General features: G+C 43.7%; 52 protein-coding genes and 1 pseudogene (1 of these 53 running past the window's edge). 31 read left to right on the plus strand and 22 right to left on the minus strand.

Going from position 1 to position 57,671, the window contains the following annotated elements:
* Nucleotides 1-564, minus strand: a pseudogene (locus tag PR799_RS14970) (signal recognition particle-docking protein FtsY); the annotation flags it as partial.
* 217 nt (nt 565-781) lie between these two features.
* Here PR799_RS14970 and rsmD point away from each other — a divergent pair.
* Together rsmD and PR799_RS14980 are read left to right on the plus strand one after the other, a co-directional pair.
* Complete coding sequence (gene rsmD / locus PR799_RS14975) at nt 782-1,399, plus strand: 16S rRNA (guanine(966)-N(2))-methyltransferase (protein ID WP_154627784.1); 618 nt, start codon at nt 782-784, stop codon at nt 1,397-1,399.
* Nucleotides 1,389-1,673, plus strand: coding sequence for a DUF1145 family protein (locus tag PR799_RS14980; RefSeq protein ID WP_036956002.1), 285 nt, complete (start codon nt 1,389-1,391; stop codon nt 1,671-1,673). The genes rsmD and PR799_RS14980 overlap by 11 nt, the downstream gene beginning before the upstream one ends.
* A gap of 4 nt (nt 1,674-1,677) precedes the next feature.
* Here PR799_RS14980 and PR799_RS14985 read toward each other — a convergent pair whose 3' ends face one another.
* Nucleotides 1,678-2,031: a DUF2500 family protein gene (locus tag PR799_RS14985; protein ID WP_036956001.1), complete on the minus strand. Its 354-nt coding sequence runs from the start codon at nt 2,029-2,031 to the stop codon at nt 1,678-1,680.
* Nucleotides 2,032-2,189: 158 nt separating this feature from the next.
* Between PR799_RS14985 and PR799_RS14990 the strand changes: the two genes are divergently transcribed.
* From PR799_RS14990 to PR799_RS15000, 3 genes are all read left to right on the plus strand, one after another.
* Entirely contained in the window at nt 2,190-2,819 is a 630-nt protein-coding gene (locus tag PR799_RS14990) for a lysoplasmalogenase (RefSeq protein WP_154603493.1), read from the plus strand.
* 148 nt (nt 2,820-2,967) lie between these two features.
* Entirely contained in the window at nt 2,968-5,310 is a 2,343-nt protein-coding gene (locus PR799_RS14995) for a zinc/cadmium/mercury/lead-transporting ATPase (RefSeq protein WP_272522607.1), read from the plus strand.
* 198 nt (nt 5,311-5,508) lie between these two features.
* Nucleotides 5,509-6,411, plus strand: a complete 903-nt coding sequence (locus tag PR799_RS15000; protein WP_272522608.1) for an Rpn family recombination-promoting nuclease/putative transposase — start codon at nt 5,509-5,511, stop codon at nt 6,409-6,411.
* A 64-nt stretch (nt 6,412-6,475) separates the two neighbouring features.
* Here PR799_RS15000 and tusA read toward each other — a convergent pair whose 3' ends face one another.
* Nucleotides 6,476-6,730 (minus strand): sulfurtransferase TusA, encoded by a 255-nt coding sequence (tusA, locus tag PR799_RS15005; RefSeq protein WP_154627787.1) that lies wholly within the window; start codon nt 6,728-6,730, stop codon nt 6,476-6,478.
* Nucleotides 6,731-6,891: 161 nt separating this feature from the next.
* On the opposite strand from tusA, the gene PR799_RS15010 reads away from it, so the two are divergent.
* Nucleotides 6,892-7,560: a 7-cyano-7-deazaguanine/7-aminomethyl-7-deazaguanine transporter gene (locus PR799_RS15010; protein WP_036955987.1), complete on the plus strand. Its 669-nt coding sequence runs from the start codon at nt 6,892-6,894 to the stop codon at nt 7,558-7,560.
* A gap of 93 nt (nt 7,561-7,653) precedes the next feature.
* Here the strand turns inward: PR799_RS15010 and glpC are convergent, their stop codons facing one another.
* From glpC to glpA, 3 genes are read right to left on the minus strand one after another with little or no spacing between them, the layout of a single operon-like run.
* On the minus strand, nt 7,654-8,850 hold the full coding sequence (gene glpC, locus PR799_RS15015) for an anaerobic glycerol-3-phosphate dehydrogenase subunit GlpC (protein WP_006659019.1): 1,197 nt from the start codon (nt 8,848-8,850) through the stop codon (nt 7,654-7,656).
* Nucleotides 8,847-10,142: a glycerol-3-phosphate dehydrogenase subunit GlpB gene (gene glpB / locus PR799_RS15020; RefSeq protein ID WP_154630875.1), complete on the minus strand. Its 1,296-nt coding sequence runs from the start codon at nt 10,140-10,142 to the stop codon at nt 8,847-8,849. The genes glpC and glpB overlap by 4 nt, the downstream gene beginning before the upstream one ends.
* Nucleotides 10,132-11,787: an anaerobic glycerol-3-phosphate dehydrogenase subunit A gene (gene glpA, locus PR799_RS15025; protein WP_154603498.1), complete on the minus strand. Its 1,656-nt coding sequence runs from the start codon at nt 11,785-11,787 to the stop codon at nt 10,132-10,134. Before glpA ends, glpB begins: the two co-directional genes overlap by 11 nt.
* Nucleotides 11,788-12,221: 434 nt before the next feature.
* Here glpA and glpT point away from each other — a divergent pair, with 434 nt between their 5' ends.
* Entirely contained in the window at nt 12,222-13,571 is a 1,350-nt protein-coding gene (glpT, locus tag PR799_RS15030) for a glycerol-3-phosphate transporter (protein ID WP_036955981.1), read from the plus strand.
* Nucleotides 13,572-13,786: 215 nt separating this feature from the next.
* Nucleotides 13,787-14,860: a glycerophosphodiester phosphodiesterase gene (glpQ, locus tag PR799_RS15035; protein WP_006659015.1), complete on the plus strand. Its 1,074-nt coding sequence runs from the start codon at nt 13,787-13,789 to the stop codon at nt 14,858-14,860.
* 85 nt (nt 14,861-14,945) lie between these two features.
* On the opposite strand, the gene PR799_RS15040 is transcribed toward glpQ, so the two are convergent.
* The 7 genes from PR799_RS15040 to epmA all read right to left on the minus strand — a co-directional run bounded on the left by PR799_RS15040 (nt 14,946) and on the right by epmA (nt 24,808).
* Nucleotides 14,946-16,070: a hypothetical protein gene (locus tag PR799_RS15040; protein WP_272522609.1), complete on the minus strand. Its 1,125-nt coding sequence runs from the start codon at nt 16,068-16,070 to the stop codon at nt 14,946-14,948.
* Nucleotides 16,067-16,330 (minus strand): PAAR domain-containing protein, encoded by a 264-nt coding sequence (locus tag PR799_RS15045; RefSeq protein WP_154627792.1) that lies wholly within the window; start codon nt 16,328-16,330, stop codon nt 16,067-16,069. The genes PR799_RS15040 and PR799_RS15045 overlap by 4 nt, the downstream gene beginning before the upstream one ends.
* A 23-nt stretch (nt 16,331-16,353) precedes the next feature.
* Nucleotides 16,354-17,772 carry a hypothetical protein gene (locus PR799_RS15050; protein WP_272522610.1) on the minus strand — a complete coding sequence of 473 codons (1,419 nt, stop codon included), beginning with the start codon at nt 17,770-17,772 and terminating at the stop codon, nt 16,354-16,356.
* 152 nt (nt 17,773-17,924) lie between these two features.
* Nucleotides 17,925-18,890 carry an SEL1-like repeat protein gene (locus PR799_RS15055; protein ID WP_272522612.1) on the minus strand — a complete coding sequence of 322 codons (966 nt, stop codon included), beginning with the start codon at nt 18,888-18,890 and terminating at the stop codon, nt 17,925-17,927.
* A 3-nt stretch (nt 18,891-18,893) separates the two neighbouring features.
* Nucleotides 18,894-20,843: a phospholipase D-like domain-containing protein gene (locus tag PR799_RS15060; protein ID WP_272522614.1), complete on the minus strand. Its 1,950-nt coding sequence runs from the start codon at nt 20,841-20,843 to the stop codon at nt 18,894-18,896.
* 1 nt (nt 20,844) lies between these two features.
* The gene (locus PR799_RS15065; protein WP_272522615.1) at nt 20,845-23,553 is read right to left on the minus strand and encodes a DUF2345 domain-containing protein; all 2,709 of its coding nucleotides are present in this window, start codon (nt 23,551-23,553) and stop codon (nt 20,845-20,847) included.
* Nucleotides 23,554-23,830: 277 nt separating this feature from the next.
* A complete protein-coding gene (gene epmA, locus PR799_RS15070) occupies nt 23,831-24,808 on the minus strand; it encodes an elongation factor P--(R)-beta-lysine ligase (RefSeq protein WP_036955971.1) in 978 nt (325 codons plus the stop codon).
* Nucleotides 24,809-25,594: 786 nt separating this feature from the next.
* On the opposite strand from epmA, the gene frdA reads away from it, so the two are divergent.
* The 5 genes from frdA to PR799_RS15095 all read left to right on the plus strand — a co-directional run bounded on the left by frdA (nt 25,595) and on the right by PR799_RS15095 (nt 29,720).
* Nucleotides 25,595-27,391: a fumarate reductase (quinol) flavoprotein subunit gene (gene frdA / locus PR799_RS15075; RefSeq protein ID WP_036955970.1), complete on the plus strand. Its 1,797-nt coding sequence runs from the start codon at nt 25,595-25,597 to the stop codon at nt 27,389-27,391.
* On the plus strand, nt 27,384-28,118 hold the full coding sequence (locus tag PR799_RS15080) for a succinate dehydrogenase/fumarate reductase iron-sulfur subunit (RefSeq protein WP_154627795.1): 735 nt from the start codon (nt 27,384-27,386) through the stop codon (nt 28,116-28,118). Before frdA ends, PR799_RS15080 begins: the two co-directional genes overlap by 8 nt.
* Before the next feature lie 14 nt (nt 28,119-28,132).
* Nucleotides 28,133-28,528, plus strand: a complete 396-nt coding sequence (gene frdC, locus PR799_RS15085) for a fumarate reductase subunit FrdC (protein ID WP_006659010.1) — start codon at nt 28,133-28,135, stop codon at nt 28,526-28,528.
* Between the two features lie 15 nt (nt 28,529-28,543).
* A complete protein-coding gene (frdD, locus tag PR799_RS15090; protein WP_006659009.1) occupies nt 28,544-28,897 on the plus strand; it encodes a fumarate reductase subunit FrdD in 354 nt (117 codons plus the stop codon).
* 241 nt (nt 28,898-29,138) lie between these two features.
* Entirely contained in the window at nt 29,139-29,720 is a 582-nt protein-coding gene (locus PR799_RS15095; protein WP_272522616.1) for a TetR/AcrR family transcriptional regulator, read from the plus strand.
* A gap of 37 nt (nt 29,721-29,757) precedes the next feature.
* On the opposite strand, the gene PR799_RS15100 is transcribed toward PR799_RS15095, so the two are convergent.
* On the minus strand, nt 29,758-30,951 hold the full coding sequence (locus PR799_RS15100) for an MFS transporter (RefSeq protein ID WP_272522617.1): 1,194 nt from the start codon (nt 30,949-30,951) through the stop codon (nt 29,758-29,760).
* A gap of 47 nt (nt 30,952-30,998) precedes the next feature.
* On the minus strand, nt 30,999-31,775 hold the full coding sequence (locus PR799_RS15105; RefSeq protein WP_272522618.1) for a hypothetical protein: 777 nt from the start codon (nt 31,773-31,775) through the stop codon (nt 30,999-31,001).
* A gap of 218 nt (nt 31,776-31,993) precedes the next feature.
* Between PR799_RS15105 and PR799_RS15110 the strand changes: the two genes are divergently transcribed.
* Nucleotides 31,994-32,236 carry a helix-turn-helix domain-containing protein gene (locus PR799_RS15110; RefSeq protein ID WP_154627799.1) on the plus strand — a complete coding sequence of 81 codons (243 nt, stop codon included), beginning with the start codon at nt 31,994-31,996 and terminating at the stop codon, nt 32,234-32,236.
* A gap of 100 nt (nt 32,237-32,336) precedes the next feature.
* Here the strand turns inward: PR799_RS15110 and sugE are convergent, their stop codons facing one another.
* The gene (gene sugE / locus PR799_RS15115) at nt 32,337-32,651 is read right to left on the minus strand and encodes a quaternary ammonium compound efflux SMR transporter SugE (RefSeq protein WP_154627800.1); all 315 of its coding nucleotides are present in this window, start codon (nt 32,649-32,651) and stop codon (nt 32,337-32,339) included.
* A gap of 268 nt (nt 32,652-32,919) precedes the next feature.
* Between sugE and PR799_RS15120 the strand changes: the two genes are divergently transcribed.
* The 3 genes from PR799_RS15120 to PR799_RS15130 all read left to right on the plus strand — a co-directional run bounded on the left by PR799_RS15120 (nt 32,920) and on the right by PR799_RS15130 (nt 36,736).
* Nucleotides 32,920-33,825: an EamA family transporter gene (locus tag PR799_RS15120; protein ID WP_272522619.1), complete on the plus strand. Its 906-nt coding sequence runs from the start codon at nt 32,920-32,922 to the stop codon at nt 33,823-33,825.
* Between the two features lie 348 nt (nt 33,826-34,173).
* Nucleotides 34,174-36,267, plus strand: a complete 2,094-nt coding sequence (cstA, locus tag PR799_RS15125) for a pyruvate/proton symporter CstA (RefSeq protein WP_154627802.1) — start codon at nt 34,174-34,176, stop codon at nt 36,265-36,267.
* A gap of 265 nt (nt 36,268-36,532) precedes the next feature.
* Nucleotides 36,533-36,736, plus strand: a complete 204-nt coding sequence (locus PR799_RS15130; protein ID WP_006658997.1) for a YbdD/YjiX family protein — start codon at nt 36,533-36,535, stop codon at nt 36,734-36,736.
* A 117-nt stretch (nt 36,737-36,853) separates the two neighbouring features.
* Here the strand turns inward: PR799_RS15130 and efp are convergent, their stop codons facing one another.
* The gene (gene efp, locus PR799_RS15135) at nt 36,854-37,420 is read right to left on the minus strand and encodes an elongation factor P (protein ID WP_006658996.1); all 567 of its coding nucleotides are present in this window, start codon (nt 37,418-37,420) and stop codon (nt 36,854-36,856) included.
* 41 nt (nt 37,421-37,461) lie between these two features.
* Between efp and epmB the strand changes: the two genes are divergently transcribed.
* Nucleotides 37,462-38,490: an EF-P beta-lysylation protein EpmB gene (gene epmB, locus PR799_RS15140; RefSeq protein WP_272522620.1), complete on the plus strand. Its 1,029-nt coding sequence runs from the start codon at nt 37,462-37,464 to the stop codon at nt 38,488-38,490.
* A 58-nt stretch (nt 38,491-38,548) separates the two neighbouring features.
* Here epmB and PR799_RS15145 read toward each other — a convergent pair whose 3' ends face one another.
* The 4 genes from PR799_RS15145 to PR799_RS15160 all read right to left on the minus strand — a co-directional run bounded on the left by PR799_RS15145 (nt 38,549) and on the right by PR799_RS15160 (nt 41,961).
* Nucleotides 38,549-38,893 carry a DUF4156 domain-containing protein gene (locus PR799_RS15145; RefSeq protein ID WP_036955950.1) on the minus strand — a complete coding sequence of 115 codons (345 nt, stop codon included), beginning with the start codon at nt 38,891-38,893 and terminating at the stop codon, nt 38,549-38,551.
* Nucleotides 38,894-39,289: 396 nt separating this feature from the next.
* Nucleotides 39,290-40,933: a chaperonin GroEL gene (gene groL / locus PR799_RS15150; protein ID WP_036955948.1), complete on the minus strand. Its 1,644-nt coding sequence runs from the start codon at nt 40,931-40,933 to the stop codon at nt 39,290-39,292.
* Between the two features lie 53 nt (nt 40,934-40,986).
* Entirely contained in the window at nt 40,987-41,277 is a 291-nt protein-coding gene (locus PR799_RS15155; protein WP_154627805.1) for a co-chaperone GroES, read from the minus strand.
* Between the two features lie 159 nt (nt 41,278-41,436).
* Nucleotides 41,437-41,961 (minus strand): FxsA family protein, encoded by a 525-nt coding sequence (locus PR799_RS15160; RefSeq protein ID WP_006662856.1) that lies wholly within the window; start codon nt 41,959-41,961, stop codon nt 41,437-41,439.
* 402 nt (nt 41,962-42,363) lie between these two features.
* Here PR799_RS15160 and aspA point away from each other — a divergent pair, with 402 nt between their 5' ends.
* The 13 genes from aspA to PR799_RS15225 all read left to right on the plus strand — a co-directional run bounded on the left by aspA (nt 42,364) and on the right by PR799_RS15225 (nt 57,004).
* Nucleotides 42,364-43,788 carry an aspartate ammonia-lyase gene (gene aspA / locus PR799_RS15165; protein WP_154627807.1) on the plus strand — a complete coding sequence of 475 codons (1,425 nt, stop codon included), beginning with the start codon at nt 42,364-42,366 and terminating at the stop codon, nt 43,786-43,788.
* Between the two features lie 140 nt (nt 43,789-43,928).
* Entirely contained in the window at nt 43,929-45,251 is a 1,323-nt protein-coding gene (locus PR799_RS15170; RefSeq protein WP_036955939.1) for an anaerobic C4-dicarboxylate transporter, read from the plus strand.
* Between the two features lie 747 nt (nt 45,252-45,998).
* Nucleotides 45,999-46,337: a helix-turn-helix domain-containing protein gene (locus tag PR799_RS15175; RefSeq protein WP_272522621.1), complete on the plus strand. Its 339-nt coding sequence runs from the start codon at nt 45,999-46,001 to the stop codon at nt 46,335-46,337.
* Nucleotides 46,338-46,910: 573 nt separating this feature from the next.
* Nucleotides 46,911-47,456 carry a fimbrial protein gene (locus PR799_RS15180; RefSeq protein WP_272522622.1) on the plus strand — a complete coding sequence of 182 codons (546 nt, stop codon included), beginning with the start codon at nt 46,911-46,913 and terminating at the stop codon, nt 47,454-47,456.
* A gap of 87 nt (nt 47,457-47,543) precedes the next feature.
* On the plus strand, nt 47,544-48,269 hold the full coding sequence (locus tag PR799_RS15185; protein ID WP_272522624.1) for a fimbrial biogenesis chaperone: 726 nt from the start codon (nt 47,544-47,546) through the stop codon (nt 48,267-48,269).
* Nucleotides 48,253-48,804, plus strand: coding sequence for a fimbrial protein (locus PR799_RS15190; RefSeq protein ID WP_272522625.1), 552 nt, complete (start codon nt 48,253-48,255; stop codon nt 48,802-48,804). Before PR799_RS15185 ends, PR799_RS15190 begins: the two co-directional genes overlap by 17 nt.
* A 22-nt stretch (nt 48,805-48,826) precedes the next feature.
* A complete protein-coding gene (locus PR799_RS15195; RefSeq protein ID WP_272522626.1) occupies nt 48,827-49,408 on the plus strand; it encodes a fimbrial-like protein in 582 nt (193 codons plus the stop codon).
* A 21-nt stretch (nt 49,409-49,429) separates the two neighbouring features.
* Nucleotides 49,430-50,008, plus strand: coding sequence for a fimbrial-like protein (locus PR799_RS15200; RefSeq protein ID WP_272522627.1), 579 nt, complete (start codon nt 49,430-49,432; stop codon nt 50,006-50,008).
* Nucleotides 50,001-50,789, plus strand: a complete 789-nt coding sequence (locus tag PR799_RS15205) for a fimbrial biogenesis chaperone (protein ID WP_272522628.1) — start codon at nt 50,001-50,003, stop codon at nt 50,787-50,789. Before PR799_RS15200 ends, PR799_RS15205 begins: the two co-directional genes overlap by 8 nt.
* Nucleotides 50,776-51,582, plus strand: a complete 807-nt coding sequence (locus PR799_RS15210; protein ID WP_272522630.1) for a fimbrial biogenesis chaperone — start codon at nt 50,776-50,778, stop codon at nt 51,580-51,582. Before PR799_RS15205 ends, PR799_RS15210 begins: the two co-directional genes overlap by 14 nt.
* An 81-nt stretch (nt 51,583-51,663) precedes the next feature.
* Nucleotides 51,664-54,423, plus strand: a complete 2,760-nt coding sequence (locus PR799_RS15215) for a fimbria/pilus outer membrane usher protein (protein WP_272522632.1) — start codon at nt 51,664-51,666, stop codon at nt 54,421-54,423.
* 155 nt (nt 54,424-54,578) lie between these two features.
* Nucleotides 54,579-55,814 carry a hypothetical protein gene (locus tag PR799_RS15220; RefSeq protein WP_272522634.1) on the plus strand — a complete coding sequence of 412 codons (1,236 nt, stop codon included), beginning with the start codon at nt 54,579-54,581 and terminating at the stop codon, nt 55,812-55,814.
* Between the two features lie 68 nt (nt 55,815-55,882).
* Nucleotides 55,883-57,004 (plus strand): SPOR domain-containing protein, encoded by a 1,122-nt coding sequence (locus PR799_RS15225; protein ID WP_272522635.1) that lies wholly within the window; start codon nt 55,883-55,885, stop codon nt 57,002-57,004.
* Nucleotides 57,005-57,034: 30 nt separating this feature from the next.
* Here PR799_RS15225 and PR799_RS15230 read toward each other — a convergent pair whose 3' ends face one another.
* Nucleotides 57,035-57,671 carry the 3' portion of a fatty acid desaturase family protein gene (locus PR799_RS15230; RefSeq protein ID WP_154627904.1) on the minus strand. 470 nt of this gene lie beyond the right edge of the window, so the window shows 637 of its 1,107 coding nt (coding positions 471-1,107); the start codon falls outside the window, past its right edge; its stop codon occupies nt 57,035-57,037.

Genomic DNA, 57,671 nt, shown 5'->3' on the forward strand with positions numbered 1-57,671 from the left:
TTGCTCTTGCGCTAAACGAGCTGCTTCTGCTTCTTGGTATTCACGTTCCGCTTTTTCTTCTGCGGCTTTGATAACAGCTAACTCAGCTTGATGCTGGCGTTCAGCTTCTTCTTCGGCAGCTTTAATTGCAGCCTGCTCGATTTGATGTTGGCGTTCCGCGGCTTCTTCAGCTTGTCGTAAAGCCTGCGCTTCTAACGCTTCTCTAGCCGCTTTTTCTTCTGCTATACGCTTTTCTTCTGCCGCTTGGCGCTCTTGCTCTGCATTTTCTGCCGCAATGCGCATCGCCTCTAATTGCGCTTTATGCCGGCGTTCTGCTTCTTCCGCAGCAGCCGTAATCGCATCTTGTTCAGCTTGATATTGGCGCTCAGCCTCATCTTCCGCCGCTTTAATTGCATCAAGCTCTGCCTGATGTTGACGCTCAGCTTCTGCTGTGGCGGCATCCTGTTGCTCAGTATCATGAACAACATCATTTTTCAGTTCGACATCCGATTGCTGGGTTTCTTCTTCATTCTTACGACCAAATCCCAACCATGAGAAAAAGCCTTTTTTCTTATCTTTAGCCATCAGCCACTACACTCCTCGCGGTAAAAACATGGCGTTTAAAAATTAAATCGCAATAAAATTACATGCAGTCTATCATTTCATCGCGCAGCAACACATATCTGAAAGAAAAATCCTGACAATTTATTCTTATTTTTCTGTTAAAACCGTGAAACCGAAGCGCTACAATAGTCCCCAATAATTTATACATTCCTCAATGAACTAAGCAACTATACATATTATGGCAAAAAAACCACAAACAGCCTCCTTGGGGCAAATTCGTGTCATTGGTGGTAAGTGGCGTGGGCGAAAACTGCCTGTACGCGATAGTGAGGGCTTACGTCCCACCACTGATCGCATCAAAGAAACGCTCTTTAACTGGCTAATGCCAGTGATCCGTGATGCTCGCTGTCTTGATTGCTTCGCAGGTAGCGGCGCTTTAGGTTTTGAAGCCTTATCTCGCTTTGCCGAGCACGTCACGTTTATTGAACTTGATAAACAAAATGCCAAGCTTCTTAGTGAGAACAAAGTTCGCTTAGAAGCTGATAATGCGACCGTTATTAATAACAGCAGCCTCACCGTTCTTAGCCAAGCAGGAACGCCTTGTGATGTGGTGTTTATCGACCCACCTTTTCGTAAAGGGCTACTTGGAGAAACCATCACGCTGCTGGAAAAAAATCAGTGGTTAGCTGATGAAAGCTGGATTTATGTAGAGTCAGAAGCGGAGTTACCACTTACTGACATTCCCGCAAACTGGCAGTTACACCGTGAAAAAGTCGCTGGCCAAGTTGCGTATCGTCTGTTTATTCGTCAATCTGTTCATTCATCAAGTATGCAGGGAGAAAAAGATGCTGATTAATATCGGACGTCTGCTCATGATTTGTGTTTGGGGCTTTATGATCTTTAATATTGTGCATCCATTCCCTAAGCCATTGAAATATTTCATGGATGTCGCAATGGTATTTATGATTTTTATGCATGCATTGCAGACTATCTTCCTGAAAGCCAGCTTACCGAAAGATCAAAAGCTAACAGGGCTCCAGCAGACAAAAATTTTCTTTTTTGGCGTGTTTGAAATGCTCGCCATGCATAAGAAAACAAAAGCGGCTATTGAAGCCGCTAAAAAGAAATAATCGTTTATTCAGAGGGTTCGAAGCGAATAAATCGCGTACCTTGTAGGGTTAGCTTACCTTTAGCACCCAATTCAACACCTTGGTACTGCTCTTCGCTGACGATCACCTTAATCGTTTCTCCTGAAGCTTGAGTCTGAAAATAAAGTTCATAGCGAAAAGTTTCAGGGGATACCACATCGCGTTCCCGGGAACGCATATTTGGATAAGGGTAATCCTTTTTCTCTTTAACGAGCACTAACTGACTGACAGGCAATGAATTATCATTAATTTCATTCTGTTTCTTTTGGTCAAAAAAACGCTTAGTGGCTAACACGGCGATAATCGCGAGAACAATAATTAAGAGAATTGGCTTATTCATAATTTATATATTTAGCTTAGAATTATCATAAGTATATACCCTCTATCGCTCAAATTGCAGATAAACGCCATACAATTTATGCGAGACGCGGTATAGTTCATTTATATTTAATCGCTCTTGGTGATTTCTCTTTTCCAGAAACTCTTAAGGATATGTGTATGATTAGTTGGCCATTCCTCGCTGTTTTATTTTCTGGCTGGCTGTACGTTGATGCAGCCTATCGTGGCCCTGAGTGGCAACGTTGGTTATTCCGCCCTATCACTTTGCTTCTCCTATTATTCTGGGGATGGAGTTCTGACGACTTAAATGCGCAAACCTACCTAATTTTAGGCGGTTTACTGCTTTCCTTAGTTGCTGACCTCTCGAGAATGTTTTCTAGTGAGCACTTGCTTACTTCTTTAGGGCTGATGTTCTTAAGTTATCTGGTCTACACCATTAGCTTTGGAATGCAATTCAACTTTGGCCTGTATCTGCCTTGGCTCATCGTCCCTATTGCTATCGCAGCCGTCACCTTGGTACTGATTTGGGGAAAACTGGAAAGCCAACAGCCTGTTGTTTTCGCCTCTATTATTATGAGCATGATTATGATGTGGGTGGCTGGAGACCAATACTTTGGCTTAGGTCGAGAGTTTAATTTCTCGATTATGGTGGGCGCTTCTCTGCTATTTTTATCTCACTGTATCTGGTTAATTGCCCATTTCCGTTTCCCATTCAAAGCCTCTAAAGCCGTCGTGGCAGCATTCTACTTCCTCGGCCAGTTCTTTATTGTTCGCGCTATTTATTTATAATCCTCCGCCAATTGATAAAACGTGCTATTTGAGAATTTTATCAATTGGCTTCCCCTTTTTCGTTTGACTCTAGAGTCTACTCCAAAGTGTAGACTTAACCTTAATTAGAGAACATGGTTAAAAACGCATCTAGAAAAAGGGGGCGCTTATGCACTCACACTCTCATAAAGATACCCATGCACACAGCACGTCTTGCTGCTCAGGAAACACTTGCTCATCCGCAGCTGTAGAGAATAGCAAAGCGGTGAGCCATGACGCATCATCCCATGAACATCATCATGGCGATGACAAAAATCATGCTCATGATGATGACGATGAAAAATCCCATCAACATGGTAGCTGCTGTAGTTCAACATCCGCTGCAAATGACGATGTAGAGCCCACCCAAACCGCTAAACAGCGTTTTAGCTGGATTGTACGCGGGATGGACTGCCCAAGCTGCGCGGCTAAAATCGAAAACGCGATTTCCCAAATTCGCGAAGTCGCTCAAGCCAAAGTCCTCTTTGCCACTGAAAAACTCGTCGTGGACGCTGACAAAGACGTCACTGCCGTTGTTCGTTCAACGGTCGAAGCTGCGGGTTACGAGCTCCATGATGTAGGAAGCACGAGTGCAGCATCAGCACCGCCACCAAGCTTACTGAGTGAAGCAAAACCCGTCATTATTTTAGCGATCCTAATGGCAATCAGCTGGGGATTGGAGTTTGTTAACCCACAACTGGGTAACGTGGCGTTTATCCTAACCACGTTATTTGGGTTATACCCTATCGCACGTAAATCGTTACGTTTGATTCGTACCGGTACACCATTTGCAATTGAAACCTTGATGACCGTTGCCGCTGTAGGGGCGATTTTTATCCAAGCAACTGAAGAAGCCGCCATGGTTATCTTACTGTTTATGCTGGGTGAAATGCTTGAGTCCTACTCTGCGGGACGCGCTCGCCGAGGTGTTAGCGCACTCATGGCTTTAGTGCCTGAAGATGCCGTACTTATCAAGGATGGACAAAAAACGTCGGTTCCTGTCGCACAGTTACGCCCTGGGGACATCATTGAAATTGCACCTGGTGGTCGATTACCGACCGATGCGGTGCTGATTGCAGGGTTTGCGAGTTTTGATGAAAGCGCATTAACGGGTGAATCCGTTCCTGTAGAACGCAGTGCTGGGGAAAAAGTGGCTGCGGGCTGTTTGTCCGTCGACAAAGCGGTACAAATGGAAGTGGTATCAGAGCAAGGCCAAAATGCTATCGACCGTATCTTGCAACTGATTGAAGAAGCCGAAGAGCGTCGTGCGCCGATTGAGCGATTCATCGACCGTTTCAGCCGAATCTATACCCCAATTATCATGCTGATTTCAGCTTTGGTGATAGTGATCCCGCCAATGTTCTTCGGCGCAGCTTGGGACACTTGGATTTACCGTGGTTTGACTCTGTTGTTAATTGGTTGCCCTTGTGCGTTGGTTATCTCAACCCCTGCGGCAATTACCTCAGCACTGGCAACCGCCACTCGCCGTGGCGCTTTAATTAAAGGCGGTGCAGCATTAGAACAGTTGGGAACCGTCACTACGATTGCACTGGATAAAACGGGCACCCTGACAGAAGGTAAACCGCATGTCACCGATGTTGTTCCTGTTGAAGGACTGAGTGAAAGCGAGTTAATTCGTATCACTGCATCGGTTGAAGTTGGCTCTCACCATCCACTGGCTAAAGCTATCGTCAATAAAGCTGAAGAATTATCTATCACTGTTGAGGAAGCATTAGAGCGTAAAGCACTAGCGGGTAAAGGGGTCGAAGGTTCTTTTAACGGTAAGCAAGTATTAGTTAGCGCGCCATCAAGGGTTGAACCAGCATTAAGCAGCCAATGGCAAGCAAAAGTGGAAGCGTTAGAAGCACAAGGTAAAACGGTTGTCGTCACGTTAGAAGATGGCCAAGTTATCGGCTTAACCGCCCTGCAAGATACCTTACGTAGCGATGCATCTGATGCGATGGCCATGTTGAAATCACTGAATGTTAATGCCGTGATGCTAACAGGGGATAACCCGCGTGCCGCCAGCGCCATTGCAAATCAGTTGGGTATGGAATTCCGTGCTGGATTATTGCCAGAAGATAAAGTGACCGCCGTGATGGAGCTTAATCGCGATCACAACACCATGATGGTGGGTGACGGTATTAATGATGCCCCAGCTATGAAAGCGTCAAGTATTGGTGTCGCAATGGGTGGCGGTACTGACGTTGCTTTAGAAACTGCAGATGCCGCTTTAACCCATAACCGTTTGACTGGATTACCTGAAATCGTCGCATTATCCAGAGCCACACGGAAGATCATCCGCGAGAACATCACTATCGCCTTGGGCTTAAAAGCGGTTTTCTTGGTGACGAGTTTGTTAGGTATTACTGGATTATGGGTCGCCGTATTAGCGGATTCTGGTGCCACGGCATTAGTCACCGCCAACGCGGTTCGCTTACTGCGCGTTAAGCTACCCGAAGTCAAAAAATAGCCTTCTGTTAGTTTGATATATCAACGCCGTAAAAATCATCTTTACGGCGTTTTTTTATGCGTGAAAGATTTAAAATAATCAATTACAGCAAAGAGTTACACAAAACATTCACTAGCTGAATTTAGGACTAACTTTTCTCCCGCACACAAAAATATTGGGTAATATCTCGGTCATCGACAACATTTGCTGAGCGTGGATATGGCTAATAATGCAAGTTCAATACCTCATGATGCCGCCTTTAAAGGTTTTATGACAAAACAGGATAATGCCCGAGATTTCTTTGAGCTTCATTTACCTGAGCAAATTAAATGTTTGTGCGATTTAGATACGCTCACTCTCATTAATTCAGCCTTTATTGATTGCAAACTGAGAACACGGTTTTCCGATGTTCTCTATTCCGTACAAACAAAAACTGGTGATAGCTACATCTATCTATTAGTGGAACATCAATCCACACCAGACAAACTCATGAGCTGGCGCTTAATGCATTATGCTTTCCTCGCCATGAACCAACACTTACAACAAGGGCATAAAACTTTACCGCTCGTTGTCCCCATTTTGTTTTACCACGGAAAGACATCTCCCTATCCGTATATTGGTCCATGGACACAATGTTTACCGCACTCAGAGATAGCTCATGATCTGTATAGCAGCCCTTTCCCGTTGGTGGATATCACCGTGGTTGAAGATACCGAAATAGTTAGTCACCGCAAAATCGCCGTGATGGAACTCGCAATGAAGCACAAAAAACTACGAAATGACCACCAGAGGATCACTGAGCACTTCGTTCAAATATTAAACAACCACTATAATGACAAAGATGACGTGATCACTATCTTGAATTACTTATTTATCATCATGGATTCACCTTATTACACATCCATTGTCGAGACATTAATCGACCAAGCCGAAAATCATCGAGGAGCTATTATGAATATTGCACAGCGGTTAAAAAATGAAGGAATAGAGGAAGGAATAGAGAAAGGAGAAAAAAAGAATCAACTCAAAGTGGCATTGATGAGCTTACAACTTGGTTTAAGTATCGATGTTATCAGTAAACTCACTGGGTTATCAGCCAGTGAAATTCAAGCGCTCAATTAAATCGTTTACCAAAAAAAGCCTCATACAAAGCAAAGAGGCTATCCATCATACAGAAATTGGGTAATTACAAACCGTTGGTTTTTTTGCGCAATAAATAGCGATACGGTGCATTATCAGCCTCAACCGCCAATAACTCGTGCTCCATAAAACGGCAAAAACCGGGAATATCGCGGGTGGTGGCAGGGTCATCTGCAATAATTAACAAAGTATCACCGTCCGCCATGTTACGTACCGTTTTACGTACCAGCATCACAGGTTCAGGGCAGCGCAGCCCTAGCGTATCAAGGGTTTTCGTTGGATTAGAAAATAAGTCAGACATAACACCACATTCTCTTGGTTATCAATGCGCTTATTGTAAAGCCACGCGCAGTGGATGAACAGTTTTGATTTTGTTGCGCAACGAGAGTATGATGCGCACTTCCCAATTTAGGGATGTTATTCATGGGTTCCCTCACCCCATTGCGACTAAAAAGGTACAATATGTTTACGTTTACTCCGCAGCAAAAAGCCACTGCGTTAATTTGGCTATCGTTATTTCATATTTTAATTATTACATCCAGCAACTACTTGGTGCAGTTACCCATTAATATTTTTGGGTTTCATACTACGTGGGGTGCGTTTACCTTTCCCTTTATTTTCCTTGCTACGGACTTAACCGTTCGCATCTATGGTGCGCCATTAGCTCGTCGAATTATCACTGCGGTCATGCTACCAGCATTATTAATTTCGTATGTGATTTCTGCTCTGTTCTTCCAAGGAGAATGGCAAGGTTTTGCGGCTATCATGACATTTAACCTGTTTGTTGCGCGTATCGCGGCGGCAAGTTTTATGGCATATGTCCTCGGTCAAATCTTGGATGTCAGCGTGTTTAACCGCCTGCGCCAAAACAAACGTTGGTTTGTGGCTCCTGCCTGCGCCATGTTTTTTGGTAACTTGATTGATACCATCGCGTTCTTCTTTATCGCGTTTTATCAAAGCAGCGACCCGTTTATGGCAGCGAATTGGATGGAAATCGCTCTTGTTGATTACGTCTTCAAGTTATTAATTTGTATGCTGTTCTTCTTGCCAGCTTACGGTTTATTACTGAACTTTATTTTGAAGACTTTCTTCGCTACCGCCAGCAAGAAACAATTATCCCCGCAGCACTGAGATAAAAAAGGGAGATAAGCCATCACTTATCTCCCAAAGGGTTAACTTGATTAATACCTAACGACTTTTCACATTGCTCAACACAACCATTGATTATTCGAGTGCGCGAGCCAGCAGCGAAATTGGGTGTTCACATTTCTTACTGGTGGACATTTCAATTTGCCATTTACAGGTTTCACAGTCGGTGATCACCATATCCGCGCCACTCTCTTCAATTTGACGGAACAGCCCAGCTCCAATACCTTGGGAAACTTCGTAGTTCTCTTTTTTGAACCCGTAAGTTCCTGCAATACCACAACATTGTGAATCTAAAACAATCAGCTCTACACCCGGCACACGCTTAATCAGCTCAAGGGTGTAGGATGTCCAACCCATTTTTTCCATATGGCACGGCGTGTGATAAGCCACTTTTAATGGAGTGTGTTTCAGTTTCAGTTCGCGCCCTTCTTCCAGCAGACGATAAATATAACGGGTCGCTAATTCAATGTTATCGCGCATCTCAGAGGTATCGACGTCCAGTACGTGCGTATATTCATCACGAATGGTAAATGTACAAGTCGATGAGGTCGCCACGACGGGAATATGTTTCTCTAAAATAGTCTCTTGAAGCGACTCCAGATTCACATTCGCTTGGCGTTTCGCTTGCTTCATAAATCCGTTTGCGATCAGCGCCACACCACAACATTTTTCACGTTTTAACAGCTGAACACCAATATTCATCCCATTGAAAACTTTGATTAAATCTTTACCCAGTTGTGGATGGTTATAGTTCACATAGCAGCCGTGGAAGAATGCCACTTGCTCTTCAAACTTCGCCTGCTCTGCGGCTTGTTTACCGTACCAACGACGGAAAGTCCCGAAGGAATATTTCGGCAGCTCACGACGATGGTCAATTTTCAGGGCTTTATCCAGAATTTGGCGAACAGGTTTTAACCCCGTAATAGTGTTCACTACAGGGGCAAATGGGGTCGATAAGGAGCCCATGATATCTGTATGGCTTAAAATCGCATCACGCAGTTTCGGTTTCTGCTGGCTATAGGTATTACGAGCGCGGGCGATAATATCCCCAATCTTCACATCAGACGGGCACGCCACTTCACAGCGCTTACAGTTGGTGCAGAATTTCAATGCATCATCGTACATCATCGGATCTTTTAAGCGTAAACGCTCACCATCAGGACCCGCTTGTTTTGGTCCCGGATACAGTGGGTTCGCTTTTGCCACTGGGCAATAGGTGGTACAAACGGTGCATTTTATACAGCTTTCAAAGCTTGCATCTTGAATACTCATTGCGCCACCTCCGCCTGCATGGCTTTATCTTTAGCAAATTCATTCACGATTTCATTCGCGGCATATAAGCCCGTGACCAACGAAACCCCTGCACCACAGCCTTGAGTGAGTGGATCAAACCCACTTAAGACCGCACCTGCGATATACAGATTTTCAATCGTCTCACCGTGTTTTTTACCGCGTAAATGGCTGTCAGTTTGCACACCAAACGCCATGTATGGCTGAGATGCGAAGAACTCTTTATTTGTCCATTTGGCGCGGTCGCCGATTTCGCCTAAATCCAAATGCATCAAGGGTTCATACACTTGGTCAAATTTCGCTACCAAGCCGTTATTAAAGAAACTTCCTGTCGCCAACACAAAATGTTTAGCTTTCAATGAAATATTACCGTGGTTACGGGTTTGCACAGATTCAATACGTGATCCCACGAAATTGACGGAAGTGACTTTATCACCCGGCATCATGATCCCACCTTGACGGCGGAACTGGCGTAATAGCATTTCATGAAGGCGAATACCTAATAAAGAGGGTGGCAATGTTGGCAGTAAAAATAGCGGTTTACCTAAGCGTTTTTGTAACTCTAGCATCGGTTCTTCACTGTCGAGACCAATACACGCAGGCATAAACACCGCATCCGCATTGGCGACTAACGGTGCAATTTCTTCCACAATTTGCGCCATATTTTCAGGTCTATCTAACCAGCGCGCCACGTTAATCGCACGGAACTCGCTTGGGTTTTCTCTTAATCGGTCAAGCAACGGTAAGTGCACATAGCACGCCTCCGCTTCAAGTCCTTGACGGTCTAACTCATCCGCCACCATTTGCGGTTGAAAATCGAGGAAACCTTCAATGCCCACAACCGCAATTTTGCCTAATTCCATCGGTTGATGAAGTGCAGTTGTTGGCACCGATTCAGGACTGAGCCAGGTCATTCGCTTATGACCTAACGGCGTAATACGGTAATGGTTTTCTTCGCAAGAGCCTTTTAGATGTAGCCCAGCTTGCTGCAAAGTAGTTTGGGCTAATTGCGCCAGTTCAGTCACTTTTTCTGCCCCAATCAAACTGTACGGATGACTCGGAGCTTGTTGTTTTAGCGCTTCCAACATCGATAGCGGTTGCTCAACTTGAGTACCATCAGGAAGATGTGTTAATAAATCCAATGAACCCGACGAGAAATGCAGTGCGTTCTGCCCAGCACTCACGATGGCACAAGAAAGCCCTGATTGAGTCAGACGAATTCCACAGATAAGACCGGCAAGGCCTCCGCCCATCACTACTGCATCATATTTCATTCTCTGCCTCCTTCTGAGCAGGCTGGCTCAATGTACTTTCATTCATGCCACATAATCCGTGATATACCCAACTGGTGAACTCGCTTTCACGCAAAGCATCCCCCCAAGCAATCGGTCTCACCCCTTTCCAACGCTCATTTAAGAAGTGTCCCAGTTGCTGCTCGGTTTCATGTGGTGTGGTGACGTTAAAACGATTGAGTAATCCAGCCGCGCGGCAAGCACAAAGCTCACCTTGGCACGTGCCCATACCCACACGGGTACGACGGCGTAAATCGAGCAAGTTGTTGACGGTTAAAGATTCCACTGCATAACGAACTTCCCCCGCCGTCACCGCTTCACACTCACACACCAAGCTTTTATCTAAACGGTTAGCACTGAGGATCGCAGACGCCCTATCACCATGACGATAAACCGCAGAGCCGCGAATAGGTGCTGGGATAGAGACCACATTACGCAACGCTTCTTCTGCGCTGTGTTGAGATCCTGGTAGTGGCTCTTCCGCCGTCGTGCATGGGGTTGTAACACCCAATTTTTCACAAACTTTGTTGGTCGCCCATTCCGCCATTAAGCGATAAGTCATTAACTTGCCGCCCGTAATGGTAATGAAACCGTCTAAACCATCGCGTTTTGCGTGGTCGAGTAACACAATACCGCGGCTTACGTTACGGCCAGAAGGGTCATCATCACTCGCCACTAATGGGCGAACACCCGCATATGCGCGTAAAATGCGCGTTGTCGCTAACGCAGGGGATAACATAGAACCTTCGCGGATCAAAATATCCACTTCTTCTGGTGTCACATACATATTATCGATTTGGTCATATTCGATATGCGTTGACGTAGTACCAATCAGAGAAATGGTATCTCCCGGAACCAGAATGTCCGCATCCGCTGGTTTACGGCAACGGTTGATCACCATGTTGTTAAGACGGTGACCTAAAATAAGTAATGCGCCTTTCGCTGGGAACATTTTGATTTTCAGATCCGCGTATTCGGCAATTTTTTGTCCCCAAATTCCGCCCGCATTCACCACGATTTGCGCATGAATATCATATTGACGCTTAGCTTGATGATCATAAACCGTCACACCGCGGACTTTATCCCCTTGGCGGATCAAACCAATCACTTCATGATAAGTCAGTACTTTAGCGCCATGTTCGCGCGCATCGAGCATATTGGCAGCGGTTAAGCGGAATGGATCGACAGTACCATCAGGCACGCGAACCGCACCAATTAAACGCGGGTTAACTGAAGGCTCTAAGCGAATAGCTTCCGCGGGATCAATCGCTTGAGCATCAATGCCAGCGGATTGGCAAGCGGTGATAAATTGCTGCTGATATTCGAGGCTATCTTCAGGTAGGGTAATAAAGAGTCCATCGGTTTTTTCAACACAATGATGGGCAATACGCTTAAGAATTTTGTTTTCTTCTATACACTCTCTTGCCGATTCACTGTCGGTCACAGCATAACGAGCGCCACTGTGTAGCAAGCCATGGTTACGCCCTGTTGCACCTGTCGCAATATCATGCCGTTCTAGCAAAACTGCTTTTAATCCACGGCGAGCGCAGTCACGAGCGACACCTGCACCTGTTGCGCCACCACCGATAATGATGACATCCGTTTCAGTCACAGATGAGCCATTCATGTCGCATTCCTCACGTTAATCAATCTTCACTATTCGATAAGTATAGTTTCTATTTTTATAGTCTATAGTTAATATAAGCTCAAAAAAGCGCTCAATGTTTGATAAGGAACAAAAACGAAAGTCAAAAGTACAAATTAGGTACATCAAAGCGCGGAAGCGTGATAACCCTCACAAAATAATTCACAATTTTAGTTCCATTCCATTCACAAATCGCATTAACTATGCAGCCAGATAAACAAAATCAATAATTGTGCGTTAGATTACAGATAAAATGTTTTTTAACGATTAAGATTTAGCGCAATTAGAAAATAAAAGCGCTTAAAGAAACTCGATTGTTTTCGTTTTTGTTACTTCTCCCATAATAAACGCTCAACAACTTCACAACATAGGTGAAATGAAGAGCATATAACTACTGACATGCCATCGGAGGCTTTATGTTACGCATGTTTAAACCCGCCGCTCATATCGAGAGGCTGCCAGCGGATAAGATAGATCCCGTCTATCGTAAATTACGTTGGCAGATCTTCCTGGGGATTTTCTTCGGTTACGCAGCATACTACTTAGTTAGAAAGAACTTCGCCCTCGCAATGCCTTATCTCGTTGAACAAGGTTTCTCTAAAGGTGACCTTGGTTTCGCCTTATCTGGGATTTCAATCGCCTATGGTTTCTCCAAATTTATCATGGGCTCATTTTCTGACCGTGCTAACCCTCGGTACTTCTTACCGGCAGGTTTGATCCTCGCTTCACTTGTCATGATATTCATGGGCTTCGTACCATGGGCAACGTCTAGCATCATGATTATGTTCGTGTTGTTATTCTTATGTGGTTGGTTCCAAGGCATGGGTTGGCCTCCTTGTGGACGTACTATGGTTCACTGGTGGTCACAAAAAGAACGTGGCGGTATCGTCTCTGTTTGGAACTGTGCGCATAACGTCGGTGGTGGCCTGCCTCCATTACTGTTCCTGTTAGGTATGGCATGGTTTAACGACTGGAAAGCTGCGCTGTATATGCCAGCATTCGCCGCTATTTTAGTGGCTATGATTGCCTTCGCATTAATGCGTGATACTCCGCAATCTTGTGGTCTGCCACCAATTGAAGAGTACAAAAACGACTATCCAACAGACTATAAAGCCTCTGATGAAGAAGAATTAACCGCTAAAGCTATCTTCATGAAGTATGTATTCCCTAACAAACTTCTGTGGATGATCGCTATCGCTAACGTGTTCGTATACTTACTGCGTTACGGTGTTCTGGACTGGTCACCAACTTACCTGCGCGAAGTTAAACACTTCACAATGGATAAATCTTCATGGGCTTACTTCCTGTATGAATATGCGGGTATTCCAGGAACACTGCTGTGCGGTTGGATGTCGGATAAAGTCTTCCGTGGTAACCGTGGCGCGACAGGCGTGTTCTTCATGACCTTAGTGACTATTGCAACTATCGTCTTCTGGATGAACCCAGCGGGTAACCCAGGCGTTGATATGGCATGTATGTTGATTATCGGTTTCTTAATCTATGGCCCTGTCATGCTGATTGGTCTGCACGCTCTTGAGCTTGCACCTAAGAAAGCAGCAGGTACCGCCGCAGGCTTCACCGGTTTATTCGGTTATCTTGGTGGTTCTGTTGCCGCAAGTGCTATCGTCGGTTATACCGTGGACTACTTCGGTTGGAACGGCGGATTTGCTGTGATGATCGGTGGTTCTGCACTGGCCGTTGTTTTACTGTTCATCGTTATGCTGAGCGAAAGTAAACATAAACGCGAACTCGCTAAAAACCAATAAGCCACCGCTTATGTTGAGTTGATTCGCTAGATTGATGGGTTATATCAAGAAAAGGATATAGCCCATTTTTTTACTCAAAATTTGTTATCGGCACCATTTTTTATCTGTAAAAGTCTTTATTTATAAATTTATTTACCTAAAAAACTGTTTACCCATAAAGCTTTTTACCTACAAATTTTTTACCTACAAACAATGAGTACCAAGGAGATTTACTGATGAATTTTCAATTAAAAACATTAGTCGCAAGTATGGTCTTAGTGATGTCAGTCTCTGCTGCTGCCGAAACGGCAGGTAAAGTGGTGATTGCCCATCGTGGTGCAAGTGGTTATTTACCTGAACATACCCTTCCAGCGAAAGCGATGGCGTATGCACAAGGCGCGGATTTCCTCGAACAAGATTTAGTGATGACCAAAGATAATGAGCTGGTTGTTCTTCATGACCATTATCTGGATCGCGTCACTGACGTAGCGGATAAGTTTCCAAATCGCGCACGTAAAGATGGTCGCTACTACGCCATCGACTTTACGCTGCCAGAAATTAAATCCCTGAAATTCACAGAAGGCTTTGACATTGTTGATGGCAAAAAAGTCCAAAGCTATCCAAATCGTTTCCCTATGGGTAAATCTGATTTCCGTGTTCACACCTTCCAAGAAGAGATTGAATTTATTCAAGGTTTGAACAAATCTACGGGTAAAAATATCGGTATCTACCCTGAAATTAAAGCCCCTTGGTTCCATCAACAAGAAGGCAAGGATATCACCAAGAAAACCTTAGAAGTCCTAAAAGAGTATGGCTATACCAACAAAGATTCTAACGTTTATCTGCAATCTTTCGACCCAATTGACTTAAAACGCATCAAAACGAAACTGATGCCAGAAATGGGGATGGATTTAAAACTGATCCAACTGATTGCTTACACCGATTGGGAAGAGACTCAAGAGCAGAAGCCAGACGGTACTTGGGTGAACTATAACTATGATTGGATGATGAAGCCGGGTGCGATGAAAGAGATTGCAACCTACGCAGACGGTATCGGCCCTGACTACCATATGCTCATTAGCGAAGATTCCACACCAACGAACATCAAAGTAAACGGTATGGTAAAAGAAGCTCACGCTAACCATATGGCGGTGCATCCATTTACTATCCGTGTGGACAAACTGCCTAAGTACGCGAAAGATGGTCAGCAGTTATATGACATTATTTATAACCAAGCGGACGTTGATGGCGCCTTCACTGACTTCCCAGATTTAGGAGTTAAGTTTTTAGAGCAGCAAAAACAGAAGTAACTCTCCCTCACTCTCTCGAGTCAATTGCACGTCAATGACTCGAGAGAGTCTTTTCAATCAGAATAACGACTCTCTTATTTAGACTTTAAGCCTGAATTTGCTGCAATAAAAGTTGTGCTTCATTTTGCTGAGCAATAAGGCTGGGATGTGGATATTCACACGCCAATGACAGTGCCACCACATGACGAGCCACACCGCCTTTTCCTAAAAGGGCATCAATATCATAAAAATGCTCTGATAAATTAGCTACTTTCTGTTGTGCATAGCTCTCGATGCATTTTCCTTTAGCATTTTCACTTACACCACTGTGCCAAAGTTTATTCAGTTGTTCCCCTGAATACTGAAATTCACACTGTGTTTTCAGTGCATCAGCGAAAGATTCTTTATCTGTAGATATCGGGCGCAAAAGTTTCGCTTGAACTGGCGCTCGTAAACTCTCATAAAACCCTTGAGGTGCAAATAACACACTGGCAGCTTCTTCACTCGCGGTCGAACCTAACTGAAACGCCAAAATGGCGTATAACTTGGGTTCAAAGGCATTTTCATACAATGTTAATAACCATTGACTGAACGACTCGGAGGGCAATATCTCAACGGATTCCAACGTCAATGACAAACGGGTGGCTTCCTGTTTAATCAGTTCCTGCCAATTAGATTCATTATCTTCAGCTTGCCAATATAGGGTAATAGGCTGGGAGAGAGAATGTTGATGGTAATACTCAGCAATGGGGGCGAGTAATTTTTGCACCACTATTTCTTGCTTTTCCCATGACGAACGCGATTTTAAAGAGCTTAGCACCAATACATTATCTTTATTGGGTGGCAATGAAGATAATGCAATGCCTTCCGGCATCACTTCATCGGCTTGAGTTAATCGAGCATGCGCTAATATTCCAAGGTGCTTGCCTGCCCAATAACGCCATTCTCTGCGAGCATCATCTAACATATTGGTAAAAAGTTGATGGCGATAAGCTACGATTGAGTAGATAAAAAATCGAATAAAACCCACCAACAGCGCGGGGCAAATAACGAATACAATCATCAGCATGGTGTTACTGGTAGTTGGTGATAGTATTTCATTGGTGGATAAATAGAGGCTCAGCCCAAATCCAAGAGCACCTACAATCAACATAATCAAAAACCAAAGCATCCAACGAGGTGCTTTAGGGGCTGGAGGATGTTCTAATGATGGCACTCTCCAGCTCATCATGACTGTTCACCTGACGAGGAAAGGCTCGCAATGAGGGTACAGCCACATTCAGTTTGAAAGCCATTCAATGCCGCTTGGCGACCGGATATTAAAATGCGCGTTGAACCGGGTAAAATGACATTAACGCCGTGCCCTTTTTTTGGGCAATCCACTTTGTCGCCCACTAAAGCGATGGGTTTACCATACATAACAGAGCCAGATGCAGTAATCACTTCACCGCCATGAGTAGTTTTGTCACCTAAACGAACCAGTGCGCGCATATTAAGATCCTTTTATTAATGAGCTATTGTGCCATACGTTGAAGTGGAATAAGGAAAGAAGCCCCGCCGATACCCGGTTCACTAATAGTACGCCCATAAAGATAATGTATATTTTTTAGATCATCTTCTGACGGCGTTAGCCCCCAAATCCGGCCTAAGTATTGTCGCAGTTCTTCAAAACTATTCGGTGACATTTGAGTATAATCCATTAGATAAACATAAGAATTATCACCATCAGAGCCAATATTTGCATAGCAATAAGGCTTACCTTCCATTAAGGAGTCAATAATTCCTCTATCACTACTATTTCCTTTGGTTATGACTATCTTGCTGACAGAACCACTTTTCATTCCTTTACGATAAAAAACACCTGATTCTGAATAAAGCTTAAACGCGGCATCACCTGCTAATGTTTTATTTGAGAAATAAAACTCATGGGCAATATCCATAATATGGCTTTCTGGTAAATTAGCTGGAATACCAAAAATACCGGTTAGGTCTGCTGGACATTCGCCAGTTGGCGTGATCCCCCCTTTACCAGAGAAACGTTTATTCCCAGAAAGATAATTTTGTTCTTTTAAATTTTTGTGTTTTTCCGCAGAAATTCTTTCGGCTTCGTATTTTGCTTCAATAATTTGTGTACGCTGTTTTCCTGATTTATAAGGAACAATACCAATACTTAAAAATGGCTTATTTTGATTATACTCAGAGTTTGTTGATGTCATATTAAATTGCCAACTTTTTTTCAATTGGCATTGTTGCTTCATTGATTCAGTTAACTTAATTTCCCCTGAATTATCATAGGTAATATCAAAGTAATTAGTCAGAGCGTAAAGACTTTCAGATTTATTTTTTCTCTCAACTGAAAAAACAGTGTTTGAACATGTTAATATTTTAAAAGAGTTTATTACTGTAGGGACTGTTAATATCTCAGAAACTCCACCGTTATTTTCATGAGCAGTGACACCACTATCGATTAATTTCTTATCTTGATAAATCCAATAAGGTTCTGACTCATAATGACTTGAATTTTTACCAAAAAAAGTGAACGCTACATAATTATTTTTTGAAGGTGGATTATCAACTTCTTCCATATCCAAATACGTATGAGGTGAATAAAATGCATAAAGTTCACCTTGTTTACTTTTATTCGGTAAATATGCACCATAAACCCCCGTTGATGTACGGATCAACCAAGATTCACTTTTATTGTCATCATGTGAATTTGTGAATATTTGTCCTTTATAATCAGTCTTCCCTGATTCGATAATATGACCATTTTTCATTAGTTGGTATGGAATATTCTCACTTCTATCAATAGATACGAGTAAGAAAGGGGCGTCTTTTTCTTTTGCTTGTGAAGAAAAAATACTTAACAGAGAAAGTAACAGAATACCGATAGGTTTAAGCAATAGTTTAAATAATTTCGTTTTGTATTTCATATAGTTCCTTTATATTCAATGTAATATTTCTATTGATAGATTAGAAATCTCTTTTATCTACCTGTTGATCAATAATAAACCGTATACCTCTTCAGCAATTTTAAATTCGGTAAGAATTTTACCGTGAAATAAAAAGAAGAGATTCATTTTGATTATTGCCCCTCCGCCTGTTTTTTATATTCAAACGTACCATCCCATTCAGGGAGTTCAGCAGGTGGAAGAGGAACGATTTTATCGATATCGGGGAACTTGGCTGTTTCGTCAGAGGCGTCAATTTCTTTGACTATAGCCGCATAGCGAGCTGAGCGTTCTGGGTCTGCCTTCACTGGTAGGTAATAAGGAGAACTTTCTTTTACATTAGGCTTGAAAGCTTTTTCTAATGTTGAGGCTGCAGGTCTATAACCGTTTCTAACTGATATTTGATCATATTGTAACATAGCACCTATATTTTCTTCTACGTTCAATAAATAGCCCGCTAGCCTATATGCAGCCTCTCCACTACCTTGTTTAGCTGCACAGTCCAACATCTTTTTTCCTATTTCGGGTCGATAGGCTGGGTTATCTCTGTCCGATAAACGCTGGGAAACAAATATATCGCCAATGACATATTGAGCTTCGGGGCTACCTAAATCCGCTGCTTGGCGAAAATAGGCTAACGCTTTGGTGCGGTCTGCTATAACTCCATAGCCTGTATCAAGATAGTGTCCCATTTGGTAATAACCATAGCTGATGTTCAATTTCGCCATTTTTTGGAGAATATCCCACACCTCTTGAGCAGGACCTTTACCCTCAATCGGGGGGACTTTGCCATAACTAATTAAGTTACTGAGATTCAACATGGCTTTGGGGTGATTTCGCTCGGCTGCTTTACGATATAGCACACCAATTTGAGCATAATCCCGTTGAGATTTATTGACCTTTTCAAGTTCTCGCGCCTGCTTGAACCAAATATCGGCTTCAGGATCAACGGGAAGCAAGGTGTCTTTTTCATAGACACAGCTGAACGTTAAATCAGGTTCTGTTTTTTGAGTCATCGCTTTCTCTTTTTCCTCTACAGGTTTACAGCTAACAAGTAGCACTAGAGCACACAGTAATAAACAAGGTTTAATTAGTGACATAGTTTAATCCGTATTTTCTAACCCAATGGTTTTATCCTCAAAGGGAATTAACGCACCTTTAGGCATTTTTTTATCTTTTTTAAACTCTTTGTTTTTATTTGCAATATCTATCCAATCCTTAAATTCTTCTGTCAAGTCATCAAGAATACTCCCCGTTCCCTTATGCATTCCCCACAATTTTTCTCGTAAGGGCTTCACGATAGGAAAGACATCCGTATCTTGCAGTATCACCGCAATTTCAGTATCAAATGCCATGCTACGTAAATTGATATTGGCAGAGCCTTGGATTAAAAAGGTGTCATCCACTAAGGTTAATTTGCTGTGGACATACACCGATTGCCAGCGATCGGAATCAGGGGAAACTAACGTGCAAATGACGCTCTTAAACCCCTCAATGCTTTCTTCCTGAATATCATCAGGGTTAACTACATCGATTGGGGCTAACACCTGACCGTTTCGGGTCGATGCCATGACATTATTTACCGTATCTCGATACGCAGCATGCTCGCGCATCAAATCACGGCGCCCTAACGTCTCTAGCATTTTATAGGTTTGATAACCGCCCACGTGGTTGGAGTCGCCAATCTCTGCTTTCGTGGTGGAGTTTGTCACCACAAATAAATAGAACGGTGGAATTTTTTGCCCTTGCAGTTTAGGGTCAGTGGCAGCCGCTTCTGCAAAACATTGATTGCGCACTTCTACTATATTGCGGACATCCTTCGCAATTGACGATAAACGGAAATATTGGTTTTCAAAATAAAGGTAGTTACGTGCATGTTTAACACCGTGGTCATAAGACTTTAAAATATCGTATTCATTATGTTCGGGATGTGTGCGACAAATTTTCCCCGCTGTCGGTGTTAATGGGTGTCGAGCTAAAAATGCATAACGTTTATTTAAGTCTTCGACATGCTCTAACGTCGGCGTGTATTGGCTGCGTGAAATTGCTTTACGTCTTTCTGTCAGCTGGATACCTTCACTACCGTGTGTAAACAAGCCTTCGGTGTCTTTCCATGCCGTGACAAAGTTATCGCTTAAATCACACAACACTTCGCCATACACACAGTTAGAGGTATCTTGCCATGCGGTGGGTCCATCGCGTCCTAGCCATGACATCTCTTTATGTCGGATAATTGAATGTTTATCATCATCCCAATACTGCGAGTGCATGTTATGCCCCATCACAAAGCCTATCGCGAGTGTGGGCTCTTCATAATCAATCAACACTGCTTTTTGGTGATGGGTGGGCACCACAGCAAGCGCAGCCATACGTAAACTGAGTTCGATGTCATCACTGCCAAATTGGTGTTTGGTTAATTCAGCGACTTTGGTCAAGCGAGATGAGGGGTTATTTATCGCCATCGAGCGTGTACGAACCGACAAATTTTTAATTTGATTGGTTTTCGCACGATGTAACCACGCTTTATCAAATTGGTATTGTTTATCCGATTCATAGTCTAATTTAGCCCCTGCCGCGATAGCCTTTTCCATCGGAAGCTCAATTTTTTGCCTCGGCGTGTAATGGGTTGATAATCGCCAACCGGGCAAACTAGTTTCACCGAGTTTAGCTAGTTCATCAAACCACACCAGAATACGAACCTTCACCCCTTCTTTCGCTTTCTGTTCAAGAAGCTCTGCAATCGTCGGGAATGTTCCTTCATTAATGCCGCTTGAGCGCTCAAAATACATGGAGGGCTGAAATCCCCATGTAATAATTTCAATGCTGTGCTTGGCATGGCGAATTGCCTCCGCAACTGCTGCAAAGGTTTGTTTCCCATTCACCAGTGGGGCATACACAAATAAGCTCATCGGGTATTTGGTACTCTCAGGGATCCAACTGGGTGTCATTTGCAGCACCATACACGTCGAAACGGGTAAACGTATTTTCTGCTCGGTTGCCGGTATGGGTAACTGCACGGAAGCGGGGAATCCCCCAGATTGATTTCCTGACATATTATTTTCTCTTATTCCATTCAGTGATAAATTGGGAAAGCCCTTCCCCCCACGCTTGGCCTATTCGCGAGCTTTCTCGCTCTTGGCTAGGCGCACTGGTTCGAAAACCGACATTAACGGGTTCGACGTTTTCTGCTTCTTGCGACTCAGCAGAAGGAACATCGATATCGTAACGATCCCCATTCAATAAACGCAGTTGATAGCTATCTGTGGGAATATCATGGTCAATTTGGATATTTCCTTGTGCATCACTCATACCTTTTAAAATAAGAGCCCCGTTGGCATACAATTCATACGGCTCAAATGCACGCGCCTTCATTGGGCTTTGCGGCGACGAACTTAGTTGAAAACGCAAGGTTTGTTTTGGCATCGACTGTGGAAATTGTGGATGGGTGACATCCATCGAGGCGGCGCCTTCAACCACCCAGTTTGTGGCTTTCACCGTTTGATTATTGGGGCTGCCGTACTCAATTTGCCCGCCTTTTAAGCGAATATAGGCGCCACCACAGGTCAGCAATAGCTCGTCTTTAGCGGCAACGACCGTTTTACCGCCGGTACTGGTGACCGTCATGTCCTTGAGTGAGGTCAGGTGCATTTCGTCACTTTGTGCTTGGATTTCCACCTTGCCTTTTGCCGCAAAGGCTTTAATGCCCATTGTGTGAGCAAACAGGCTGATTGCCTTACCCGCCGCTAAGGTGATTTTTTTACCGACTGAGATATCGGCCTGTTTATTCGCCGTCAGGGTAATGCTTTCACCGCTGTTAGCCTGCACGGTTTTGGGTGAGGTTAATGCGATGCCCGCAGGCGCACTGAGTAATATTGCCGCTTGTTGCAGTTCATAAATCGATTGGGTCAATAACGTTTGTTGGGCGTTTAAATCGGCCAGTTCGGCTTTTGCGACTTCGGCAGCCTCCCGTAAAGAACTCACCAAATTCAGCGCATCATCTAATTGCTGCTTAGCTTCGCGTATATCCAGTTGTTCTGAAGATGCTTTTGTGCGTAAATCCGTGCTGATAAACAGCCCTTTCCCTGCACGTATTGCCCCCCAACTGTCGGTACGCAGTTCAAAACCGTCACCGCGTTTTTCACGTCCTTGGTTAACCAAATGCCCTAAATTCAGTTGGGATTTACCGCCGTATTCAGTGCTGAGCTTGATGTGCTCTTCCCCGCGCTTGTCTTCCATGCGAAGCTTATTATTGGCCGGAGTACGAATGACGTTGCGAGTATTGTTTTTATCCGTCACATGGTCTGTGCGATGGGAGTCATGCAAGGCATGGGCGATATACGGTCTATCCGGGTCGCCTTCATGGAAGGCAATCGCTACTTCCGTTCCTTGAATTAACGGGAAGTGTATTCCGTAGGTATCGCCTGCATAGGGTTTTGCCAGCCTCACGGGCATGCTTTCATATCCCGTCGGTTTTTCATCACGGTCTGCATCGAATTTCACCCAATAGAAACCGTGCTCATTTTGGTGGGCGTAAATATCATGGGATTTGGCACTAGTGATGCGCGCCATTAATGTGCCTGCAATCACAGGGCGAGGCTTTAGAACAGGTCGCCAGCACAGTGCCTCAGTGTACGGCGCCGCATCAAACTGAATCACTAACGCGCTGCTGCGACTGCCTGAAAATCGTAATCGCGTGATTAAAATTTCGGATTGAAAATCCGTTGGTAAGGTGGACGGCAACTGGCTATCGATGACTTTAAAAATCATCAACGGCGTCAAGCGTGGTGAATTACTTTTTCCTCGCAGCAGTGTTTGACGTGCGAGAAAGCGTTCATGGTCTAGCCGTGACCAAAAATGGGCGGTTTCTGTTGCAGGTTGGTATTTTTCACCGCGCTCAAGATGACGGGCTTTGTAGTGGTAAACGTCGCCATAGTTTATATCGTCCCCATCTCCCCGAGTCATATCCGTTTCAATGGATAGCAAGGTTTGCATCGCTTGCCGGTGATTATAATCTTTCGTCACGACACTGCGTTCCACCACTTGATGACGTAGCGATAGCCCCCACACGCTTTCAACGCCATTGTCATTCATGCCTGAAGGGCTATTGAGTGGCAGCTGTAAATCATACACATAAGCGCGTTGGCTATCGCCAAAGTGAATAATTTCTGTCTTGGTATCTGTTTGTAGACTAAAGGAATAGAAAATGCCTACTTCACTGAGCAAACGCTCAATAAATTGCCAATCACTCTCATTGATTTGGTTGATTTGCTCTCGCTTAGGGTATTGACGCTGTAAGTGAAACTCAAACTCCCAGCCCTGAATTTTGTGTTCACGCAAAATAAGCTCAACCACTTCCGGTACAGATTTATTGAGGAAAAAGCGATGGGAACGCATCTGATGGCGTAGCAATGAGACAAACGGCTCAATCACAATTTGGTATTGGGCTTCATCCGCTGAACCAGATAACCGCTTAAAATGTGTGACGACCCCATGAATTCGCTTTTGTGGTTCTCTCAGTGAATCTAATGCCGCCAGCGGAATAGTGGGAGATGAAAAGGTAAAATGGGCGGTACGGCGAAGAAACTGTTGAGCTTGTAGGTTTTGGGCTGGGGAGGTGAACGTTATTTGATAACGATAGGTTTCACTAATGGCTTCTCGTCCAATGAAGGATTCCACATCTAATAATGCATCACAGCCTTGGATTGCCAGTTGATAACGGTTATGACGGGTGACTATTTTTAAAGCAATATCCTCTAAGCTCATTCTATCTACATTCCATTTCTGCTTATTCCATAGCAACCTGTCATAGAAGCAAAGGCAGAAAGGTCACCAACCCAAACTCATTTTATTTAGCTTAAGTCAAACAGAAGACCAGCAAATGAACTTGAAATCAACCATAATTTTCAAGAATGGGACTTATAGAAGAATTATCCGAAAGCCATTAATCCGTTTGTGGTAGGAATAGATAGGAAAGAAAAAGCACCTTCGTCAATACATGATCAACGTTCAAGGTGCTTTTTAATGGGATAAAAACTGAGTACTAAGCAATCGTCACTGGGAACGCAATCACATCACTAATTCGTTCAGCATTCAGTGCCAACATGATTAAGCGATCAACACCAACAGCCACTCCGGAACATGCCGGTAAACCATGCTCAAGCGCTGCAAGCAAGTTTTCATCAATCGGTTGAACGGGTAAACCCATTGCAGCACGCTTGCGGTTATCTTGCTCAAAACGTTGGCGCTGTTCGCCCACATCAGTCAGTTCATGGAAGCCATTCGCCAGCTCCATGCCTTTAAAATAGACTTCAAAACGCTCTGCCACACGGTGATCTTCTGTGCTAATTACCGCTAATGACGCTTGCGTTGCTGGGAAGTGATAAACCACTGCAGGCTTCTCTTTACCAATGTGTGGCTCCACGCCCATGGTAAACAGTAGCTGTAATAAGGTATCGCGGTCTTCTTCGTTATCCGCCACATTGCTTAAATCTAAGCGGGCTGCCACTTCGCGTAGCTCGCTTTTTTCCGCAGAGAGCGGGTCAATATCTAAGTGGCGTAAAAATGCTTGCTGATAAGAGAGTAGCTCAGCACTTTCGCATTCCAGCACTTGTTGCAGAAGGTCATCCACTTCATTGATTAAGCGATACATATCAAAGTGTGGGCGGTACCATTCCAGCATCGTAAATTCAGGGTTATGGTGTCTTCCTGCTTCTTCATTACGGAAACTGCGGCACATTTGATAGATGGGCCCACTTCCCGCAGCCAATAAGCGCTTCATATGGTATTCAGGGCTGGTCATTAAATATAAATTGATGCCCTGAGCAGCACCGGGTCCCACAAAGCGTGTCTCAAATGGAACAAGATGAATGTCAGTCACTGTCGCCTGACTCATTGCGGGTGTGTCTACCTCAAGTACACAGCGATCAGCGAAAAAACGTCTGATTTCCGCAACAATTTTTGCGCGCTGTAACAGGTTAGCGATGGGGGCTGTAGGCAGCCAATTCGCTACTTCACTCATTAAAATAACTCCAAAATAAACTTAGTCGTGCAGTGTACTCACCTCCCCCTTAACACACAATGGAATATTGTGGATATTATGCGCTATCTGAGTATCGATAGGGGATATGATTCAAGGCGAGAAAAGATGACGTGATTATCTCCTGCTTTATACGATTAGGCAAAAAAGCTTTATTATTAACTTTTAACATTTGGTTAAAAAAAAACAAAAACATGATTTTTTCTTATCGCTTGTGATACATATGTTAAAACCAAACTTCACCGCTCACCTTATTGATACAATTTAAATCTATTTTTTAGCATTAATAATTAAGCGACTTTCTAAACAGTGAACTCTTTCGCAATTTTATCTTCGATATGATTCTAGAATTTCCTCAAGGAACACCAGATTATCCACTGTTAGAAAGAAAAACCTGACGATTTTAGTTGGTTTTAAATGCTAGAAATTCCGTTAAATTTAATGATAATTATTTGAAATTACTTTTTATTATTTCCGGTTTCTCTACAATGTCTTCACACCCAAAAACAATTTACAAAAAGAAGATGCAGATCACACTTTAGGGGTAATATCACCCAAAACACCTTTCTATATCAAATTTATCCCTGCCACTATTCGTTATAATTCCCAACATAATAAGTCGTTATTAGCTATTATATATTTACGATTAAAAAAAGATTCTTTGCAGATTTGCCTAAAGGCAAACCGAAACTGAAATAGCTAAGCACTAAAAGTATTTAAAAGAATTTATTAATTTAACACTTTACACTTGAACAATGGAGAAGCGCAGTGCAAACCTTCAATGCCGATTTAGCGATTATCGGGGCCGGGGGCGCAGGCTTACGTGCAGCAATTGCTGCTGCTGAAGCAAATCCCAATATCAAGATTGCTCTGGTCTCAAAAGTTTACCCAATGCGTAGCCACACCGTGGCCGCAGAGGGGGGATCAGCCGCAGTTACTCAAGCCCATGATTCCTATGACTATCATTTTAATGATACCGTTTCTGGTGGTGACTGGCTGTGTGAGCAAGATGTCGTCGATTATTTCGTCGAACACTGCCCAACAGAAATGACCCAACTGGAACAATGGGGATGCCCTTGGAGCCGTAAACCAGATGGTTCAGTTAACGTTCGCCGTTTCGGTGGAATGAAAATTGAACGTACTTGGTTCGCAGCCGATAAGACTGGCTTCCACATGCTGCATACCCTGTTCCAAACATCATTAAAATATCCTCAAATCCAACGTTTCGACGAGCACTTTGTTCTCGACATCATTGTGGACGAAGGTCAGGCGCGTGGTCTGGTTGCTCTGAACATGATGGAAGGTACGAAAGTTCAAATTCGTGCTAATGCTATCGTTATGGCAACAGGTGGTGCAGGTCGTGTTTACCGTTATAACACCAACGGCGGCATTGTAACGGGTGATGGTATGGGTATGGCGCTGCGCCATGGCGTACCACTGCGTGATATGGAATTCGTTCAGTATCACCCAACAGGTCTGCCAGGCTCCGGTATTCTGATGACTGAAGGTTGCCGTGGTGAAGGCGGTATCTTGGTCAACAAAGATGGCTATCGCTATCTGCAAGACTACGGTATGGGCCCTGAAACACCGCTCGGCAAACCAGAAAACAAATATATGGAACTGGGTCCTCGTGACAAAGTTTCACAAGCATTCTGGCACGAATGGCGCGCAGGTCGCACTATCAGCACTCACCGTGGTGATGTTGTGTACCTCGACTTACGCCACTTAGGTGCTGAAAAACTGCATGAGCGTCTACCATTTATCTGTGAGCTAGCAAAAGCTTACGTAGGTGTTGACCCTGTAAACGAACCAATTCCTGTTCGTCCAACGGCTCACTACACCATGGGTGGTATCGAAACGGATCAACGCACAGAAACTCGTATTAAAGGCCTATTTGCTGTCGGTGAATGTTCATCTGTTGGCTTACACGGCGCAAACCGTTTAGGTTCTAACTCACTGGCAGAATTAGTGGTATTCGGTCGCTTAGCGGGTGAAGAAGCGGCACGTCATGCTGCTGAAGCTACCCCTGCAAATGCAAGCGCTATCGAAGCTCGTACTCGTGACATCGAAAATGACCTGCAAAAACTTCTGAACCAAAAAGGTAAAGAAAGCTGGTCGAAAATCCGCGATGAAATGGGTATTTCGATGGAAGAAGGTTGCGGTATCTACCGTACACCGGAATTAATGCAGAAAACCGTTGATAAACTGGCAGAGCTGAAAGAGCGCTTCAAGCATGTTGAAATCACTGACCATAGCAGCGTCTTCAACACTGACTTACTGTACACCATCGAATTAGGCTTCGGCTTAGACGTGGCGGAATGTATGGCTCACTCTGCGATTAACCGTAAAGAGTCTCGCGGTGCGCACCAACGTCTTGACGAAGGCTGCACTGAGCGTGATGACGTCAACTTCCTGAAACATACTCTGGCGTTCTATAACCCAGAAGGTGCACCACGCCTTGAGTACTCTGATGTGAAAATCACTAAATCACAACCAGCGAAACGTGTGTATGGTGCTGAAGGGGCAGCTCAAGATAAGGCGAATAAGGAGCAAGCTAATGGATGATATGAAACACTTAAAAATGGAGATCATGCGTTTCAACCCAGAAACAGACAATGAACCCCATTTAGTGACTTATGATGTCCCTTATGACGAGCAAACCTCTTTGTTAGATGCTTTGGGCTACATCAAAGATAACCTCGCGCCAGACCTGTCTTATCGTTGGTCTTGCCGTATGGCTATCTGCGGCTCTTGCGGCATGATGGTGGACAATGTTCCTAAACTGGCTTGTAAAACATTCCTGCGTGACTATCCGCAAGGAATTAAAATTGAGCCACTGGGTAACTTCCCTATCGAGCGTGACCTTATTGTTGATATGACAAGCTTTATCGAGCGTTTAGAAGCTATCAAACCTTACATTATTGGTAATGATCGCAAACCTTCTGACGGTCCGAATAAGCAAACTCCAGCTCAGATGGAGAAATATCATCAGTTCTCTGGCTGTATTAACTGCGGTCTGTGCTATGCAGCGTGTCCACAGTTTGGTCTGAACCCTGAGTTCTTAGGCCCTGCGGCAATCACCTTAGCAGAGCGCTACAACCTCGATAACCGTGACCACGGCGCGAAAGAGCGTATGCCATTATTAAATGGTGACAACGGTGTATGGAGCTGTACGTTTGTAGGTTACTGCTCTGAAGTCTGTCCTAAGCATGTCGACCCGGCGGCGGCTATCCAACAAGGTAAAGTTGCGAGTGCGCAAGACTTTGTTATCGCCATGCTGAAGCCACGATAAGGAGAATTGAAGTCATGACAACTAAACGTAAACCCTATGTCAGGGAAATGAAAGGCGACTGGTGGCAAAAGCTGGGTTTCTACCGCTTTTACATCATGCGTGAAAGTACTTCCGTGCTTCAGGTTTGGTTCAGTATTTTAGTCCTGTACGGCGTATTTGCTCTGAAAAATGGACCTGAATCCTGGGCGGGTTTTGTTGGGTTCTTAAGTAACCCAATCATTCTGATCATTAACATTGTGACACTGGCTGCGACGCTGCTGCATACCACAACGTGGTTCAAACTGGCGCCAAAAGCTGTCGCTATCATTGTTAAAGATAAGAAACTGCCAGATGAGCCAATCGTGAAAGGCTTCTGGGCACTCACTATAGTCGTGACCGCGGCTATTTTAGCAATCGCATTACTATTTTAATCGAAGGAGAATCTGATGAATCTAACGCCTAAACGTTCCGATGAGCCGATTTTCTGGGGATTATTTGGTGCAGGTGGTATGTGGAGCGCCGTTATTGGCCCTGCAATCATTCTCTTACTGGGTATTTTAATCCCATTAGGTGTTGCACCAGAAATGCTGAGCTATGAGCGCATCATGGCATTTAGCCAAAGCTTTATTGGACGCATTTTCTTATTACTGATGATTATTCTGCCAGTATGGTGTGGTATGCACCGTATTCACCACACCCTGCACGATTTTAAAGTGCACGTTCCAGCAACAAAATGGGTGTTCTACGGCAGCTCAGCAATCATTAGCGTTATCGCAATCATCGGTGTATTCACACTGTAGTTGTTGATTAACTAAATAAGTTGATTAACTAAGTAAGTTGATACCAAGTACCCCATCAATGCACTGCATGATGGGGTATTTTTTTGGCTTTCAAATCCTACCACCAGCGAGGTTAAACTAAACAATAATGTCATTCTTATTGTTTTATCGCGCTAACAAGATATTGAAAGGACATTCGGGTATTTCAGACGTAAAATGTTATTAAGTCCTCAATCAAAATAACGCGATAAGAGCTCTATTTATGTTAACGCCACCGAAAAAACCGAGAACCAAGCCAGCAGAAGAGCGTTTGAACGACCTCATGAATGCCGCGGAAAACCTGTTTCTATCTAAGGGATTTCTGACCACTACAGTCAGTGAAATTGTGGCAGCCGCAGATGTGGCGAAAGGAACGTTTTACCATTATTTTCAATCTAAAAATGAGATTATGGATGCCTTGCGAACCCGCTATATGGATTGGTATTTGGGGCATATTACGGATGAGCTTGCACAGCATCCATCGGCGTCTTCTCAGTTAAAATCATGGTGTGAAAATAGCGTTAAGTACTATGTTGAAAAACAGACACTGCACGACATGCTCTTTCACGATGAATATCACGGACACACTAACAGCCATGAACAGCGCGCCGTTGAGCAAATTAAGCAGATTTTAGCCCTTGGTGAACAGCAGCAAACATGGCACGCTGCGCCACCAGAGCTTATCGCCACGATGATCTATCATTCAATGCATGCGGCAGTGGATAACCTCTCTACAACCAGTGAATACAACCAAAGCAATTTGAGTGAATTGCTGTATGGGCGTTTTTTAAAATTACTGGGCTAAAAAAATTACCCCATAGATTGACTATGGGGTTAATCAGTTAATTAAATTCTAGTGCTTTTGATTTTGGTAGCCAGCGTGTCAGGAAAAATAATGCCCCGCAAAATGCAATAAAGCAGCCTGCATAACCTAAATGAAAATCGCTCAAGTAGGTAATGGCTAGCGGCGTTATCCCCCCAATGCACACAGAAGCCCCATTATAACCAGCGCCCAGCATTGCGGTATTACCATGAACCGCACTCGCCAGTACGGCCGGTAAATTTGCAAGGATCATTGCAGAACACGCTGCAATAACAAGCTGTGCAAGGCCAACTAACATGAGGCTATCGAGCTGAAGTGTAAAATAAACAGGGACGGATAAGAGCGCTAGCGCAGCAACCCCCATCCGGTAAACTTTCGATGGTGTACTGCATTTCGTTGTGAACCAGCAAGTTAAAATAATCAGTACTAACAAAAGTCCGGAAGATATCAAAGGAAAAACATCTTTGAATTCATAATGTTTCAAGTGTTTAACAATAATTGTTCCAGAAAGGTTTTGTGAATAAAAAGCCACTGAGGCGGGCGCGGTTAACAAAAAAAGATAAACGATCCCTTGCCAATTAAACGTTCGCCTTTCCGCTTTATTTTCCTGCTTTTCTGGTAATCTCGCACGAAACCAAAAACTGATCCCGATATTAAGCAAACCTACAAATAATGGGATCCGCCAGCCAATACTGTGCATCGTTTCTTTATCAAGGATTTGCTGTAACAATACGACTAATCCAACTGAAATAATAACCCCTGCCACTACACTTCCAGAGATTAACGCCGCAATTCTGGCCCGCTCGTTATTTTTCGTATCAGAGAATAAGTAAGTCACTACCGATGGGTACTCACCGCCAAAGCTAAAAGCAAGAGCAAGCTGAAGTATTAAAATAGCGATTGGGGTATAAATTCCTAGTAATTGGATAGGCAATAACGCCATACATAATGTTGCAACGCCAGTCATAAAACTCGTCAAGATTAACGCCGCTTTTTTCCCTGCAATATCTGCATAACGCCCGATAACAACCCCGCCAATAGGTCGAATTAAAAAACGCAGCGCAAAAATCCCCCATACCATTATCGTGGACTGTGAGTAACCCAATTTTTCCAACTCTGTACTCAAATAAACTGATATTGCAGCAAAAACGGCAATATCATAATATTCCAACGCATTTCCTGCGGCTGCACCAATGCGATATTTCCATTTCATTGCATCATCCTTGTTGTAAAAATTTTATCCTAAATAATGTCGGGAAATTACGGATAGCTCACTAGGGTTTCTAAACACGCCAATGTAATTCCGTGTTCTTTTAGAACCGTAAATAAACCACTGGAAGAAACATGTGGGCATCCTAATTTTTCTTTGATGCGTTGAATTCGCTTGTGCTCATTGGCTTCTGCACAACCTTGGATATAACTAATTTCTTTTACTTTGCAGTGGGAAAGTAATAAGCGAATGGTGATCATTTCTTTACGAGTAAAACGAATGTTACCAAAGCGCATATATTGGTGTATATCAAGCATATCATTATCTAATTCATTTTTTTCACTATGGTTTTCAGCGGGTAAAATAATATTTTCTCTTTGTGGTAGAAAAGCATCATTATCTTTCTGCCAAATACTTTGTGCATAGTCTGAAATAATGGGCCTATATTTATAGATTGCATTAATTTCTTTTATTGACAAATTCTTCTTTGAATTAATTGATGCCAATTCAAAAACATTTCCATATTTCGTACAAAGATCGATCTTAACCTCACTATTATTTACTTTTAACAATGTATCTGAATATGCTTTGGAGTAATTATCCCAGTATTGAATTCCCGAAGACAATCTTTCACTGATTAACAGGTCTAAGTCATCATTCCAGTAGATCAAGACCCATTCATAGTTGCTGGATATTGTCAGTATTTTTCGTTCCGTTAAGTCAACCCTACTAAAAGATAGATCCATATCATCCCAATTAAATTGACTTGAAAATATATTCCTTAACCCATCACATGATTTTTCCAAAAAATTACTTTCAATATTCATTTAATTTCCTTTTAAATTCCACTGTAAAATAACAACATTAAAAACCGCCAATATCTTTAACATAGAAATTTCTCATGTCAAAGATTAATTTAATTGACATTTTAAAAGGCAATTTATTTTTCTAATTTAACATTCCAAATAAACCATATGGTGAATTTAATTAAAACAAATTTAATTAAATTTAATAATTAATTATTTTAGAATTATTGGAGAATAATATGAAACAAGATTGGCATCCGGCTGACATTATTGCCGCCATTCGAAAAAGAGGAACCACATTATCTGCGATATCAAGATCTGTCGGATTAAATCCTTCTACATTGAATAATGCATTGTCACGTCGTTGGCCTAAAGGAGAGAGAATTATTGCTGAATTTTTAGAAATGGCACCCGATGAAATATGGCCATCTCGTTATTTGCAGCATCAACCTAAAAGAAGAGAAACCAGCTCTATTGATTAAGAAAACAAGATAAATATAACTATTATGTTATTTGAATTCTATTATGCTGGAATTGTTAAAACGGGTAAGCCATCGCTCACCCGTTCTTATTCTCAGTGGCTTAACTAGAAATTTTTAATCCAATTAGCCCCATCACAATCAAGCCAAGGCTCAATAAGCGGAACATATTGGCGGATTCGCCGAGGAAAATAATCCCAAAAATCGCGGTACCGACTGCGCCAATTCCCGTCCAAATCGCATAAGCGGTTCCCGCAGGCAAGTCACGCATCGCATAAGCGAGCAAGCCCATACTGGCGATAATGGCGGTGATAGTGATGATACTTGGTGTCAGGCGCGTAAAACCATGGGTATATTTTAAACCCACTGCCCAAACAACTTCTAATAAACCTGCGAATAATAAGATGATCCAAGCCATGGTGGATGTACTCCGTCAACTTCTCGGGGTCGTCCCCATTACTTAAACGTGATGATTTCAGGTCGTCCTGAACACGCGAATTGAAACCGTATTATAAACGTTCAATTTCAGAGACTCAAGTCACTTAAAATAATAATTAACACTAAATTAACACCCACATTTATCCTATTCATGCTGAATTTAAGTCATGAGATGCAATCTCGTCGCACAAATCCCAAAGCACAGGTAAAGTAGAGATCCTCCGCCAATTCTGTACCGAGAAAACACCATGCGTATCAAAGATATATTACTTGCCCTGTGTGTCGTGATTATTTGGGGCGTCAACTTTGTGATCATTAAACTTGGCGTAACCGCCTTACCCCCATTACTCCTCGGTGCCTTACGTTTTGTGTTTGTGGCATTCCCTGCCATCTTCCTATTTAAGCGCCCCAAGATCCCTTTAAAGCTACTATTGATTTATGGTTTAACCATTAGCTTTGGGCAATTTGCATTTCTATTCTGCGCCTTACGCGTAGGTATGCCAGCAGGCATTGCCTCGGTGATTTTACAGTCACAAGCTTTCTTCACTATCTTGCTCGGTGCCGTGATCCTTAAAGAATCCCTACAACCAACCCACTTTATCGGCATGTTCATCGCCATCGCGGGGCTTGGGATTTTAGCCAATGGCGCAACCTCTGGCGGAATCGATGATATCCCTCTGTTGGGCTTGATCTTTATTTTGGTTGCGGGGCTCTCTTGGGCGTTTGGTAATATCACCAATCGCATTATTATGCAGCATCAAGGCGAAGAAAAATGCAGCGCTCTTTCCTTGGTCAGTTGGAGCGCCCTCATACCGATTATTCCTTTCTTATTAAGTTCGTGGATCTTCGAAGGTGAAGAGGCAATTGTTCAAGGCTTAGCGGGGTTTGATTGGTCGGTACTCGGCGTGATTTTATATCTTGCCTATCTTTCTACTTTCGTTGGGTATGGCTTATGGGGAGTATTGCTCGGACGCTATGAGGCTTGGCGCGTCGCACCGTTCTCTTTATTGGTGCCCGTTTTTGGGTTAAGCAGCAGCGCGTTATTCCTTGGGGAGCATATTAATGGCATACAAATCGCTGGATTAATTTTGATTATGTTCGGGCTTATCACGACATTGTTTGGTAAAAAAATCATTCAGATGATCCGAAAGTAATCGTCAACATCTTCAAATACCGGAAATTTTCTTCCGGTATTTTTTGTCTATCTTAATATCCTAAGCAAGAATTTCAGCGCACCCATTCAGAACTATAATCTTAAATTAAAAAATTCATTAGAATATAAACCCAACCAATGAATTAACGCTAGACCAAAACAAGATAAAATCCAATATTAACTTCGATTTTAGTGATGCTAATTCCAATATTGGAATTTATCTACAATTTCAATTAAGTGTCTCGATTTAGCTACTTTTCCTTTCCCACAACTCTCGCTATATCTGTTTAAGTTTTTACTTACATAAATAACTAATAAAGCTCGTTAACGAAATGGATGGGGAAAGGCTATGGGTAAACAATTGATTTGGATTGTTCTCGCTCTGCTCGGCGCGTTTTCACTCGGTTATATTGCATTAAACCGAGGTGAACAGATCAACGCCCTGTGGATCGTGGTCGCTGCGGTCTGTATTTATTTGATCGCATATCGTTACTATGGACTGTTTATTGCAAAAAAAGTCCTGCAAGTGGACTCTACACGTATGACGCCAGCCATTCGTCACAACGATGGTCTGGATTATGTTCCAACCGACAAAAAAGTGTTATTTGGTCACCACTTTGCCGCTATTGCAGGTGCTGGTCCTTTAGTCGGTCCTGTACTTGCGGCACAAATGGGCTATTTGCCCGGAATGCTCTGGCTGCTCGCAGGGGTAGTACTGGCAGGGGCGGTACAAGATTTTATGGTGCTGTTCGTTTCCACTCGCCGCGATGGTCGCTCTTTGGGTGAACTGGTTAAAGAGGAAATGGGCAATACTGCTGGGGTCATTGCGCTGATTGCTTGCTTTATGATCATGGTGATCATCCTTGCTGTGCTCGCGATGATTGTCGTGAAAGCGTTAACACACAGCCCGTGGGGAACCTATACCGTTGCCTTCACCATCCCGCTGGCTATTTTTATGGGAATTTATACTCGCTATATTCGCCCAGGTCGCATTGGTGAAGTTTCAGTTATTGGTTTGATTTTCTTAGTTTTTGCGATCATTTCTGGTGGTTGGGTCGCAGAGAGTGAAACTTGGGCTCCTTACTTTGACTACACCGGCGTCCAGCTAACATGGATGTTGGTTGGGTATGGTTTTGTGGCTGCCGTTTTACCAGTTTGGCTGCTATTAGCCCCCCGTGATTACCTTTCTACTTTCCTGAAAATTGGAACAATCATCGGTCTGGCGATCGGTATTTTGATTTTAAATCCAAACCTGCAAATGCCATCGTTAACTAAGTATATTGATGGAACAGGCCCTGTCTGGGCGGGGGACTTATTCCCATTCTTATTTATTACTATCGCTTGTGGCGCTGTTTCCGGTTTCCACGCCTTAATCTCTTCTGGTACCACGCCGAAAATGCTCGCCAACGAAAACCAAGCTTGTTTTATTGGTTATGGCGGGATGTTGATGGAGTCATTCGTAGCTATCATGGCGTTAGTCGCAGCTTGTGTAATTGACCCAGGCGTTTATTTCGCGATGAACAGCCCAATGGCGATGTTAGCACCAGCTGGCACGACAGATGTTGTGGCTTCTGCAGCACAAGTTGTCAGCGGCTGGGGCTTCCAGATTACCCCTGAACAATTGACGCAAATTGCCAACGAGGTTGGGGAAACCAGCATTATTTCCCGTGCCGGGGGTGCTCCAACACTGGCAGTCGGTATGGCATATATTCTTCATGGCGCGCTAGGCGGGTTGATGAATGTTGCCTTTTGGTACCACTTTGCCATCCTGTTTGAAGCGCTGTTTATCCTGACTGCGGTGGATGCCGGAACCCGTGCGGCACGCTTTATGCTGCAAGATTTGCTGGGTGTGGTTTCACCATCATTGAAAAGAACGGATTCTCTGCCCGCTAACCTGATAGCCACTGCATTGTGTGTGCTGGCTTGGGGTTATTTCTTACATCAAGGCGTCGTTGACCCACTCGGTGGTATTAACACCTTATGGCCACTGTTTGGTATTGCCAACCAAATGCTAGCAGGTATGGCGTTGATGCTGTGTGCGGTCGTTCTGTTCAAGATGAAGCGCCAAGCTTACGCATGGGTCGCGCTATTACCAACTTCGTGGTTATTGGTGTGTACGATGACCGCTGGCTGGGAAAAGACCTTCAGTGAAGATGCCCGCGTTGGTTTCTTAGCCGTCGCGAATAAGTTCCAAGCGATGTTAGATAGCGGCAACTTGCCACCGCAATATACGGAATCACAGTTAACTCAGTTGGTTTTCAATAACCGTTTAGATGCTGGCTTAACGATTTTCTTTATGATTGTGGTTGTGGTTCTCGCCCTATTCTCTATCCGTACCGCGTTAAAAGCATTGAAATCTAAGGAGCCAACTGCCAACGAAGTTCCTTACGAACCAATGCCAGCCAACTACGAAGAGATTGTGGCAAATACCCGCCATCATTAATACACCGGAGATTGAGAGCTGAGAATTGAGAATTGAGAATCTATTAACCTTTTTACTTCAGTTTTGTATTTTAGATTTTTGATTTAGATGTTTTTCAAAACTCACTCTCTTTCTCCAAAATCGCTAGCTACGATGCAATCCTCTAAATAGTTTGTGTTGTAGCAAGGCGACGAGTTTGATAAACCCGAGGAGCATACATAAGTATGTGACTTGGGTTTAACTAACGAAGACAACACAGCTACAGCGCAAAATATGACGAGGATTTATGTTTGGAAACTTAGGGAAAGCGGCCCGTTACTTAGGACAAGCTGCCAAAATGATGGTCGGCGTCCCCGACTACGATAATTACGTCGCCCACATGCAACGTACTCATCCTGACCAAACGCCGATGACTTATGAGGAGTTTTTCAAAGAGCGGCAGGATGCTCGCTACGGTGGTAAGGGTAAAGGCGGGTTTAAATGTTGTTGATCATTGCTCTGTCTGAACTCCACAAATAAAAAAGCCGAATACAGTACGAAACTGCATTCGGCTCTTCTTGATCTCACTTCGCCACTCACTATAATGGCTGGCTTGATCTGTCGGCGATTATTTCACGCGTGAAACGTATTCGCCTGAACGAGTGTCAACTTTGATCACTTCGCCAATCTGAACGAACAGAGGAACTTTAACCACTGCACCAGTGCTTAAAGTTGCTGGTTTACCACCAGTACCTGCTGTATCGCCTTTCAGACCTGGATCTGTTTCAACAACTTCTAACTCAACGAAGTTCGGCGGAGTAACCGCGATTGGACGACCGTTCCACAGCGTTAAAATACAATCTGCTTGGTCGATCAGCCATTTTTCGTTGTCACCGATAGCTTTCGCATCTGCTGCCAGTTGTTCGAAAGTTTCGTTGTTCATGAAGTGCCAGAACTCACCGTCGTTATACAGGTAAGTTAAGTTCATATCCATGACATCTGCGCCTTCAACAGAATCAGTAGATTTAAAAGTTTTTTCCAACAGTTTGTTAGAAATCAGTTTACGCAGACGAACGCGTGCGAACGCTTGACCTTTACCCGGTTTAACGAATTCACTTTCAAGAATTGCACACGGCTCACCATCTAACATGATTTTAAGACCTGAGCGGAATTCATTGGTACTATAAGTAGCCATGGAGATCCTCTATTTATAAACTAAAATGGCATAGCCAAAAAATGGTCGATATTATAACTCAAAATACCTCATCCAGAGAAGTCTGGATACAACAACTTGCTGAAGCAGTCACTAATCCGGATGAATTGCTGCAATTACTAAACTTAGAAGACCATCAACCATCGCGAGAAGGTCATGAAGCACGTAAGTTATTCCCCTTACGCGTTCCGCGTCCTTTTATTTCGCGAATGAAAAAAGGTGATCCACTAGACCCTCTGTTATTGCAAGTATTAACCGCAAAAGCAGAGTTCGATATACATCCAGGTTTTTCTACTGATCCACTAGAAGAGCAGGATAACGCGATCCCGAGTTTACTCCACAAGTACCGTAACCGCGCATTAATGCTGGTTAAGGGGGGTTGTGCAGTGAACTGTCGATACTGCTTTCGCCGGCATTTTCCTTATGAAGATAACAAAGGAAATAAAAATAACTGGTTGATGGCTGTGGATTATATAAAAAACCACAGTGAACTCAATGAAATCATCTTCTCTGGCGGTGATCCATTAATGGCAAAAGACCACGAGCTTGACTGGTTAATTAGCCAACTTGAGGAAATTCCACACATTACGCGCTTGCGAATTCATTCTCGCTTACCGGTAGTAATCCCAAAAAGAATTACAGATACCCTTTGCCAGCGCTTAGCTCAATCCCGTTTACAAGTGATTATGGTCACCCATGTTAATCACGCGAATGAGATTAATGATGAGTTTGCACAAGCAATGCTGAAATTAAAACGTTCGGGAGTCACACTACTGAACCAAAGCGTACTACTCCGCCAAGTTAATGATAATGTCTTAGCATTAGCCAACCTGAGCAATGCGTTATTTGATGTAGGAATTTTGCCGTATTATTTACATGTGCTTGATAAAGTTCAAGGTGCAGCGCACTTCTTAGTGAGTGATCTTGAAGCTCGGCAATTAATTCGCGAGTTACTAAGCCAAGTTTCAGGATATTTAGTGCCAAAACTGGCAAGAGAGATAGGTGGAGAACCAAGCAAAACCTTGCTTGATTTAAACTTACGCCAAAGCTAGCTAAAGTGAACCAGTATAAAAAAACCCGCTTAATTAAGCGGGTCTTCTCGATATATGATTATTGGCACTTATAAACTTGACCAACCATTTTACTATCAACAGGAACAAAGCTAGACAGGACAGTTTCGCTTGGGCTTGAAGCACCAAAAATCACGTTACCCCCCATTGCTGCAGCTTTGTTGCGTAAATCATTTGCCGCGCCGCGCATAGAGCTAGATTCGTTATTAACGCCGCTCAACCAGTTGCTTTGAGTTCCAGTGACTTGACCAAGAAGTTGGCATTCGCTTCCCGGTTGATTTTCAACAAAACGAACTTGTGAGCCTGCCGCAGTCAGATCATTGGTTGATGTACAACCTGCTAAAGTTAGTAATGCAGCAGCACCAAGCAAGACTTTAATTCGCATGTTTTCCCTCATTTTTCATTGTGTTTTTGCAGCTGGTCGTCGAACCTTTGTCGCTCCAATCACTCAAAATTCTGTTTTATGGCAGTAAATTAGCTTACTCGATGTACTTATAAACTTTTCAATTATTGCCAATCGCTCAGAGTTTATCACAAAACAATCAATACGCTTGTGATGTTCTTTACTTATTTAAACTATTTTTTACCTTGGATTAAATATAACCCGATGAGTCACCTTAACGCAAAAATAAGTAATAAACCTCATAAATGCAAAGCACAAAAGCATTAATTTGATTACCTATAAAAAAACCGGCACCACTTGATAACTCATGGTGCCGGTCTTATTTTGGCTGGTAGCCACTAGTTAGCAGCTACTTGAGCAAGATGTTTGCCTATTGGCTTACATCATACCGCCCATTCCGCCCATGCCACCCATACCCGCTGCGCCTAAATCAGGAGCGTCAGATGCTGGCATATCAGTGATCATCGCTTCAGTCGTGATCATCAGACCCGCGATTGATGCTGCGAATTGCAGAGCAGAACGCGTTACTTTAGTTGGATCCAGAATACCCATTTCGATCATGTCGCCATAAGTATCTGTAGCTGCGTTGTAACCGTCGTTGCCAGTTGCTGCTTTCACGTTGTTAACAACAACAGAAGCTTCTTCACCTGCGTTAGTCACGATTTGACGCATTGGCGCTTCCATCGCACGCAGAGCAACACGGATACCTACGTTTTGTTCTTCGTTATCGCCTTTCAGTGCTTCCAGTTTAGCCGCAACGCGAACTAACGCAGTACCACCACCAGCAACAACACCTTCTTCTACCGCTGCGCGAGTTGCGTGCAGAGCATCGTCAACGCGAGCGCGTTTTTCTTTCATTTCAACTTCAGTTGCTGCGCCCACTTTAATTACCGCAACACCGCCAGCTAATTTCGCTACGCGCTCTTGCAGTTTTTCACGGTCGTAATCAGAAGAAGACTCTTCGATTTGTTGACGGATTTGAGTCACACGACCTGCGATTGCAGTTTCGTCACCGATACCATCGATAATGATAGTGGTGTCTTTGTTGATAACGATACGTTTAGCTTGACCTAAATCTTCTAACGTTGCTTTTTCCAGCTCCATACCGATCTCTTCAGAGATAACAGTACCGTTAGTCAGGATAGCGATATCTTGCAGCATTGCTTTACGACGGTCACCGAAACCAGGTGCTTTAACCGCAGCCACTTTCACGATACCACGCATGGTGTTCACGACTAATGTAGCCAGAGCTTCACCTTCAACATCTTCAGCGATGATCAGCAGTGGTTTGTTCGCTTTAGCAACGCCTTCTAATACTGGCAGTAATTCACGAATGTTAGACACTTTTTTGTCGACTAACAGGATGAATGGGTTTTCCAGTTCAACAACACCCGTTTCTGGTTTATTGATGAAGTAAGGAGATAAATAACCGCGGTCAAACTGCATACCTTCAACCACGTCTAATTCGTCTTCCAGACCAGTACCTTCTTCAACGGTGATAACGCCTTCTTTACCGACTTTCTCCATTGCTTCTGCAATTAATTTACCAACAGTTTCGTCGGAGTTTGCAGAAATAGTACCAACCTGTGCGATTGATTTAGTGTCTGAACATGGAACTGACAGAGTTTTCAGTTCTTCAACAGCAGCAACTACTGCTTTATCGATACCACGTTTCAGATCCATTGGGTTCATGCCAGCAGCAACGGCTTTCAGACCTTCAGTGATAATTGCTTGAGCTAAAACGGTTGCGGTTGTTGTACCATCACCCGCTGCATCGTTAGCTTTAGAAGCAACTTCTTTCACCATTTGTGCACCCATGTTTTCGAATTTATCTTCTAATTCGATTTCACGCGCAACAGAAACACCGTCTTTGGTGATAACAGGTGATCCAAAAGATTTGTCTAAAACAACGTTACGGCCTTTAGGACCTAAAGTTACTTTAACTGCATCCGCAAGAACATTGACACCACGAAGCATTTTTGTACGAGCGTCATTACCAAATCTAACGTCTTTAGCTGCCATTATCTCTTTCCTTTAAATTCTTTTCGTTTGATGAAAGTTTTAAGTGAAAATTCTTATTCAACGATTGCTAAAATGTCGCTTTCGGACATGATTAGCACTTCTTCGTTGTCGATTTTTTCAGCTTTTACGCCATAACCGTCGTTAAAAATTACGATATCGCCAACTTTCACATCCAGCGCTTTCACTTCGCCATTTTCTAGGATGCGGCCTTGGCCTACAGCGATAACTTCACCACGAGTTGATTTCCCCGCAGCACTGCCAGTCAACACGATACCACCAGCAGATTTAGATTCGATTTCTTTACGTTTAACGATAACACGGTCATGCAATGGACGAATTTTCATTAATAGTTCTCCTACAAATAAAGTCCATACGGGTAAAAGGTCGATACCAAGGTGATCTTCACCAGTACCATGTTTCAGGAGATTGGGGTGGGTTAGTCAGACTTCAAGGGGTGGGAGATAAATTTTTTTATTATTTATCTCCCTACAAACTAAAAGGAATTAAGACTTGTGCGGATTATCTTTGTCAGAATCTGAAGATTTATCTTCAGGGACTCGATGGCTTTCACCATCAATAGTATAAGAAGGGTCGTCTTGTTTACGCTGATACTCCCCCTCAAAAGTATTACCGTTTTGATAACCTCCCCCCTGAAAACCACTTCCTGGTTGGTAAAATTTAATGTGTGGGATTAAACGCATCACAAATAATTTTTGTACTGGTGGTAGTAATAAAAGTAGCCCAATAAAGTCCGTAAAGAATCCAGGAACAATAAGTAAAAATCCTGCTAACACTAACGCCACACTTTTAATCATTTCAGCGGCAGGACTTTCACCACTCATTAATTTTTGTTGTATTTGCATGACATTTTTCATCCCTTGGTTCTTCACAAGAGAAACCCCTAAACAGGATGTGAGCACCACTAAAATTAATGTCATTAATACACCAATTTCAGCCGCGACTCGGACAAAAATGACCGACTCTATATACACCAAAATACATATCAGAATTAGTGGTAACCAGCGCACAAGTACTCCTTTATATCAATAAGCTACTGCATTTTTCGGGGGGAAATGAAAACCTTTGTGAACTATCTCTAAGAGACTACTATTCATATTCGCTTTTTTCATTAGTATAGCCATAATAATTGGGTCTCTTATCGTGATTTTCAACTCATGGATTAAGATCATTAACGATGCTTATCTGTGATTCAAATCACACAATATAAATTCTATTGCACTAATCAATCCATAAAATGATCTAGGTTCAAGGTATAGGGTGATAAAAGGCATATGATCACCCCATAAGTCAGTAGAACATAATACTGATAAAGGAGTAATAGGTGGTAACCACCTAGAAGTTTAGTTTTAGGATATATTTTTTAAAGCGCATAAACGGACAGTAACTGTAATCTAATTAAGAAGGTTCTCATGTCAAACAATACTCGTATCGAAGAAGACCTGTTAGGTAAAAAAGAAGTTCCAGCTGATGCCTATTATGGTGTTCATACTCTGCGTGCGATTGAAAACTTTTATATCAGCGACCGCACCATTAACGATGTCCCAGAATTTATTCGCGGCATGGTAATGGTTAAAAAAGCAGCCGCTCTAGCTAACAAAGAACTGCACACTATTCCTCGTAATATTGCAGACACCATCATCAAAGCATGTGACGTTGTTTTGAACGAAGGTAAATGCATGGATCAGTTCCCAGTTGACGTATTCCAAGGTGGTGCGGGCACATCACTGAACATGAATACCAACGAAGTTCTGGCAAACATCGGTCTTGAACTGATGGGTCATAAAAAAGGTGAATATGAATTCTTAAACCCAAATGACCATCTGAACAAAAGCCAATCTACCAACGATGCATACCCTACCGGTTTCCGTATCGCGGTTTATAACTCTGTTCTGAAATTAATCGATTCTGTTACTTACCTGAAAAAAGGTTTTGAAAGCAAAGCAGAAGAGTACAAAGACATCCTGAAAATGGGTCGTACTCAATTACAAGACGCAGTACCAATGACTGTTGGTCAGGAATTCCATGCTTTCGCAACTCTTCTTAAAGAAGAAGAGAAAAACTTAAAACGTAGCATCGATTTACTGCTCGAAGTTAACTTAGGTGCAACTGCTATCGGTACTGGTTTGAATACAGCGCCAGGTTATTCAGAACTGGCAGTTAAAAAATTGGCTGAAGTGACTGGCTTACCATGTGTTCCTGCTGAAGACTTAATCGAAGCAACCTCTGACTGTGGTGCCTACATCACTGTTCACGCAGGTCTAAAACGCCTGGCGATGAAACTGTCTAAAATCTGTAATGACTTACGTTTACTTTCCTCTGGTCCTCGTGCCGGTCTGAAAGAAATTAATCTGCCTGAATTACAAGCAGGTTCTTCTATCATGCCAGCAAAAGTTAACCCAGTTATCCCTGAAGTTGTTAACCAAGCATGCTTCAAAGTTATTGGTAATGATATCTGTGTAACAATGGCTGCTGAAGCAGGTCAATTACAATTAAACGTAATGGAACCCGCAATTGGTCAAGCAATGTTCGAATCCATTTCTCTGATGAGCAATGCATGTCGTAACTTAGTAGAGAAATGCGTAAACGGCATCACAGTGAACAAAGAAATCTGTGAAGCGTTTGTATTCAACTCTATCGGTATCGTGACTTACTTGAACCCATTCATCGGTCACCATAACGGCGATATCGTGGGTAAAATCTGTGCGGAAACTGGTAAGAGCGTACGTGAAGTCGTCCTAGAACGTGGACTTCTGACCGAAGCGCAGCTGGATGATATCTTCTCTGTTGAGAACCTAAAACATCCAGAATATAAAGCAAAAAGATTTGACGACTAATTGTTTATGTTTAGCATAAATAATTCTTAAGAATAAGGGCACGACTTTCCACCGGATAGCGTGCCTTTTTTCATGAATGCACACACAAATAATTAACATAAAAGTTTCATAATTTTCATTTTTGTCGAGGAGTAAACACTATGTTAGCCGTAGAATTTGTCATTGTTCTGCTGGCCATTTTTTTAGGGGCCCGTCTTGGAGGGATAGGTATCGGTTTTGCCGGTGGCCTAGGTGTTCTGGTACTCGCTGCAATTGGCGTGAAACCGGGAACCATTCCTTTTGACGTAATCTCTATTATCATGGCAGTTATTGCCGCCATCTCTGCAATGCAAATTGCGGGTGGTTTGGATTACTTGGTTGCTCAAACCGAAAAATTACTGCGTCGCAACCCAAAATACATCACTATCCTTGCCCCTATCGTGACCTATTTTCTAACTCTGTTCGCAGGTACAGGTAATATCTCATTAGCAACTCTGCCAGTTATCGCAGAAGTGGCGAAAGAACAAGGTGTGAAACCATGTCGTCCACTGTCTACGGCGGTTGTTGCAGCTCAAATTGGTATCACAGCATCACCAATTTCTGCGGCGGTTGTTTACATGGCATCAGTCATGGAAAACCCAGCAATGGTTGGCGCAGGTAACACCGTTAGCTATATCACGCTGTTAGGTATTTTATTACCTGCAACGTTCTTAGCTATCATCCTGATGTCTTTCATTATCTCTTGGACATTTAACTCTAAATTGTCTGATGACCCAATCTACCAAAAACGTTTAGCTGAAGGCTTAGTTGAACTGCGCGGTAGCCAAGTTAAAGAGATCAAACCGGGTGCTAAAGCGTCTGTTCTGCTGTTCTTACTCGGCGTTGTTGGTGTAGTTTGCTACGCAATTATCAACAGCCCAAGTTTAGGTATTGTGGCAACCCCACTGATGAACACCACTAACGCTATCCTGATCATCATGCTGACTGTGGCTACGTTAATCACTGTACTGTGCCGTGTAAACACTGATGCAATCCTGAACTCAAGTACCTTCAAAGCAGGTATGAGCGCATGTATCTGTATCTTAGGTGTTGCGTGGTTAGGTGATACTTTCGTACAGCACAACATTGATTGGATCAAAGAAACTGCGGGTGACTTAATCCACGAACACTCATGGATGTTAGCGGTTATCTTCTTCTTCTGTTCTGCGCTTCTGTACTCTCAAGCAGCAACAGCGAAAGCACTGATGCCTATGGCCCTGGCTCTGAACGTTAGCCCATTAACCGCTATCGCTTCATTCTCAGCAGTATCTGGTCTGTTCATTCTGCCTACTTACCCAACTCTGGTTGCGGCGGTACAAATGGATGACACCGGTACAACTCGCATCGGTAAATTCGTCTTTAACCACCCATTCTTTATCCCGGGGACTATCGCTGTGGCATTAGCTGTTACCTTCGGCTTCCTGTTCGGCGGTATGATCTTGTAGTCGTCAATTTACAATCAGTAAATGCAAAAAAACCGTGGCTTTCGAGTCACGGTTTTTTTATATCTGCATCTTGATACTCCCTATAGGCAACCTGAACCTGATGAATTACCTTTTAAATAAATATCTAACAAAACTCTCACTTATTTGGAGAGTCAAAAATAGATAATATTTGAAATGAATTTGTAATATAAAGAAAGAATAAGCAGTTTTAACTAAGTAGTTAAACTTATCAAAAATAGAGCGTCCATTTTCATTTAAATAAAATGAAACATTTTGACACACCCAAAATCAAATAAAATCACTAAAAATCAATTCATAACAAACTGAAAAATAAGGCATAATGAATTAAAAAAGATGATTTTATGACGCCAATAGGCTGAATCGTGATCTGCTTGATTACCAGTTGTTAATAAATGTAAAATTCAGAATTATATTCTTTTTTGTTAATCAATAATTAATTTTAAAAGAATAAATCACCAACCAATAACGATGGTCTCAAAGAGCTTACTCACCTTAAACCCGCTCACCGCTAGCTTTATTATTTTGTATTACTCTCATAGAGAGTTTAAATTAATATTTTTGTCTATCACTCTATATTTGCGTTATTTGATTTTACAAACAACGTCACGTAAATTAGTTGGAAGAAAACAGAGGGAATTATTTTCTCATACAATGTTTTCTTCAATCCTTCGTATTCACCTAAATACGATTTTTATTAAGTGATGCTGTTTGGAAGGAATGCATACAATGATAGAAATAAATGATAAAAAACCTTCTACTAAGAAGGGAATAACTATTTATACAAAAGCTGTTGGTTATGAAATTTACTTATTACGCAAGCGCCGTTTACTCAGTGGAAAAGAATTAGCTAATTTACTGAATATTTCTCAACAACAAGTTTCTCGTTATGAACGCGGTATCTGTAATATCACGATAGATATGTTAATACAGGTTTTAAATGTACTAAAAATGCCTATTCAAGATTTTTTAGACCGTGCAATCATTCGAGTTTCTATAATGAAATTTAAACTAAGCAGTATTGGCAGCAAAGATATCTCCTTGTTAAAAAATAACTTTGCAAAATAATCAAGCCACCTTGCGTTTATTATAAATACTTTAAATCACAATTAAACAATTGATTTAAAAGAAAAATACTTAAAATTAGGGTTTTTCTCCACATTGATTACACATAAATCAAATATTTAAATTCATCTAAAATAATGGTGATACTTTATCTTATCTAGATGATCTATAAATATAGTTATTTATACTTATTAAACCAAACGTGAATATTAACAACTCAGCCACATAAAAAATATTAATGTAATCCATTCAAATTAATAAATTTCAAATTTAATAATAGGGTGGGTTACATTTTCAAAAAATAAAATCAATAACACCCTAAATTATTAACTTAGGGTAAAGGTAATACTCTCTTTATAACGGAGAGAGTATCCCCTTTATATCTAAGGAATAGAGTAAAGGAAATTAACTAACTTTAAATTGAATGCTTATAACTGATGTAACCTGAATTTAGTCTAGGTAAATAGATAATATCGTACTCTATACGTATATATCTATAGTAAAACTGCGACATGGAATATGACCTTTATATCATCAATTTGATTATTTAACTTTGGACAAATAGGAATCTTAATTATGTCATTTAAAACAACGGTACTTTCTACTGCATTATTTATGGGTCTGTCTGCGGTAAGTCTAAATGCACTGGCGGCACCTTCAGCGGAAGTGACTCTGCAAGGCATTCTGACTAACACAACCTGTGACGTCACCATTAATGGCGGTAAATCTGTCTTAAACGTCGGTGTTTTAAAAACATCGGTTGGCGAAGCGGACTCTGACTTCTCTGCAGTCAACGCAATGTCCTCTACAACCGTTGATATGCCCGTGACTTTAGTCGGCTGTGCTAAGGGTGAAGAAGGTAACTTAATCATTCAAGGCATTACTTCTGTGGGTAACAACCAACAAGACCTCTTTGTTGCGACAGATTCACAAACTGTGGGTTTTATGATTGAAGATAAAGACAACAAGCGCATCACCAACGGTAGTGGCACAAAAGTTGACATTGGCGCAGATGAAACCGCTGCGCAATACACCTTCAAAGTCGGTATGGCAACAGCGACAGATGCACCTGCTGCTGGCTCTTACAGCGCGCCAATCTTAGTTTCTTATATCGTTAACTAATTCGATTGAGTTAACTGTATCAACTTAGGTAAGACAGCATCACCGTCTTACCTCCCTTTTCCTAACGAGTGAGATAAGGATAGACAAATGCGACATAACCGATTTATGCAAGGGATCTGCAGTGGCTTGCTATTGCTATCTGCTTCATCGTTAGCTGGGGTGGCGATTGACACGACTCGCATTATTTTTTCTGCCAGCGATAACTCAACAGGAAAGAGTGTTGGCATCACGAGTTCAAGTCAATCAGTGACCCCGTATTTAGTCAAAGCGCAAATCTTGCAAACCCCCTATGGGGATAACGGTGAAACCCCGTTTGTGGTGACGCCGTCGTTATTCCGGTTGGAGCCAAGCTCGACCAATCAGGTGCGCATCATGAAAAAAAATGGGGCGCTGCCGAAAAATAAAGAGTCGGTCTTTTATTTTCGTACCGTTGCCATGCCAACTAGCGAAAAAGGGCTAAATACCCCCCAAAATAATATTGATGGCGCGGTGCAAGTCTCCACGGGTAACGTGATCAAGCTGTTCTATCGCCCTGATAATTTGGGAATGACCCAGCCACAAGCGATGAAATCGCTGACATTTTCGAGTGTGAATAATGGGGTTAAAGTGACCAATCCTTCCCCCTACTACATCACCTTAGACTCCTTAAAAATTGCCAATAAATCGGTGCCTCTGAGCGCGACCGCGGGCAATAACATGATTGCCCCTTTTGGCAGTTTTACCTATTCCCATGTTCAACGACAAGGCACGGTGGAATGGAAGGCCATTAATGACTATGGCGGAAAGGATGAATTTCATGCGCAGATTCACTAAATCATGGCCGATTTTTTTTGCCCTGTTCTTGAACGGATGGCAAATCGCGCAGGCAGAAAAAACCGAAATCCGAGCTGTTATTACGGATGATGTAGGGTGTGAGATCCGCATCCCAAACGCATTGCAGTTTACACCTAAGCGGACATCCGATTTCACCGGTGCCATTACCACCCATGAAATTAAGCCCTTAAAAGCGCAATTTATCTGTGTGGATAAAACCGGCAATCTCACCCCGAAAATTACGTTACAAGGCAACACTCCTTATAACGAAAGCACCATTTTCTTAGATGGCACCCCAAACAGCACGGGGTTTATGTTACGCCTTAGCGATGGCACACCACTCTCTTTGAGTGATTTTTACGACCCAAGCAAAGCATTTAAACGGGGTGAGCAAATTGCCTTAACGCCACTGACTAAAGATAACGCTCACCAAACCGAAGAAACGTTTTTGGTGGGGTTAGTGGGGCCCATTGATGGGGAGGCAACCCCCGGTGAATTCTCAGCCTCATTGACGTTTAACCTTATTTTTCAGTAATACCTAAAAATAGGAAATCATCATGACACTGACTAAACAGTCACTCTATTCCCTGCTCATCCCCACAGCCTTGTATGTGGCAAGTATGGGGCAATCCGCGATGGCGGCAACCTCGGCCACCACCAAAATCAGTGCCAGTATCGTTGGGGGCGGCTGCCAAATTACCGCGCCCCCAACCGTTGCGATCCGTAACGGGGATCTTATTCCTGCTGAAGAAATCACCACGACCAGTGATATCAGCGAAACCTTTGATCTCACCATTCTTGGCTGTAAAGGTTACGGGTTAACCCCTTCGATAACCATTGAAGGAGATACCGATAGTGTCTCCGGTGAAGCACTGTTTGTGAGTACCGGTACCACCAGTACGGGTTATGGCATTTTATTATCCACGGACGGTAATGGTAATTTTAATAAAAGTGACAATCTGGCAACGGATAAAAAAATCACGGCACTCGCCACCACTGAATGGAGTAAAACCTTTGCCAGTACATTGGATGGAACCATTCCACTGAAGGCAACGGTCAGTTGTGGGAATTGCACCGCCAATAACCTACAAGGTGGCGAGTTAACCGCCTCAGTGACGTTTAATTTTTTCTATAACTGATTTTGAAGGCTGTTAATAACAATGATACGAAAACTTTCTTTCTTTAGCGTGATTGTAGGGTTGCTATTACCAGCCGGTGAATTACAGGCAGGCAGTGCCTCAACCACCCTCTCATTTTCCGCTTTTTTTTATGGCGGTAGCTGCGATGTGACTGTGCCAAGTACGGTTACCTATAACAATGGTGCGCCACTCTCTGACGATGCCATCCCAAACAGTCAACAGAATAGCCAATTCACATTAACCCTCTCTGGGTGCCAAGGCTATTTTTTAACACCCAGAATTGCGGTTAAAGGGAATACCTTCACGGCGGATAACAACGAGCAGCTGTATGCCGATGCCTCCAGCACCACAAAAGGCTATGGCGTTAAGCTATCCACCCCGGGGAATACGGTTTTCAATGCCAATGACAATACCGCGAAACCAGGCAATGAGGTAATTACCATCAAAACATGGCCATCAGTTGGAACCAGCGATGTGGAGAGATTGAATAGCTCACTCAATTTTAATGCCGTTCTGGCCTGCGGTACCTGCACCGCCAGTGACAATTTACAAAACGGTGAACTCATTGCCACCGTCACCTTTAGTTTCTTATATGATTAATTGGGTAATCCGTATGTTTTCGACTCGTATCTCTGACTATCGCGCGCTGATTATTCTGTTGATTTGCAGCAGTTTTTCGTCGCTCTCCTTCGCCGCAGAAGGCGGACTGCGTTTAGCCCAAACGCGCGTCGTCTTCGATGCAGCGAACCCCAATGCCAAAATTGCCATTAAAAACAGCAGCCCGCAGGTTTACTTAATCAAAGCGGATGTCATCAATACACCCGAGGGCAATGCACACCAACCCGCACCGCCGTTCATTGCAACGCCGCCGATGTTTCGCTTAGAAAAAGAGAGCCAAAACACGCTGCTCATTGTGCGTAATGGCACGGCAGAGCTCCCCGTCGACCGAGAATCGGTGTTTTATTTAAGTTTATTAGCGATCCCGTCCACCGCAAAAGCTAACGCCCCCGAAGGCGAGATGACCAGTGCGCAAGTTTCGGTGGGGATCCGCAATGTCATCAAGCTGTTTTATCGCCCGAAAGGGTTACCGATGAATATCGAGATCGCCTCAAGCAAGCTGACGTTTCATATTCAAAATCAACAGATTACCGTAAGTAACCCAACGCCTTATTACATCACATTAGCGCAATTGAGTGTGGATCAGAACCCTGTCGATGTACGCGAACGGGGTCCGATGATTGCGCCCTTTTCCACCCAAACGTATCCCATGAAAGCGCATGGCACACACGTGGAATGGCGAGTGATCACCGACTACGGAGACATGAGCACCGCGTATCAGGGGAGTATTCAATCAGGAGCGATCAGCGATGAACAACCTTAATTTATCAACGATTAAAAAGTCGGTGTTATATTGCCTGATGAGCCCAATCGCCCTATTGGCGGCGCTTGTTGCCCAGCCTGTATGGGCAAATAACATCCAAGACCAAATCAATGGACTCACTCTGCATTCAACCCGTGTTATCTATCCCCAGGATGCGAAAAATGGGGTGACGTACACGCTCACCAATAATACGACGATACCGTATTTATTGCAGGCGCGCCTATTACCGTGGGAAGGGAATGCATCAAGTCAAACTGATAGCGATAATACCGAAACCGCCGATGACAATCTGACCGCCTTTATTGCCTTACCGCCGTTACAGCGCTTTGAACCCGGTGAAACGCTCACATTACGTATTCTTCAAAAGCATCATTTACTCACGCAAGATAAAGAGTCGATTGCGCAGTTGTCACTGACCGCGATCCCCGCGCAGTCAAAAGAGACCGTGGAAGGTGCTCACATGGTTCTGGCAGTACAAAATAATCTGAAGCTGTTTTACCGCCCCGCGGGATTACCCGAACACAATTTCGACCATATCGCCGAACAACTGCAATTTCAGCGCACAAAAAACACGCTCACGCTGAAAAATCCCACGCCGTTTTATGTCACGTTGGCATCCCTGTCGGTGGGGAAAAACGATTTGGATTTAAGTCCGTCACGCATGGTTCCCCCCTTCAGTGAGAGGCAATGGCCCCTTGATGCCAGCCATACGGCGAATGATATCCATTGGCGATTCATTGATGACGAAGGCGGAAATGACACAATGAGAACACGCCAACTCTCAGCCATGTAACTGCACCATACAGATAAACACATTCACCCGATGCGCATTCACAACGGGGGGATTCTTGCATTCGCAAGATAAAGGAAGATCATGAAAAAAGCCCATAAAATTGCTGAGCATCAGCCAAAAACTCCTTTTTTCCGTTATCACCCGCTAGCCTGTGTATTGCTATTGGCGGTGGCGCCAACACAGGCCGACGATTACTTTGATCCCAGTTTTTTAGGGGTGGCCGGTGAAAATACCGACGTGGATTTATCCGCCTTTTCACAAGCCGGTGGCGTTGCAGAAGGGGAATACACCGTGTCCGTTTTTGTGAACCAGCAGGACGTGGGGCAATTCACCCTCAATTTTATCAAAAATGCCCACGGTGACATTGCGCCTGAACTCACCCCTGAACAGCTCGACACGTTTGGGGTCAATGTGCCACACATTCCGGTGCTCAAAGACTTACCGAAAGGCGAGTTAATTTCTGATTTAGGCGCACTGATCCCCCAAGCGACCACCCGATTAGATTTATCACGCTTACGATTAAACATCAGCGTGCCACAAGTCGCGATGCAGTCTCTCATCAGCCGCAATGCGGATCCGTCATTATGGGACGATGGCATTCCCGCCCTGATGGCGAACTATAACGTCAGTGCCGGTCACACCACGAGCCGCTATGATCATGGCAAAAAAAATCAAAATACCAACATCTTTGCATCCGCGCGATTGGGCGCCAATGCGGGACCGTGGCGCCTGCGCAGCAACCTCACCCATTCCCGTTTCGAATACAGTGGGGGGCATAACTCATCCGCCACGACGAACACGCAAACCTACTTCTCGAATACCACCCTATCACGGGATATTCGGGCTTTGCGCTCGACATTGTTAGTGGGGGAAAGTAGTACTGGCAGTGATGTGTTTGATGGCGTGCCCTTTAAGGGCGTGCAACTGACCTCCAACGAACAGATGTTGCCGAGCCAATTACGCGGCTATGCGCCGGCTATCAGTGGCGTTGCCAACAGTAACGCCCGCGTCACGATCCGCCAAAATGGTAATATCGTGTATGAAGCTTATGTGGCGCCGGGGCCTTTTTATATCAATGATATCCAGCAAGCGGGGTTATCTGGGGATTATGACGTCACGGTCACTGAAGCCGATGGCGCTGAACGCCAGTTTGTGGTGCCCTATTCATCTTTACCCGTGATGCTGCGCCCCGGCGGCTGGAAATACGAAGTGGCATCCGGTCGTTATAACGGTAACTTGACCACCAGCTCGCGTCGCTCTGATTTTATTCTCGGTACTGCTGTTTATGGGCTGCATAACGATGTCACCCTGTATGGCGGCGCCTTGCTGGCGAAAGATTATCAATCTCTGAGTTTGGGAACGGGGGTCTCTTTAGGTGACTTCGGTGCGGTTTCCACGGACGTCACTCACTCATCGGCTAAATTTACGTATTCCAACCCAGTAGCTAGCACCAGCGAGCGAAAAACCGGGCAATCCTATCGTATTCGTTATTCAAAAAGCTTAATGGCCACAGGCACGTCGGTAGATTTAACCGCATTACGTTACTCCACTGAACATTTCTACAATTTCAGTGAATTTAACAGCCAAGGCTATCGCCTTGAGGACGGTCTTAGCCCGTGGACATTACAACGTCGTCGCAGCAGCTTCCAAACCCAATTGAGCCAGCAAATGCAACAGTACGGTTCACTGCATTTTCGGGCTAACCGCGATGATTACTGGGGAAGTAGCCGAACCTTAACCGGTTTATCCATGGGCTACAGTAACAGCTTTAAAGGGATCAGTTACGGGGTGAACTACAATATTGACCGCGTGAAAGACAGTCGCAATAACTGGCCGGAAAACCGCCAGCTCTCCTTCAACTTAAGCGTGCCGTTTAGTGTGTTTACTCAAGACCGTGATTTGCAGTCGATTTATGCCACCTACTCCATGAGCCATGACCAAAACGGGCGCACGCAAAATAACAGCGGTCTCAGTGGCAGCGTTATGGATGGCAAGCTGTCTTATGGCGCGTCACAAAGTTGGGGAAATAAAGGGCAAATTGCGAATACCAACCTGAATGCCGGCTACCAAGGTGATAAAGGCAGTATCAGCGGGGGCTATAGCTATAGCAACAATGCTCAGTCCATCAATATGAACGCCAGTGGTGGTGCGCTACTGCATGCCGACGGGCTAACCTTAAGTCGTTCGATGGGCGATTCCGTTGCCCTCATCAGTGCGCCGGGCGCCGAGGGTGTCAGTGTTAATGGCGGAACCGCCGTGACCGATTGGCGAGGTTACGCCGTGGCGCCTTACCTCTCCGACTATAACAAAAACAGCATTGGCTTAGACCCCAGTACGCTGCCTGAAAATGTCGATTTGCCGCAATCTAATACCAACGTTTACCCAACCAAAGGTGCGGTGGTGAAAGCCGACTTCCGTACCCGTATCGGCTACCAAGTGTTAATGACCTTAAAGCACGGTGCCAAATATGTGCCATTTGGAGCGATTGCCACCTTAATGTCCGATAACAGTGCTGACAACATGAGCAGTATTGTGGGGGATGGAGGACAAGTGTACCTCACAGGGTTACCAGAAACAGGGGAATTGTTGGTGAAATGGGGGGACACGGCCGCACAGCAATGTCAGGTGAAGTTCGATTTGCGCCATGTGGACGTCTCCGCCGATATGCCTATCCGCCAAGTGTCTTATCGCTGTGTCAGTGGGCAACCGCAAGCTCAACCTGTGGCAACGACGACACCCGAAGTGGCTCAGCAGATGACCATGCCGCTGGAAAATAGCGAACCATTCACTCAAACACCACCCAAAACGCGTTGGTTACAGTCACCAGCAGGAGAAAAATAATGCGATTAGATCATAAAAAATACTGGCTACAGACACCTGCAGGGATAGCTCGCTCACACATGAGAATGAATCAGATCTTCGTAATAGCACTTATTTAATATAGTTAAAATAAATCTTTGCTTAGTTATATTTCCAAGACCTGGAAGGTAAAAATAATGAAACTGAATAATAATTTCTCAACTGATTTTCAGCACGAAATTGATAATAAGTCAGCGATTTATCAGTCATATAAAGCTGACAAATCATATCCGTTACTATCGGGAAAGAGATTGATGTGGGCGGCGATGGTCATGAATATGGCGATATTACACTCAGCTCAGGCAACAGAACTGACGGTTTATATAGGGTCTGGCTCGACTTTCTGGTCAAATGCTTCCCGCTCAATTACTGGGAATCATATTGCCTCCACTGATAGTACGGGCCCTAATGGTTGGGCATTTCGCTGGAATTTAGTTCCTGATACTAACATAAGTAGTGGTTGTGGTAGTTCTAGTTATGGCTTTGTTGATATCACTAGCCTTGGAATACCTCCGAAGGTTGGTATGAAAATTGCGGATGGTATAATTTTGTATTTTACTCAAGGTAATCTCAAAAGTTCATTAACTGTAACGGTACCACAACGACCAGAAGCGACCGCAAGCCTAAGTGCTGACGGCACAATGTCAAATTTAACAAACAGCAGCGCTGGCTACAATCAGAGATTATGCGCAAGTCTGCCTAGCAATACTGCAGTAAGAGATAATGCTACTGTTAATACGTCCCTGACTAACGGAAAATTAGCGGTCTATGTGGATAAATCTGCGAAATCAGGCACATACAATATCCCTGCTATATATCTTGTTTCTGACACTAAGTATGCTTTGTCTGGTCTTGTTGCTGCGGGGGGAACACTGACTGTAAAATATCCTCCATTATCCTGCTCTGTTTCCGCGCCACCTAAGATTGATTTTGGAAAAGTGAATATTTGGGAGTGGGAGGGAAATACTTCCGGCACGCCAGGAGGGAACCGCAAAGATATTTTAGGGTCAGTTGATGGGAATTTTACAATCAACTGTACTGCTGACGGTGATTCATATGCCCCTGCCAAATTGACGCTTAAGGGGGATGTTCAAGAATATGCAAACGACTTAAAAATGACCATGGATGCTACCGGTGAACTCGCTCCTGCCACGGTGCGTGCCTCCATAAAATCAATTATTGCTCCCTGTGAGAGTGGCGGTACTAGTTTTGGTACCGGAGGTAAAACCCCACCTTCAAACGAAGTGAATTTGGGGGAGCTAACTGTCGGTCAAAATTTAATCCCTTACCGTTTTAGCCTCTGTGCACTTGGGCAAGGCTTTAAATCCGGCGCCGCCTCTGCTTCTGCGACCGTCACCATTGATTGGGAATAACCCACCTCACCGCTTAGTGGTTTTCACCACACACCACTAAGCCCATATACTTCAATGATAAGAATCTCATGATAGCCACTCACCGCCACCGCTTTCTAACGCTACTGCTTATCGGGCTTCCAATGCTGTTATGCCGCCCTGCACTTTCGGCAACATCCTCAACCTCCCTTGAGCAAATTCACGACCTCGGCGTGCAATCCATCAATGGCGATGGCGTCCCTGTTGACCTCGCAAAAGGGCGTTACTATATTCAGCAATCCGCTTTGCAGGGTTACCCTCTCGGTCAATACCATTTGGGTATCCTGTTTTTTACCGGAGAAGGCGGTCCTCAAAGCTCAGCCTGTGCAACATGGTGGCTGAAAAAAGCTATCGCCGCAAATAACGAAGTACAAGCGATGGCGCAAGAAGTGTTAGATGACATTCAGGACGAGATGAATGTCACAGCGGACGAGTTTGATGAACAACATTGCCAACAATATTCGTACTCCTTAGTCCGTTCTCCGATGACTGAGCCCGTGCAATCTGAATCACGCGTTGACACACTTGAGTTAGCCGCCAAGGGAAATCATGCATTACTGGAGGCATTAAAAAGCCATAAACCGCACCGGATTTATACCTCTATTCGGGCATTACAAAATGCGCTAACGACAATATGGCAACCTATTGCCCAGCATCGTGAACGCCTGTTGCTCGCCTCAGCACATAACGCCCACCTCCAGCAACAAACAGCGCCAGCAGGAAACGAAGCCGTTTCTGATGAACCCACGGAAGTGATCATTACCCTCGTGCTGCCCCCGTCAGAACAAAGACGTGAAACTGAACAGGCAGAATCAATGCCAATCGACATGCCTAGCAAGCCGATAGAAGTCACGATCCCCACGACAAAAAAAACCTCGGTGAGCACCAATTTAGGCGGCGATATTCGTTCTGCATCCTCTCGCCATTACACGCTACAACTAGGGAGTGCTGCCAGCGCTGAAGGGCTTTATGAACAAGCTCGTCGACATAAATTGAGTAATTATTTGGTGTATGAAACCGTCAGAAATAACCACCAATGGTATGTGCTCGTGTATGGCGAATACCCGTCAATCCGCTCAGCCAAACACGCCATACAAAATTTACCTTCTGCGTTTCAACGGGATAAACCGTGGGTGCGCAGCATTCAACATGTTCAATCTGAACTGAACTAATATATCGATGTTTAGGTAAGTGAATCTTGCTTACCTAACCCCTTCCCCCTCACCCATCCGCCGCAAAAACTGTTGTTGATAACGCCACAGTGTTTTGGCGTCAACACAATGATAATCCAAACCAAATTGCAGCGCGGTTTGCTGAATAATCTTAGCAAGGGCGGGATAATGCCGATGGTGCCAATTGGGAAAAACATGGTGCGTTAGGTGTAAATTCAACCCACCGAGCCAATAAGTCAACCATGTCGGTGTGGTTTGCCAATCGTAGGTGGTTGAAAATGTATGAGTATAAAATCCTTGTGCCATTCGTCCCGATTCTGGCGGCGTATAAAAGGTGGCTTTTGCCCAATGAGTACCCAAAATCAGCACCACAAAAATAAATGACGCGAACATTTGGCTAAGCAGATAAACACCCAGCAACGTGCCAATACCGATGCCATAAGGGGATAACACCCAATAGGGTAATAATAATGCCAATGCAAGATGCAGCATTTTACTTAGCAAAAATATACCAATACCTTTTACACCTTGGTGGCGCATTTTTGGCGCGACACGCGTGAAATGAAAACGGTCAAACCAATCGTAGCCCCAAATCAGCGCGGGAAACGTCATTGCCGCTATCAACGGCCAATACAAATGCTGCCAACGCATAAACGGATACCAGCGC

Source organism: Providencia sp. PROV202, from assembly GCF_028479565.1.
Taxonomy (GTDB): Bacteria; Pseudomonadota; Gammaproteobacteria; order Enterobacterales; family Enterobacteriaceae; genus Providencia; species Providencia zhijiangensis.

Excerpts from the sequence above, each read along its gene's own strand:
- PR799_RS15130 (WP_006658997.1), top strand. The coding sequence starts at position 36,533 with ATGTTTGGAAACTTAGGGAAAGCGGCCCGTTACTTAGGACAAGCTGCC.
- PR799_RS15205 (WP_272522628.1), top strand. The coding sequence starts at position 50,001 with ATGATTAATTGGGTAATCCGTATGTTTTCGACTCGTATCTCTGACTAT.
- PR799_RS15180 (WP_272522622.1), top strand. The coding sequence starts at position 46,911 with ATGTCATTTAAAACAACGGTACTTTCTACTGCATTATTTATGGGTCTG.
- PR799_RS15175 (WP_272522621.1), top strand. The coding sequence starts at position 45,999 with ATGATAGAAATAAATGATAAAAAACCTTCTACTAAGAAGGGAATAACT.
- PR799_RS15220 (WP_272522634.1), top strand. The coding sequence starts at position 54,579 with ATGAAACTGAATAATAATTTCTCAACTGATTTTCAGCACGAAATTGAT.
- PR799_RS15060 (WP_272522614.1), bottom strand. The coding sequence starts at position 20,843 with ATGTCAGGAAATCAATCTGGGGGATTCCCCGCTTCCGTGCAGTTACCC.
- PR799_RS15210 (WP_272522630.1), top strand. The coding sequence starts at position 50,776 with ATGAACAACCTTAATTTATCAACGATTAAAAAGTCGGTGTTATATTGC.
- PR799_RS15080 (WP_154627795.1), top strand. The coding sequence starts at position 27,384 with ATGGATGATATGAAACACTTAAAAATGGAGATCATGCGTTTCAACCCA.
- PR799_RS15000 (WP_272522608.1), top strand. The coding sequence starts at position 5,509 with ATGGCTAATAATGCAAGTTCAATACCTCATGATGCCGCCTTTAAAGGT.
- sugE (WP_154627800.1), bottom strand. The coding sequence starts at position 32,651 with ATGGCTTGGATCATCTTATTATTCGCAGGTTTATTAGAAGTTGTTTGG.
- glpQ (WP_006659015.1), top strand. The coding sequence starts at position 13,787 with ATGAATTTTCAATTAAAAACATTAGTCGCAAGTATGGTCTTAGTGATG.
- PR799_RS15145 (WP_036955950.1), bottom strand. The coding sequence starts at position 38,893 with ATGCGAATTAAAGTCTTGCTTGGTGCTGCTGCATTACTAACTTTAGCA.
- PR799_RS15100 (WP_272522617.1), bottom strand. The coding sequence starts at position 30,951 with ATGAAATGGAAATATCGCATTGGTGCAGCCGCAGGAAATGCGTTGGAA.
- efp (WP_006658996.1), bottom strand. The coding sequence starts at position 37,420 with ATGGCTACTTATAGTACCAATGAATTCCGCTCAGGTCTTAAAATCATG.
- PR799_RS14980 (WP_036956002.1), top strand. The coding sequence starts at position 1,389 with ATGCTGATTAATATCGGACGTCTGCTCATGATTTGTGTTTGGGGCTTT.
- glpA (WP_154603498.1), bottom strand. The coding sequence starts at position 11,787 with ATGAATGGCTCATCTGTGACTGAAACGGATGTCATCATTATCGGTGGT.
- PR799_RS15055 (WP_272522612.1), bottom strand. The coding sequence starts at position 18,890 with ATGTCACTAATTAAACCTTGTTTATTACTGTGTGCTCTAGTGCTACTT.
- PR799_RS15190 (WP_272522625.1), top strand. The coding sequence starts at position 48,253 with ATGCGCAGATTCACTAAATCATGGCCGATTTTTTTTGCCCTGTTCTTG.
- rsmD (WP_154627784.1), top strand. The coding sequence starts at position 782 with ATGGCAAAAAAACCACAAACAGCCTCCTTGGGGCAAATTCGTGTCATT.
- PR799_RS15040 (WP_272522609.1), bottom strand. The coding sequence starts at position 16,070 with ATGATGAGCTGGAGAGTGCCATCATTAGAACATCCTCCAGCCCCTAAA.
- frdD (WP_006659009.1), top strand. The coding sequence starts at position 28,544 with ATGAATCTAACGCCTAAACGTTCCGATGAGCCGATTTTCTGGGGATTA.
- groL (WP_036955948.1), bottom strand. The coding sequence starts at position 40,933 with ATGGCAGCTAAAGACGTTAGATTTGGTAATGACGCTCGTACAAAAATG.
- PR799_RS15065 (WP_272522615.1), bottom strand. The coding sequence starts at position 23,553 with ATGAGCTTAGAGGATATTGCTTTAAAAATAGTCACCCGTCATAACCGT.
- glpB (WP_154630875.1), bottom strand. The coding sequence starts at position 10,142 with ATGAAATATGATGCAGTAGTGATGGGCGGAGGCCTTGCCGGTCTTATC.
- PR799_RS15170 (WP_036955939.1), top strand. The coding sequence starts at position 43,929 with ATGTTAGCCGTAGAATTTGTCATTGTTCTGCTGGCCATTTTTTTAGGG.
- PR799_RS15095 (WP_272522616.1), top strand. The coding sequence starts at position 29,139 with ATGTTAACGCCACCGAAAAAACCGAGAACCAAGCCAGCAGAAGAGCGT.
- tusA (WP_154627787.1), bottom strand. The coding sequence starts at position 6,730 with ATGTCTGACTTATTTTCTAATCCAACGAAAACCCTTGATACGCTAGGG.
- PR799_RS15195 (WP_272522626.1), top strand. The coding sequence starts at position 48,827 with ATGACACTGACTAAACAGTCACTCTATTCCCTGCTCATCCCCACAGCC.
- PR799_RS15045 (WP_154627792.1), bottom strand. The coding sequence starts at position 16,330 with ATGCGCGCACTGGTTCGTTTAGGTGACAAAACTACTCATGGCGGTGAA.
- PR799_RS15110 (WP_154627799.1), top strand. The coding sequence starts at position 31,994 with ATGAAACAAGATTGGCATCCGGCTGACATTATTGCCGCCATTCGAAAA.
- PR799_RS14995 (WP_272522607.1), top strand. The coding sequence starts at position 2,968 with ATGCACTCACACTCTCATAAAGATACCCATGCACACAGCACGTCTTGC.
- frdC (WP_006659010.1), top strand. The coding sequence starts at position 28,133 with ATGACAACTAAACGTAAACCCTATGTCAGGGAAATGAAAGGCGACTGG.
- PR799_RS15155 (WP_154627805.1), bottom strand. The coding sequence starts at position 41,277 with ATGAAAATTCGTCCATTGCATGACCGTGTTATCGTTAAACGTAAAGAA.
- PR799_RS15050 (WP_272522610.1), bottom strand. The coding sequence starts at position 17,772 with ATGAAATACAAAACGAAATTATTTAAACTATTGCTTAAACCTATCGGT.
- PR799_RS15120 (WP_272522619.1), top strand. The coding sequence starts at position 32,920 with ATGCGTATCAAAGATATATTACTTGCCCTGTGTGTCGTGATTATTTGG.
- epmB (WP_272522620.1), top strand. The coding sequence starts at position 37,462 with ATGGTCGATATTATAACTCAAAATACCTCATCCAGAGAAGTCTGGATA.
- PR799_RS14990 (WP_154603493.1), top strand. The coding sequence starts at position 2,190 with ATGATTAGTTGGCCATTCCTCGCTGTTTTATTTTCTGGCTGGCTGTAC.
- PR799_RS15010 (WP_036955987.1), top strand. The coding sequence starts at position 6,892 with ATGTTTACGTTTACTCCGCAGCAAAAAGCCACTGCGTTAATTTGGCTA.
- PR799_RS15225 (WP_272522635.1), top strand. The coding sequence starts at position 55,883 with ATGATAGCCACTCACCGCCACCGCTTTCTAACGCTACTGCTTATCGGG.
- aspA (WP_154627807.1), top strand. The coding sequence starts at position 42,364 with ATGTCAAACAATACTCGTATCGAAGAAGACCTGTTAGGTAAAAAAGAA.
- PR799_RS15215 (WP_272522632.1), top strand. The coding sequence starts at position 51,664 with ATGAAAAAAGCCCATAAAATTGCTGAGCATCAGCCAAAAACTCCTTTT.
- PR799_RS15200 (WP_272522627.1), top strand. The coding sequence starts at position 49,430 with ATGATACGAAAACTTTCTTTCTTTAGCGTGATTGTAGGGTTGCTATTA.
- glpC (WP_006659019.1), bottom strand. The coding sequence starts at position 8,850 with ATGAGTATTCAAGATGCAAGCTTTGAAAGCTGTATAAAATGCACCGTT.
- epmA (WP_036955971.1), bottom strand. The coding sequence starts at position 24,808 with ATGAGTGAAGTAGCGAATTGGCTGCCTACAGCCCCCATCGCTAACCTG.
- PR799_RS14985 (WP_036956001.1), bottom strand. The coding sequence starts at position 2,031 with ATGAATAAGCCAATTCTCTTAATTATTGTTCTCGCGATTATCGCCGTG.
- PR799_RS15185 (WP_272522624.1), top strand. The coding sequence starts at position 47,544 with ATGCGACATAACCGATTTATGCAAGGGATCTGCAGTGGCTTGCTATTG.
- glpT (WP_036955981.1), top strand. The coding sequence starts at position 12,222 with ATGTTACGCATGTTTAAACCCGCCGCTCATATCGAGAGGCTGCCAGCG.
- PR799_RS15105 (WP_272522618.1), bottom strand. The coding sequence starts at position 31,775 with ATGAATATTGAAAGTAATTTTTTGGAAAAATCATGTGATGGGTTAAGG.
- cstA (WP_154627802.1), top strand. The coding sequence starts at position 34,174 with ATGGGTAAACAATTGATTTGGATTGTTCTCGCTCTGCTCGGCGCGTTT.